This window comes from Pseudomonas costantinii (assembly GCF_001870435.1).
Lineage (GTDB): Bacteria > Pseudomonadota > Gammaproteobacteria > Pseudomonadales > Pseudomonadaceae > Aquipseudomonas > Aquipseudomonas costantinii.
In genome coordinates this window covers 223,421-279,762 of sequence record NZ_MDDR01000039.1, presented here as the reverse complement: position 1 = coordinate 279,762, position 56,342 = coordinate 223,421, and the positions used below count along the sequence as shown (strand labels likewise).

General features: G+C 59.2%; 50 protein-coding genes and 1 pseudogene (2 of these 51 running past the window's edge). 35 read left to right on the top strand and 16 right to left on the bottom strand.

Annotated elements, in window-relative coordinates:
- Positions 1 to 873 carry the 5' portion of a serine/threonine protein kinase gene (locus BFL40_RS25120; protein WP_071486451.1) on the bottom strand. Its footprint begins 426 nt before the window's first position, so 873 of the gene's 1,299 nt are visible here — the first part of the coding sequence; its start codon is at positions 871 to 873; its stop codon lies off the left edge, out of view.
- Between the two features lie 237 nt (positions 874 to 1,110).
- Between BFL40_RS25120 and BFL40_RS25115 the strand changes: the two genes are divergently transcribed.
- Positions 1,111 to 1,479 (top strand): hypothetical protein, encoded by a 369-nt coding sequence (locus BFL40_RS25115; protein WP_071486450.1) that lies wholly within the window; start codon positions 1,111 to 1,113, stop codon positions 1,477 to 1,479.
- A gap of 106 nt (positions 1,480 to 1,585) precedes the next feature.
- Here the strand turns inward: BFL40_RS25115 and BFL40_RS25110 are convergent, their stop codons facing one another.
- A complete protein-coding gene (locus BFL40_RS25110; RefSeq protein WP_071486449.1) occupies positions 1,586 to 3,139 on the bottom strand; it encodes a glycoside hydrolase family 17 protein in 1,554 nt (517 codons plus the stop codon).
- 334 nt (positions 3,140 to 3,473) lie between these two features.
- On the opposite strand from BFL40_RS25110, the gene BFL40_RS25105 reads away from it, so the two are divergent.
- The 3 genes from BFL40_RS25105 to BFL40_RS25095 all read left to right on the top strand — a co-directional run bounded on the left by BFL40_RS25105 (position 3,474) and on the right by BFL40_RS25095 (position 6,510).
- On the top strand, positions 3,474 to 4,325 hold the full coding sequence (locus tag BFL40_RS25105) for a glycine betaine ABC transporter substrate-binding protein (protein ID WP_071486448.1): 852 nt from the start codon (positions 3,474 to 3,476) through the stop codon (positions 4,323 to 4,325).
- Positions 4,326 to 4,543: 218 nt separating this feature from the next.
- The gene (locus BFL40_RS25100) at positions 4,544 to 4,855 is read left to right on the top strand and encodes a DUF485 domain-containing protein (protein WP_071486447.1); all 312 of its coding nucleotides are present in this window, start codon (positions 4,544 to 4,546) and stop codon (positions 4,853 to 4,855) included.
- A complete protein-coding gene (locus BFL40_RS25095) occupies positions 4,852 to 6,510 on the top strand; it encodes a cation acetate symporter (protein ID WP_071486446.1) in 1,659 nt (552 codons plus the stop codon). Before BFL40_RS25100 ends, BFL40_RS25095 begins: the two co-directional genes overlap by 4 nt.
- Positions 6,511 to 6,847: 337 nt before the next feature.
- On the opposite strand, the gene gltA is transcribed toward BFL40_RS25095, so the two are convergent.
- Positions 6,848 to 8,137 (bottom strand): citrate synthase, encoded by a 1,290-nt coding sequence (gene gltA / locus BFL40_RS25090; RefSeq protein ID WP_071486445.1) that lies wholly within the window; start codon positions 8,135 to 8,137, stop codon positions 6,848 to 6,850.
- A gap of 364 nt (positions 8,138 to 8,501) precedes the next feature.
- On the opposite strand from gltA, the gene sdhC reads away from it, so the two are divergent.
- The 11 genes from sdhC (at position 8,502) to BFL40_RS25035 (ending at position 22,607) form a co-directional block, all read left to right on the top strand.
- Positions 8,502 to 8,876 carry a succinate dehydrogenase, cytochrome b556 subunit gene (sdhC, locus tag BFL40_RS25085; protein ID WP_003172804.1) on the top strand — a complete coding sequence of 125 codons (375 nt, stop codon included), beginning with the start codon at positions 8,502 to 8,504 and terminating at the stop codon, positions 8,874 to 8,876.
- Positions 8,870 to 9,238, top strand: coding sequence for a succinate dehydrogenase, hydrophobic membrane anchor protein (gene sdhD, locus BFL40_RS25080; RefSeq protein WP_071486444.1), 369 nt, complete (start codon positions 8,870 to 8,872; stop codon positions 9,236 to 9,238). Before sdhC ends, sdhD begins: the two co-directional genes overlap by 7 nt.
- A gap of 3 nt (positions 9,239 to 9,241) precedes the next feature.
- Positions 9,242 to 11,014: a succinate dehydrogenase flavoprotein subunit gene (gene sdhA / locus BFL40_RS25075; protein ID WP_071486443.1), complete on the top strand. Its 1,773-nt coding sequence runs from the start codon at positions 9,242 to 9,244 to the stop codon at positions 11,012 to 11,014.
- A gap of 11 nt (positions 11,015 to 11,025) precedes the next feature.
- Positions 11,026 to 11,730, top strand: coding sequence for a succinate dehydrogenase iron-sulfur subunit (locus BFL40_RS25070; protein WP_003172807.1), 705 nt, complete (start codon positions 11,026 to 11,028; stop codon positions 11,728 to 11,730).
- Positions 11,731 to 11,991: 261 nt separating this feature from the next.
- Positions 11,992 to 14,823 (top strand): 2-oxoglutarate dehydrogenase E1 component, encoded by a 2,832-nt coding sequence (locus BFL40_RS25065; protein WP_071486442.1) that lies wholly within the window; start codon positions 11,992 to 11,994, stop codon positions 14,821 to 14,823.
- A gap of 44 nt (positions 14,824 to 14,867) precedes the next feature.
- A complete protein-coding gene (gene odhB, locus BFL40_RS25060) occupies positions 14,868 to 16,091 on the top strand; it encodes a 2-oxoglutarate dehydrogenase complex dihydrolipoyllysine-residue succinyltransferase (protein WP_071486441.1) in 1,224 nt (407 codons plus the stop codon).
- 98 nt (positions 16,092 to 16,189) lie between these two features.
- A complete protein-coding gene (gene lpdA / locus BFL40_RS25055) occupies positions 16,190 to 17,626 on the top strand; it encodes a dihydrolipoyl dehydrogenase (RefSeq protein ID WP_071486440.1) in 1,437 nt (478 codons plus the stop codon).
- 202 nt (positions 17,627 to 17,828) lie between these two features.
- Complete coding sequence (gene sucC / locus BFL40_RS25050; protein WP_003233235.1) at positions 17,829 to 18,995, top strand: ADP-forming succinate--CoA ligase subunit beta; 1,167 nt, start codon at positions 17,829 to 17,831, stop codon at positions 18,993 to 18,995.
- Positions 18,995 to 19,876 (top strand): succinate--CoA ligase subunit alpha, encoded by an 882-nt coding sequence (gene sucD / locus BFL40_RS25045; protein ID WP_032859181.1) that lies wholly within the window; start codon positions 18,995 to 18,997, stop codon positions 19,874 to 19,876. The genes sucC and sucD overlap by 1 nt, the downstream gene beginning before the upstream one ends.
- A gap of 414 nt (positions 19,877 to 20,290) precedes the next feature.
- Positions 20,291 to 21,604 (top strand): branched-chain amino acid transport system II carrier protein, encoded by a 1,314-nt coding sequence (brnQ, locus tag BFL40_RS25040; RefSeq protein ID WP_071486439.1) that lies wholly within the window; start codon positions 20,291 to 20,293, stop codon positions 21,602 to 21,604.
- 262 nt (positions 21,605 to 21,866) lie between these two features.
- Positions 21,867 to 22,607: a DUF599 domain-containing protein gene (locus BFL40_RS25035; protein ID WP_071486438.1), complete on the top strand. Its 741-nt coding sequence runs from the start codon at positions 21,867 to 21,869 to the stop codon at positions 22,605 to 22,607.
- 105 nt (positions 22,608 to 22,712) lie between these two features.
- Here the strand turns inward: BFL40_RS25035 and BFL40_RS25030 are convergent, their stop codons facing one another.
- Positions 22,713 to 22,970, bottom strand: coding sequence for a hypothetical protein (locus BFL40_RS25030; protein WP_071486437.1), 258 nt, complete (start codon positions 22,968 to 22,970; stop codon positions 22,713 to 22,715).
- Between the two features lie 158 nt (positions 22,971 to 23,128).
- On the opposite strand from BFL40_RS25030, the gene BFL40_RS25025 reads away from it, so the two are divergent.
- From BFL40_RS25025 to BFL40_RS25010, 4 genes are all read left to right on the top strand, one after another.
- The gene (locus BFL40_RS25025; RefSeq protein ID WP_071486436.1) at positions 23,129 to 23,602 is read left to right on the top strand and encodes a PaaI family thioesterase; all 474 of its coding nucleotides are present in this window, start codon (positions 23,129 to 23,131) and stop codon (positions 23,600 to 23,602) included.
- On the top strand, positions 23,602 to 24,054 hold the full coding sequence (locus tag BFL40_RS25020; RefSeq protein WP_071486435.1) for a PaaI family thioesterase: 453 nt from the start codon (positions 23,602 to 23,604) through the stop codon (positions 24,052 to 24,054). Before BFL40_RS25025 ends, BFL40_RS25020 begins: the two co-directional genes overlap by 1 nt.
- Positions 24,055 to 24,143: 89 nt before the next feature.
- Entirely contained in the window at positions 24,144 to 26,048 is a 1,905-nt protein-coding gene (gene htpG / locus BFL40_RS25015) for a molecular chaperone HtpG (protein ID WP_071486477.1), read from the top strand.
- A 66-nt stretch (positions 26,049 to 26,114) separates the two neighbouring features.
- A complete protein-coding gene (locus BFL40_RS25010; RefSeq protein ID WP_071486434.1) occupies positions 26,115 to 26,843 on the top strand; it encodes a dienelactone hydrolase family protein in 729 nt (242 codons plus the stop codon).
- A 98-nt stretch (positions 26,844 to 26,941) separates the two neighbouring features.
- Here BFL40_RS25010 and BFL40_RS25005 read toward each other — a convergent pair whose 3' ends face one another.
- Positions 26,942 to 27,808: a pirin family protein gene (locus BFL40_RS25005; protein WP_071486433.1), complete on the bottom strand. Its 867-nt coding sequence runs from the start codon at positions 27,806 to 27,808 to the stop codon at positions 26,942 to 26,944.
- 64 nt (positions 27,809 to 27,872) lie between these two features.
- The gene (locus BFL40_RS25000) at positions 27,873 to 28,289 is read right to left on the bottom strand and encodes an OsmC family protein (RefSeq protein WP_071486432.1); all 417 of its coding nucleotides are present in this window, start codon (positions 28,287 to 28,289) and stop codon (positions 27,873 to 27,875) included.
- Positions 28,290 to 28,497: 208 nt separating this feature from the next.
- Here BFL40_RS25000 and BFL40_RS34670 point away from each other — a divergent pair.
- Both BFL40_RS34670 and BFL40_RS34665 read left to right on the top strand, forming a co-directional pair.
- Positions 28,498 to 29,268: pseudogene (locus tag BFL40_RS34670) on the top strand (MCP four helix bundle domain-containing protein); the annotation flags it as partial.
- Positions 29,260 to 30,123 (top strand): methyl-accepting chemotaxis protein, encoded by an 864-nt coding sequence (locus tag BFL40_RS34665; protein WP_408003972.1) that lies wholly within the window; start codon positions 29,260 to 29,262, stop codon positions 30,121 to 30,123. The pseudogene BFL40_RS34670 and the gene BFL40_RS34665, both read left to right, overlap by 9 nt.
- 126 nt (positions 30,124 to 30,249) lie before the next feature.
- Here BFL40_RS34665 and fabB read toward each other — a convergent pair whose 3' ends face one another.
- The 5 genes from fabB to BFL40_RS24970 form a co-directional block, all read right to left on the bottom strand.
- Positions 30,250 to 31,470, bottom strand: a complete 1,221-nt coding sequence (gene fabB, locus BFL40_RS24990; protein ID WP_071486430.1) for a beta-ketoacyl-ACP synthase I — start codon at positions 31,468 to 31,470, stop codon at positions 30,250 to 30,252.
- 11 nt (positions 31,471 to 31,481) lie between these two features.
- Positions 31,482 to 31,997, bottom strand: coding sequence for a 3-hydroxyacyl-[acyl-carrier-protein] dehydratase FabA (gene fabA / locus BFL40_RS24985; RefSeq protein WP_071486429.1), 516 nt, complete (start codon positions 31,995 to 31,997; stop codon positions 31,482 to 31,484).
- Positions 31,998 to 32,246: 249 nt separating this feature from the next.
- A complete protein-coding gene (locus tag BFL40_RS24980) occupies positions 32,247 to 34,148 on the bottom strand; it encodes an ATP-binding protein (RefSeq protein ID WP_071486428.1) in 1,902 nt (633 codons plus the stop codon).
- Positions 34,145 to 35,074, bottom strand: coding sequence for an ABC transporter substrate-binding protein (locus tag BFL40_RS24975; RefSeq protein ID WP_071486427.1), 930 nt, complete (start codon positions 35,072 to 35,074; stop codon positions 34,145 to 34,147). Before BFL40_RS24975 ends, BFL40_RS24980 begins: the two co-directional genes overlap by 4 nt.
- 1 nt (position 35,075) lies before the next feature.
- The gene (locus BFL40_RS24970; protein ID WP_328587038.1) at positions 35,076 to 37,208 is read right to left on the bottom strand and encodes a TonB-dependent receptor plug domain-containing protein; all 2,133 of its coding nucleotides are present in this window, start codon (positions 37,206 to 37,208) and stop codon (positions 35,076 to 35,078) included.
- Between the two features lie 195 nt (positions 37,209 to 37,403).
- Between BFL40_RS24970 and BFL40_RS24965 the strand changes: the two genes are divergently transcribed.
- The 9 genes from BFL40_RS24965 to BFL40_RS24925 all read left to right on the top strand — a co-directional run bounded on the left by BFL40_RS24965 (position 37,404) and on the right by BFL40_RS24925 (position 45,254).
- Positions 37,404 to 38,429 carry an NAD(P)H-dependent glycerol-3-phosphate dehydrogenase gene (locus BFL40_RS24965; protein WP_071486426.1) on the top strand — a complete coding sequence of 342 codons (1,026 nt, stop codon included), beginning with the start codon at positions 37,404 to 37,406 and terminating at the stop codon, positions 38,427 to 38,429.
- Positions 38,430 to 38,439: 10 nt separating this feature from the next.
- Positions 38,440 to 38,787, top strand: coding sequence for a DUF4389 domain-containing protein (locus BFL40_RS24960; protein WP_071486425.1), 348 nt, complete (start codon positions 38,440 to 38,442; stop codon positions 38,785 to 38,787).
- The gene (gene sixA, locus BFL40_RS24955; RefSeq protein ID WP_071486424.1) at positions 38,784 to 39,233 is read left to right on the top strand and encodes a phosphohistidine phosphatase SixA; all 450 of its coding nucleotides are present in this window, start codon (positions 38,784 to 38,786) and stop codon (positions 39,231 to 39,233) included. Before BFL40_RS24960 ends, sixA begins: the two co-directional genes overlap by 4 nt.
- An 85-nt stretch (positions 39,234 to 39,318) precedes the next feature.
- Complete coding sequence (locus BFL40_RS24950) at positions 39,319 to 40,974, top strand: AMP-binding protein (RefSeq protein WP_071486423.1); 1,656 nt, start codon at positions 39,319 to 39,321, stop codon at positions 40,972 to 40,974.
- A gap of 30 nt (positions 40,975 to 41,004) precedes the next feature.
- On the top strand, positions 41,005 to 41,448 hold the full coding sequence (locus BFL40_RS24945) for a hotdog fold thioesterase (protein ID WP_071486422.1): 444 nt from the start codon (positions 41,005 to 41,007) through the stop codon (positions 41,446 to 41,448).
- Between the two features lie 97 nt (positions 41,449 to 41,545).
- A complete protein-coding gene (locus BFL40_RS24940) occupies positions 41,546 to 42,349 on the top strand; it encodes an alpha/beta fold hydrolase (RefSeq protein WP_071486421.1) in 804 nt (267 codons plus the stop codon).
- Positions 42,346 to 43,200, top strand: a complete 855-nt coding sequence (locus BFL40_RS24935; RefSeq protein ID WP_071486420.1) for an alpha/beta hydrolase — start codon at positions 42,346 to 42,348, stop codon at positions 43,198 to 43,200. Before BFL40_RS24940 ends, BFL40_RS24935 begins: the two co-directional genes overlap by 4 nt.
- A gap of 102 nt (positions 43,201 to 43,302) precedes the next feature.
- Positions 43,303 to 44,121, top strand: coding sequence for a DUF4892 domain-containing protein (locus BFL40_RS24930; protein ID WP_074851569.1), 819 nt, complete (start codon positions 43,303 to 43,305; stop codon positions 44,119 to 44,121).
- Between the two features lie 71 nt (positions 44,122 to 44,192).
- Entirely contained in the window at positions 44,193 to 45,254 is a 1,062-nt protein-coding gene (locus BFL40_RS24925) for an AI-2E family transporter (RefSeq protein ID WP_071486418.1), read from the top strand.
- Here the strand turns inward: BFL40_RS24925 and BFL40_RS24920 are convergent.
- Together BFL40_RS24920 and BFL40_RS24915 are read right to left on the bottom strand one after the other, a co-directional pair.
- Positions 45,251 to 46,288 (bottom strand): sensor histidine kinase, encoded by a 1,038-nt coding sequence (locus tag BFL40_RS24920; protein ID WP_071486417.1) that lies wholly within the window; start codon positions 46,286 to 46,288, stop codon positions 45,251 to 45,253. The genes BFL40_RS24925 and BFL40_RS24920 overlap by 4 nt on opposite strands.
- A complete protein-coding gene (locus BFL40_RS24915; RefSeq protein WP_071486475.1) occupies positions 46,288 to 47,052 on the bottom strand; it encodes a response regulator in 765 nt (254 codons plus the stop codon). Before BFL40_RS24915 ends, BFL40_RS24920 begins: the two co-directional genes overlap by 1 nt.
- Before the next feature lie 259 nt (positions 47,053 to 47,311).
- On the opposite strand from BFL40_RS24915, the gene pyrF reads away from it, so the two are divergent.
- Both pyrF and csrA read left to right on the top strand, forming a co-directional pair.
- A complete protein-coding gene (gene pyrF / locus BFL40_RS24910) occupies positions 47,312 to 48,010 on the top strand; it encodes an orotidine-5'-phosphate decarboxylase (protein ID WP_012723118.1) in 699 nt (232 codons plus the stop codon).
- A 223-nt stretch (positions 48,011 to 48,233) separates the two neighbouring features.
- A complete protein-coding gene (csrA, locus tag BFL40_RS24905) occupies positions 48,234 to 48,437 on the top strand; it encodes a carbon storage regulator CsrA (protein WP_071486416.1) in 204 nt (67 codons plus the stop codon).
- A gap of 8 nt (positions 48,438 to 48,445) precedes the next feature.
- On the opposite strand, the gene BFL40_RS24900 is transcribed toward csrA, so the two are convergent.
- Both BFL40_RS24900 and mnmC read right to left on the bottom strand, forming a co-directional pair.
- A complete protein-coding gene (locus BFL40_RS24900; RefSeq protein WP_003192759.1) occupies positions 48,446 to 48,673 on the bottom strand; it encodes a YheU family protein in 228 nt (75 codons plus the stop codon).
- Between the two features lie 212 nt (positions 48,674 to 48,885).
- Positions 48,886 to 50,874: a bifunctional tRNA (5-methylaminomethyl-2-thiouridine)(34)-methyltransferase MnmC2/FAD-dependent 5-carboxymethylaminomethyl-2-thiouridine(34) oxidoreductase MnmC1 gene (gene mnmC, locus BFL40_RS24895; RefSeq protein ID WP_071486415.1), complete on the bottom strand. Its 1,989-nt coding sequence runs from the start codon at positions 50,872 to 50,874 to the stop codon at positions 48,886 to 48,888.
- A 157-nt stretch (positions 50,875 to 51,031) separates the two neighbouring features.
- Between mnmC and pap the strand changes: the two genes are divergently transcribed.
- The 3 genes from pap to BFL40_RS24880 all read left to right on the top strand — a co-directional run bounded on the left by pap (position 51,032) and on the right by BFL40_RS24880 (position 55,919).
- Complete coding sequence (gene pap / locus BFL40_RS24890) at positions 51,032 to 52,549, top strand: polyphosphate:AMP phosphotransferase (protein WP_071486414.1); 1,518 nt, start codon at positions 51,032 to 51,034, stop codon at positions 52,547 to 52,549.
- A gap of 91 nt (positions 52,550 to 52,640) precedes the next feature.
- Positions 52,641 to 53,825 carry a thiolase family protein gene (locus BFL40_RS24885; RefSeq protein WP_071486413.1) on the top strand — a complete coding sequence of 395 codons (1,185 nt, stop codon included), beginning with the start codon at positions 52,641 to 52,643 and terminating at the stop codon, positions 53,823 to 53,825.
- Positions 53,826 to 54,962: 1,137 nt separating this feature from the next.
- Positions 54,963 to 55,919 carry a DMT family transporter gene (locus BFL40_RS24880; protein ID WP_071486412.1) on the top strand — a complete coding sequence of 319 codons (957 nt, stop codon included), beginning with the start codon at positions 54,963 to 54,965 and terminating at the stop codon, positions 55,917 to 55,919.
- Here the strand turns inward: BFL40_RS24880 and BFL40_RS24875 are convergent.
- Positions 55,916 to 56,342, bottom strand: partial view of a class II fumarate hydratase gene (locus BFL40_RS24875; protein WP_071486411.1) — the 3' end only. 962 nt of this gene lie beyond the right edge of the window; only the last 427 of its 1,389 coding nucleotides appear in the window; its start codon lies off the right edge, out of view; it ends in the stop codon at positions 55,916 to 55,918. The two genes, BFL40_RS24880 and BFL40_RS24875, sit on opposite strands and share 4 nt — an antisense overlap.

Sequence of the window (56,342 nt, the reverse complement as noted above, 5' to 3'; positions counted from 1 at the left end):
GCGGAACGAGGTACCGATCAGCATGGCCATCTGTTCGTTGGTCAGGTGTTGCTTGGAGTTCTGGAAGTCGTACAGCAGGGCGTCGTTGAGGTCGATGTAGCCCTTTTGCTGGAAGTAGCGGGTCAGTTTGTTCAACACCAGCTCATAGAACGTGGTGGTGTTGTTGATGCCCTTTACTTCGGTCTGTACCAGCTTGTCGAGGTTGGTGATCGAGGTGTAGAGGTTGACCGGCGGGTTGAGCAGCAGCACTTTCTTGAAGTTGAAGCTGCGACGGGTCTCGTCCAGCTTGCTGACAAACGCTGCATCCAGACCGCCCAGGCTGTAGCCGGTGAGGTAGAAATCGGTGACCGGCAGCGAGGCATTCTGCGCGCGCACTGCTTGCATCACGCGGTACATGTCCTCGGCGTCTTCTTGGGTGATACCTGGGGTGGCGAAGCGCGAGGCGGCGCTGATGAAGTCGAAGCTGGTCGGCGACGACAGTTGCACGACATGGTAGCCAGCCTGGTAATACAGTTTTTTCAGGTATTCGTTGATGCTGCTGTCATACCGCGCGCCGGTGCCGGAGATCAGGAAAATCAGCGGCGCAGCGTGATCTTGTTTGGCGATGCGATAGGTGAGCTTTTTAACCGCCCAGAAGTTATCCGGCAGGCTGAACTCACGCTCGGGACGCATCGTCAGGGTGTAGTCGGACTGGTTGATCTCGTCGTCGGTCGGCAACTTGGGACGAAGGTCAGGCGGTGTGGTAGCGATAGTCGCTTCAAACGGGTTGGTCAAAGGGTAGCCATAGCTGGCTTGGTCGATATCGACGGCCAGTGCTGACGCACTCAGAAAAAGGCTGCCCAGCAGGGCGGCACAGCGCAAGGAACGGAGCATGACTTAATCCCTAAGAGGAAGCGTACAAAATGAAGTTCGCAGGCTATGACCACCGCGTTGTCGCCGAAGTGCCACTACTCGGCACGAAAAGTCGGAAAAAAAACGCTGGAATTGGGGTAATAGTCGCCAGACGATACACTTTGCCACGCTTTGAGGAACGCTAATTGTGTGTATGCGTCTTGCTAACGGCCGCCAGGACATTAAGCTGAGCGCCGTTTTTGCCTATCGGAGTGCCACATGTCTCGTCGTTTGCCGCTGATCCTGCTGCTTATTGCCCTGCCGTTATGGTTGGCCGCCAGTTATGGCGCACGTTACGGCTTTATGGAGGATGGCCAGTGGGTGGGTATCTGCGTTGATGAGGCCAGTCGCTGGGAATGCCAACTGCGTTCGAACCTGGGGTTGATGATTCACTTCAAGGTGTTGGGGTGGGCGGCGTTGGTCACGTCGGTGCTGGCGTTTTTTGTACCCGGCCGTGCAGGGTGGGGGTTGGCGGTGCTGGGGCTGATGTTCGGGTTACCGGCGTTGGCGTTGTACAACACCACGTTTGCGGTGTTTGCGGTGGTGATTGCGGGGTTGCGATTGGTCAGGAAGCCAAGAGCCGCCTGACAGGGCTTCATCGCAGTTCAAGCCCGCTCCCACATTGACCGTGTTCACAGATGGCGATGTGTGAACCCAATCAATTGTGGGAGCAGGCCTGCCTGCGATAGCGATTTCAGGCCTTGCGCACTCTTAAGCAACGCCACAAAGCCACAACCATAAGCACGCTGACCACCGCCCAACCCCACGCCTGCTGGTTCATTAGGCCTTCGCGGTACAGTTGCGGCGCAATGCCGGCGCCGATGATGAAGGCTAACAAGGCGATCTCCCTACGTGGGCTTGTCACCGGACGCACCAGGTACACCAGCGCCGGCAATACCAGTGCCGCACTCGGGAAGCTGCGATAACGGGGGTCAAACACCAGCGCCAACATCATCACGGCACCTGCAAACCCGGCGATCGCCACCAGCCAACCCGCGCGCTGTTCCAGCCAGTTGAATGCCCGCTCGCGCCAGCCTTCCCGGGCGCTAAGGGCCAAGGCGGCATGGGCCAGTACCAGCAGGTTCAGCGCGACCAGTAATCCTGCCCACACCCACTCATCATTAAAACGCGCGGTGACGCGGGTCAGTTCAGCCCATGTGCCGATGGAACAGGCGGCGACGGCGCCGAGCAGCGGCAGCAAGATCGCAGAGCGGGTACTGCGAACGCGTCCACCGAGGGCCAGCGTACCCAATAGGATAATCCCACCTACGCCCAGCCACAGTGGCCAGTACGGCACATTGGTCACCGGCCCGGCAAGGATGCCTTTGTCCTGGCGATCCGCATCGAACAGTCCCCAATAACCGCCGACTGCGCCTTCGCTGGCGCGCTTCCATGGCTGGTCAAAGGCTTCGATCAGGTTGTAGTGCCAGCCATTGGCCTCGGCCATGGCCACAAAACCGCGCATGAACTTGGCTTCGTTAACCCGACTTGGCACTGCGGTTTCCCGCTGGCGACCCTCGCTGGGCCAGCCGGTCTCACCGATCAGCACGTCTTTGGGGGCGAACTTGTCGCCGAAGGCCTGGCGTACATCACCCACATGCTTGAGCGCCTGATCGATGCCCGATGGGTCATCTTCCCAGTACGGCAGCAGGTGAATGGTCAGGAAGTCCACCGCTGGGGCGATTTCCGGGTGTTGCAGCCAGAACTCCCAGACGTCGGCATAGGTGACTGGCTGCTTGATATGGCTTTTGACTTTATGGATCAGCGTCACCAGTTGCTTGGCGGTGACTTCCTTGCGCAGCAGCGCTTCGTTGCCGACGATCACTGAGGTCACGACATCGGGGTTGGCGTTGGCGGAGGCGATCAACTGGTCGACTTCTTTTTCGGTCGATATCGGATCGCTGCTGACCCAGGCGCCGATCATCAACTTCAACCCATGCTTGCGCGCCAGATCCGGCAAGGCTTCCAGGCCAGTCATGGAGTACGTGCGGATGCATTCAAAGCGGGTGGCCAGCAGGGCCAGGTCGGCGTCCATGCGCTCGGGGCGCAGCTTGAACGGCTGGTCGAAGGGCGATTGGTCTTTGTCGAACGGCGTGTAGGACGCGCATTGCATCTTGTGGCTGGCGCTGGCGACGTCGGGCAATACCACCGGCCGGCCGAGGCCATACCAATAGCCGGCGAGGACCAACAGACCGAGGATCAGGGCGAAAAAATAGGGCAGGGCAGGGAAGCGGGCATTCGCGGGCATGGTCGGCTTATCTGGGGGAGCAAAGGCGCGCATCTTACCCGGATTTGTCCCGTCCCAGTGGGGTTGCATAATTTTGACATGCAAAGTTCGGGCGGGATTTTGACGCCATATCCTACAAATCGTCCTGCTGGCGATGTGATGTCGTTTCTTGCTTACCTGAGGTCGCAGTCAGAGCAGGTTCCAAGCCCCGGCAGGTTGATGATCAAAGCGTCAGCACTCCACTGATGTCGTAGCCGCCGGATCGATGCGCGTGAAAGGGGCGCGGCGCACCAACATAACAACTAGGTTGACGTCGCTCGGCATCCGTCGGGCGCAGCACTTTCGGGGAAGTACGATGAAGATGCGACGACTCTTGGGCGCAGCTGCCACTCTGGTAGTTGCGATGAGCTCCACATTGGCCAGCGCCGACAGCAAAACCCTGAGCATCGGCTATGTAGATGGCTGGTCCGACAGCGTTGCCACCACCCATGTGGCGGCAGAGGTGATCAAGGCAAAGCTCGGTTATGACGTGAAACTGCAAGCGGTCGCCACCGGGATCATGTGGCAGGGCGTGGCTACCGGCAAGCTCGACGCCATGCTTTCCGCCTGGCTTCCCGTGACCCATGGTGAATACTGGGCCAAGAACAAAGACAAGGTGGTCGACTACGGCCCCAACTTCAAGGATGCGAAGATCGGTCTGATCGTGCCGGAGTACGTCAAGGCCAAGTCCATCGAAGACCTCAAGACTGATACCACCTTCAAGAACAAGATCGTTGGCATCGACGCCGGTTCGGGCGTGATGCTCAAGACCGATGAGGCTATCAAGGCTTATGGTCTGGACTACAAACTGCAAGCCAGCTCGGGCGCGGCGATGATCGCCGAGCTGACCCGTGCCGAAGACAAGCAGGAATCCATTGCAGTCACCGGTTGGGTGCCGCACTGGATGTTCGCCAAATGGAAACTGCGTTTCCTGGACGACCCAAAAGGGATTTATGGTGCTGCTGAAACCGTCAACAGCATCGGCAGCAAGGGCCTGGAGAAGAAGGCGCCGGAAGTCGCAGCCTTCCTGAAGAAATTCCAGTGGGCCTCCAAGGACGAAATCGGCGAAGTCATGCTCGCGATTCAAGAGGGCGCCAAGCCTGAAGCGGCGGCCAAGGATTGGGTCGCCAAGCACCCAGAGCGTGTTGCGCAGTGGACTGCTAAGTAACCCCCCGAAGCCTTTAGATAGCACCTTGCAAGCCCGCCTGGCGTTTTCGTCAGGCGGGTTTTGTCGTTTATGGGCCAAAGACTGTCAATTTTGTCAGTTCAAAGTTGGCAACAATCCTCATGTCGTTCTAATACTAAGGTCGTCTGGAACCCTTTGTGCAGCCGCATACAGTGGATACGTTCCAATAATAAAAAAGCTGTGCTGCGAGGATAAAAACAATGAACGACAGCATTTACCTCTCGATTCAAAACAGCCCGCGCTTCAAGGAGCTGGTGAGAAAAAGGGAAAGGTTCGCCTGGATTCTCTCGGCGATCATGCTTGGGCTTTACTCCGCTTTCATCCTGTTGATTGCCTACGGGCCACAAATACTGGGGGCCAAGATCAGTCCTGGCTCTTCGATTACCTGGGGCATTCCCCTGGGCGTCGGGCTGATTGTGTCGGCCTTCATCCTGACCGCTATCTATGTGCGTCGGGCCAATGGCGAATTTGACGACCTGAACAATGCGATTCTCAAGGAGGCTGCGCAATGATCCGGCGTCTATTGGCTGTATTCGGCGCTTCGCTGTTTGCTCCGGCCGTTTGGGCGGCGGATGCATTGACCGGTGAAGTGCATAAACAACCGCTGAACATCTCGGCCATCGTGATGTTTGTCGTGTTTGTCGGTGCCACCCTGTGCATCACCTACTGGGCATCCAAGCGCAACAAGTCGGCGGCTGACTACTATGCGGCCGGCGGCAAGATCACGGGTTTCCAGAATGGTCTCGCGATTGCCGGCGACTACATGTCGGCGGCGTCCTTTCTGGGTATTTCCGCGCTGGTGTTCACTTCCGGCTACGACGGCTTGATCTACTCGATCGGCTTCCTGGTGGGCTGGCCGATCATTCTGTTCCTGATCGCCGAGCGCCTGCGTAACCTGGGCAAGTACACCTTTGCCGACGTGGCGTCCTACCGTCTCGGGCAAACCCAGATCCGCAGCCTGTCGGCCTGTGGCTCGCTGGTGGTGGTGGCGTTCTACCTGATTGCGCAGATGGTGGGCGCGGGCAAGCTGATCCAGCTGTTGTTCGGCCTGGATTACCATGTGGCGGTGATCCTGGTCGGGATCCTAATGTGCTTGTACGTGCTGTTCGGCGGCATGCTGGCGACCACGTGGGTGCAGATCATCAAGGCGGTATTGCTGCTGTCAGGTGCCTCGTTCATGGCGCTGATGGTGATGAAGCACGTCAACTTCGACTTCAATACGCTGTTTTCCGAGGCGATCAAGGTTCACCCTAAAGGTGAAGCGATCATGAGCCCCGGCGGCCTGGTGAAAGACCCGATCTCCGCATTCTCCTTGGGGCTTGCGCTGATGTTTGGTACTGCTGGCCTGCCGCACATCCTGATGCGCTTCTTCACTGTGAGCGATGCCAAGGAAGCGCGTAAGAGCGTGCTGTATGCCACAGGCTTCATCGGCTACTTCTACATCCTGACTTTTATCATCGGCTTCGGCGCGATCCTGCTGGTCAGCACCAACCCGGCGTTCAAGGATGCGGCAGGCGCCTTGCTGGGCGGCAACAACATGGCGGCGGTGCACCTGGCCAACGCGGTGGGCGGCAGTGTCTTCCTGGGCTTCATCTCGGCTGTGGCGTTTGCCACCATCCTTGCGGTGGTTGCCGGCCTGACTCTGGCCGGTGCTTCGGCGGTGTCCCATGACTTGTACGCCAGCGTGATCAAGAAAGGCAAAGCTAACGAAAAGGATGAGATTCGCGTGTCGAAGATCACCACCGTTGCTTTGGGCGTGCTCGCAATTGGCCTGGGTATTCTGTTCGAAAGCCAGAACATTGCGTTCATGGTCGGCCTGGCGTTCTCCATTGCGGCCAGCTGTAACTTCCCGGTGCTGCTGCTTTCCATGTACTGGAAAAACCTCACCACCCGTGGCGCGATGATTGGCGGCTGGCTGGGCTTGATCAGTGCCGTTGGCCTGATGATCCTTGGCCCGACCATCTGGGTCTCGATCCTGCACCATGAAAAAGCCATCTTCCCGTATGAATACCCAGCGCTGTTCTCGATGATCATTGCGTTCGTCGGTATCTGGTTCTTCTCCATCACCGACAAGTCGGCGGCGGCAGAGAAAGAGCGTGCGCTGTACTTCCCGCAGTTTGTGCGTTCGCAGACAGGTCTGGGGGCGAGTGGGGCGGTTAACCACTAACAGTTTTAACCGTTACAAAAAAAATGCCCCGGTCGCAAGATCGGGGCATTTTTTGCTTTTATTGGTAACGGATTTCACAAAACTGTTTCTCTGTTCCTGCACCAATAAAAACCACCTCTACTTGATCGTTCCCGCGTACTGCGTAGTAACGCGTCCTGTGATGCTCTGCGTCACATTGCGCAGGGCTTGAGACTGGCGTTGTTGGCGGGACGCGGAGCGTCCGGCGTGGCATTCCCGCGCGGGGCGTGGGAACGATCACTGTTTCTCAAATCCTGCACAAATAAAAACGGCCTCCTTGTGCAAGGAGGCCGTTTTTTATTACCAAAGCGTTAGATGCTTACTTGCGATCTTCCAGTTTGGTGATATCACGCGACTCGTAGCCAGTGTACAGCTGGCGCGGGCGGCCAATCTTGTACGGGCTGGAGAGCATTTCTTTCCAGTGGGAGATCCAGCCCACGGTCCGCGCCAGGGCGAAGATCACGGTGAACATGCTGGTTGGAATGCCGATCGCCTTGAGGATGATCCCCGAGTAGAAGTCGACGTTCGGGTACAACGAGCGCTCGATGAAGTACGGGTCGGTCAGGGCGATCTCTTCCAGGCGCATGGCCAGTTCGAGTTGCGGATCGTTCTTGATGCCCAGTTCCTTCAACACTTCGTCGCAGGTCTTCTTCATCACAGTGGCGCGCGGGTCGCGGTTCTTGTAGACCCGGTGACCGAAGCCCATCAACTTGAACGGATCGTTCTTGTCTTTGGCCTTGGCGATGAATTTGTCGATGTTCGACACATCACCAATTTCATCCAGCATGGTCAATACGGCTTCGTTCGCACCGCCGTGGGCAGGGCCCCACAGTGCGGCGATACCGGCGGCGATACAGGCGAACGGGTTGGCGCCCGAAGAGCCTGCCAGGCGTACGGTAGAGGTCGAAGCGTTTTGCTCGTGGTCGGCGTGGAGGATGAAGATCTTGTCCATCGCCTTGGCCAGCACCGGGCTGATCGGTTTGATCTCGCACGGCGTGTTGAACATCATGTGCAGGAAGTTTTCCGCGTACGTCAGGTCGTTGCGCGGGTACATCATGGGTTGGCCCATGGAGTACTTGTAAACCATTGCTGCCAGGGTCGGCATCTTGGCAACCAGGCGGATCGCGGAAATTTCGCGATGCTGCGGGTTATTGATGTCCAGGGAGTCGTGATAGAAGGCAGACAGGGCGCCAACCACGCCGCACATGACGGCCATCGGGTGGGCGTCGCGACGGAAGCCGTTGAAGAAGGTCTTCAACTGCTCGTGAACCATGGTGTGGTTCTTCACGGTGCTGACGAACTGGGCTTTTTGCTCGGCTGTTGGCAATTCGCCATTTAGCAGCAGGTAGCAGGTTTCCAGGTAGTCCGACTGTTCAGCCAGTTGCTCGATCGGGTAGCCCCGGTGCAGCAAAATGCCATTGTCGCCATCGATATAGGTGATCTTCGACTCGCAAGAGGCGGTCGACATGAAGCCTGGGTCGAATGTGAAACGGCCCGTGGCCGTCAGGCCCCGTACGTCGATAACATCGGGACCAACGGTGCCGGTTAAAATGGGCAGCTCGACGGGGGCTGCGCCCTCGATGATCAACTGCGCTTTTTTGTCAGCCATGTGGCCTCCTATTTATGCTTCAAATCATCAGACAGACCCCCCACGCAGGGCCCGCACCACTATAGTGAGATAAATTCAGATGTCAATTTGCCTAAAGTCTTGCTCCAGAAGGCTTTAACCGTACTTTTTCCTCGAAATTGACTGCCATTTACGCCTTTTATCCCGCCAGCGCAATCAGCTATTAGGGTGAGGAGCGCGCGTTGTCATTAGTAACCTAACTGTCTATACTCGGCCACCGACCGCCAAGGGCTTTTGGGCTTGCTTTCATTGGGGGTCGCACTCCCTGGGTGGTGCTTACCTGACCAGTGCACTCCCCAACAACTTTGCCCTGATTGTTAGGGGCTCTTCAGTGTGAAAAAAAGCCGTGAATAGCCAACGACCTGTAAACCTAGACCTAAGGACCATCAAACTCCCCATCACCGGCGTTACGTCGTTCCTGCACCGTGTTTCCGGCATCATCCTGTTCCTGGGCCTGGGCATCATGCTTTATGCATTGAGCAAATCCCTGGGTTCCGAGGAAGGTTATGCCGAGGTGAAGGCATGCTTGACCAGTCCTCTGGCCAAGTTCGTAGCATGGGGCCTCCTGTCCGCTCTTCTGTATCACCTGGTAGCCGGCGTGCGCCACTTGATCATGGATATGGGCATCGGTGAAACGCTGGAAGGCGGCCGACTGGGCTCGAAAATCATCATCGCCATTTCCGTGGTGCTGATCGTTCTGGCAGGAGTTTGGATATGGTAACCAGCGTTACGAACCTTTCGCGTTCGGGCCTCTATGACTGGATGGCGCAGCGTGTGTCTGCGGTCGTTCTCGCGGCTTATTTCATTTTCCTGATCGGATACCTCGTCGCAAACCCGGGCATCGGCTATGAGCAATGGCACGGCCTGTTTGCCCACAATGCGATGCGAATCTTCAGTCTGCTGGCACTTGTAGCTCTGGGCGCTCACGCCTGGGTCGGCATGTGGACCATCGCGACCGACTACCTGACGCCGATGGCGCTGGGCAAGTCCGCGACCGCAGTCCGTTTCCTCTTCCAGGCAGTATGCGGCGTTGCGATGTTCGCTTACTTCGTCTGGGGTGTGCAGATTCTTTGGGGTATCTGATTCATGGCTAACATTCCAACTATTTCCTTCGACGCCATCATCATTGGCGGCGGCGGTGCTGGCATGCGCGCAGCGCTGCAGCTGGCCCAGGGTGGTCACAAGACTGCCGTGATCACCAAGGTGTTCCCGACGCGTTCCCACACCGTATCGGCCCAGGGCGGCATCACCTGCGCCATCGCGTCCGCCGACCCGAACGATGACTGGCGCTGGCACATGTACGATACCGTCAAGGGTTCCGACTACATCGGTGACCAGGACGCTATCGAATACATGTGTCAGGAAGGCCCGGCTGCGGTCTACGAGCTGGACCACATGGGTATGCCGTTCTCGCGTACCGAACAAGGTCGTATCTACCAGCGTCCATTCGGCGGTCAGTCGAAGGATTACGGTAAAGGCGGGCAGGCTGCCCGTACTTGCGCTGCGTCCGACCGTACCGGTCACGCGCTGCTGCACACCCTTTATCAGGGCAACCTGAAAGCCGGTACCGTTTTCCTTAACGAGTACTACGCTGTCGATCTGGTGAAGAACGCACAAGGCGAATTCGTCGGTGTGATCGCCATCTGCATCGAAACCGGTGAAACCACCTACATCCGCGCCAAGGCAACCGTTCTGGCGACTGGCGGTGCAGGCCGTATCTACGCTTCGACCACCAATGCCCTGATCAACACCGGTGACGGCGTCGGCATGGCACTGCGTGCTGGCGTGCCGGTACAAGACATTGAAATGTGGCAGTTCCACCCGACCGGTATCGCCGGTGCCGGTGTGCTGGTTACCGAAGGTTGCCGTGGTGAAGGTGGTTACCTGATCAACAAGCACGGCGAGCGTTTCATGGAGCGTTATGCTCCGAACGCGAAAGACCTGGCGGGTCGTGACGTTGTTGCTCGTTCGATGGTTAAAGAAATCATCGCCGGTAACGGCTGTGGTCCGAACGGCGACCACGTACTGCTCAAGCTTGATCACCTGGGTGAGGAAGTGCTGCACAGCCGCCTGCCGGGTATCTGCGAGCTGTCCAAGACCTTTGCACACGTTGATCCGGTGGTTGCTCCGGTTCCGGTTGTTCCGACTTGCCACTATATGATGGGCGGCGTGCCGACCAACATTCATGGCCAGGCGATCACCCAGAACGCCGAAGGCGTGGACGAGATCATTCATGGTCTGTTCGCAGTAGGCGAAGTGGCTTGCGTATCGGTACACGGTGCCAACCGTCTGGGCGGCAACTCGCTGCTCGACCTGGTGGTATTCGGCCGCGCTGCCGGCCTGCACCTGGAAAAGGCACTGACCGACGGCATCGAATACGATGAAGCGACCGATGCCAACATCGAAGCCGCCCTGGCGCGTCTGAACGCCCTGAACGAGCGTACCGATGGTGAAGACGTGGCTACCCTGCGTCGTGAGCTGCAAAACTGCATGCAGAACTACTTCGGTGTATTCCGTACCGGCGAATACATGCAGAAGGGTATTGCTCAGCTGGCCGACCTGCGCGTGCGCATCGCCAACGTCAAGATCAACGATAAGAGCCAGGCGTTCAACACCGCTCGTATCGAAGCCCTTGAACTGCAAAACCTGCTGGAAGTGGCTGAAGCGACTGCGATCGCTGCCGAGGTTCGTAAAGAGTCCCGTGGTGCTCACGCTCGTGAAGACTTTGAAGATCGCGACGACGAAAACTGGTTGTGCCACACCCTGTACTTCCCGGGTGACAAGCGCGTAACCAAGCGTGCCGTGAACTTCTCGCCGAAGACGGTTCCGACGTTTGAACCGAAGATTCGGACTTACTAAGGGTGGCTGCCATGTTGAAAGTCAGTGTTTATCGCTACAACCCTGATCAGGACGCCGCGCCGTTCATGCAGGAATTCCAGGTCGATACCGGCGGTAAAGACCTGATGGTGCTGGATGTGCTGGCCCTGATCAAAGAGCAGGACGAGGGTTTCTCCTATCGTCGCTCTTGCCGTGAAGGTGTTTGCGGCTCCGATGGCATGAACATCAACGGCAAGAACGGCCTGGCGTGCATCACGCCGCTGTCCGCCGTGGTGAAAGGCAACAAGCTGATCGTTCGTCCTCTGCCAGGTTTGCCGGTTATCCGTGACCTGGTCGTCGATATGAGCATCTTCTACAAGCAATACGAGAAAGTTAAGCCGTTCCTGCAGAACGACACGCCGGCTCCGGCCATTGAGCGTCTGCAGTCCCCTGAAGAGCGTGAAAAGCTCGACGGTCTGTACGAGTGCATCCTGTGCGCTTGCTGCTCGACTTCGTGCCCGTCCTTCTGGTGGAACCCGGACAAGTTCCTGGGTCCAGCTGCTCTGCTGCAAGCGTACCGCTTCCTGGCAGATAGCCGTGACACCAAGACGTCCGAGCGTCTGGCTTCACTGGATGACCCGTTCAGCGTATTCCGCTGCCGCGGGATCATGAACTGCGTCAACGTATGTCCTAAAGGCCTGAACCCGACTAAGGCCATTGGTCACATCCGTAACATGTTGCTGCAAAGCGGCGTGTAACTGACGTTGTAGCAAAGCAGGACCGTTGTGCCCGTAAATGCTACGGCGCAGGCTTCAACCGGCGCCGTAGTTTTAACTTGAGCAGCGACTTACAAAGCCGCAGCTCTTATTTTGAAGAAATGAGACAAGCAGGGGCATTCGGGTTGGTACCCGAACTATCAGCGTGATCCTAAGTGGCTTGTTTTGGTCGCTGCACTTGGCCTTTTGCAAGCAAACTCGGTGTTTTCGCCGGTGGTGTCCCCAAATCGAGGGTGACCAAGCATGCAAGAAAGCGTGATGCAGCGCATGTGGAACAGCGGCTATCTTTCAGGTGGTAACGCTGCCTATGTGGAAGAGCTTTATGAGCTCTACCTGCACGACCCTAACGCTGTGCCAGAAGAATGGCGCACCAAATTTCAGACGTTGTCTTCAGACGGCAACGCTGCCACCGATGTATCGCACGCAACAATTCGCGATCAATTTGTGCTGCTGGCAAAGAACCAGCGCCGCGCCCAACCGGTTTCCGCCGGCAGCGTGAGCAGTGAGCATGAGAAGAAGCAAGTTGAAGTGCTGCGACTGATCCAGGCCTACCGGATGCGTGGCCACCAGGCGGCCCAGCTTGACCCGCTGGGGCTCTGGAAGCGTCCTGCACCTGCTGACCTGTCGATCAATCATTACGGCTTGACCAATGCCGATCTTGATACGACCTTCCGTGCCGGCGACCTGTTCATCGGCAAAGAGGAAGCGAGCCTACGCGAAATTCACGAAGCGTTGCAGCAGACATATTGCCGCACCATTGGCGCTGAGTTCACGCACATCACCGATTCCGAGCAACGCCACTGGTTCCAGCATCGCCTGGAAGGCGTGCGTGGCCGTCCGGTGCTGTCCGCCGATGTGCGCAGCCACCTGCTGGAGCGCGTGACCGCAGCCGAAGGTCTCGAGAAATACCTGGGTACCAAATACCCGGGCACCAAGCGTTTCGGTCTGGAAGGCGGCGAGAGCCTGATTCCAATGCTCGACGAACTGATCCAGCGTTCCGGTTCCTACGGTACCAAGGAAATCGTGATCGGCATGGCTCACCGTGGTCGCCTGAACGTGTTGGTCAACACGTTCGGCAAGAACCCGCGTGAGCTGTTCGACGAGTTCGAAGGCAAGAAGAAGGTCGAGCTGGGTTCCGGTGACGTTAAATATCACCAGGGCTTCTCGTCCAACGTGATGACCACCGGCGGCGAAGTTCACCTGGCCATGGCCTTCAACCCATCCCACCTGGAAATCGTTTCTCCAGTGGTCGAGGGTTCGGTGCGTGCTCGTCAGGATCGTCGTAACGACTCTACCGGTGAAAAAGTTCTGCCGATTTCCATCCACGGTGACGCGGCATTTGCCGGTCAAGGCGTGGTCCTGGAAACGTTCCAGATGTCGCAGACTCGCGGCTTCAAGACCGGCGGTACGATTCACATCGTCATCAACAACCAAGTGGGCTTCACCATCAGCAACCCGCTGGACGCGCGCTCTACCGAGTACGCGACCGACGTTGCCAAGATGATCCAGGCGCCGATCCTCCATGTGAATGGTGATGATCCGGAAGCCGTGCTGTTCGTGACCCAGTTGGCGATTGATTACCGCATGCAGTTCAAGCGTGACGTGGTCATCGACCTGGTCTGCTACCGCCGTCGCGGTCACAACGAAGCGGATGAGCCTAGTGGCACCCAACCGTTGATGTACCAGCAAATCACCAAGCAGCGCACCACCCGTGAGCTGTACGCCGAAAGCCTGATCAAGGCCGGCGTAGTGGACGATGCACGTGTTCAGGCGAAGATCGATGAATACCGCAACGCATTGGACAATGGTCTGCATGTAGTAAAAAGCCTGGTTAAAGAGCCGAACAAAGAGCTGTTCGTTGACTGGCGCCCGTACCTGGGCCACGCCTGGACTGCGCGTCACGACACCTCGTTCGATCTGAAAACCCTGCAGGAACTGTCTGCCAAGCTGCTGGAAATTCCGGATGGCTTCGTCGTACAGCGCCAGGTTGCGAAGATCTACGAAGACCGTCAGAAGATGCAAGCCGGCGGCCTGCCGATCAACTGGGGTTACGCTGAAACCATGGCGTACGCGACCCTGGCGTTCGAAGGTCACCCGATCCGCATGACAGGCCAGGACATCGGCCGTGGTACGTTCTCGCACCGTCACGCGGTTCTGCACAACCAGAAAGACGCGGGTACCTACATCCCGTTGCAAAACCTGTACGAAGGCCAGCCACGTTTCGACCTGTACGATTCGTTCCTGTCCGAGGAAGCCGTACTGGCGTTCGAATATGGTTACTCGACCACTACGCCTCAGGCACTGGTGATCTGGGAAGCCCAGTTCGGCGACTTCGCCAACGGTGCCCAGGTGGTTATCGACCAGTTCATCACCAGCGGCGAGCACAAGTGGGGCCGTCTGTGCGGTCTGACCATGCTGCTGCCACACGGTTATGAAGGTCAGGGGCCGGAACACTCCTCGGCCCGTCTGGAGCGTTACCTGCAGCTGTGCGCCGAGCACAATATCCAGGTGTGCGTGCCGACTACCCCGGCCCAGATCTACCACTTGCTGCGTCGCCAGGTAATCCGCCCGCTGCGCAAGCCGCTGGTAGTGCTGACTCCGAAATCGCTGTTGCGTCACAAATTGGCCATCTCGACCCTGGAAGATCTGGCCGAAGGTTCGTTCCAGACCGTTATTCCGGAAATCGACACACTGGACGCAGCCAAGGTCACTCGCCTGATCCTGTGCAGCGGCAAGGTCTACTACGACTTGCTGGAAAAACGCCGTGCCGAAGGCCGCGAAGACATCGCCATCGTGCGTATCGAGCAGCTTTACCCGTTCCCGGAAGACGACCTGATGGAGGCCATCGCGCCTTACACCAACCTCACCAATGTGGTGTGGTGTCAGGAAGAACCGATGAACCAGGGCGCGTGGTACAGCAGCCAGCATCACCTGCGTCGCAGCATCGGTAACCACAACAAGGCCCTGGGCCTTGAGTACGCCGGTCGTGATGCTTCTGCTGCACCTGCGTGTGGTTATGCGTCGATGCACGCCGAGCAGCAGGAAAAACTGCTGCAAGATGCTTTCACTGTTTAACGCCTTCGCGCTGACTGAAACCGAATTTTAAGGACCCACAGATAATGGCTATCGAAATCAAAGCCCCGTCATTCCCGGAATCGGTTGCCGATGGCACCGTTGCCACCTGGCACAAAAAACCAGGTGAGGCCGTCAAGCGTGACGACCTGATCGTTGACATCGAGACCGACAAAGTCGTTCTGGAAGTGTTGGCTGAGGCTGACGGCGTGCTGGGCGCGATCGTTGCTGAAGAGGGCGCTACCGTCCTGTCGAACCAAGTGCTGGGCTCGATCGAAGAGGGCGGTGCTGCTACCGCTGCTCCAGCCGCTGCTGCACCGGCTGCCGCTTCTGCTCCAGCTGCCGCCCCAGCTGCTGGTGGCGAAGATCCAATCGCTGCCCCGGCTGCTCGTCAGTTGGCCGAAGAAAACGGCATCAACCTGGCTTCCATCAAAGGCACCGGCAAAGACGGCCGTGTGACCAAGGAAGACGTGGTTGCTGCGGTTGAAGCCAAGAAAAACGCTCCGGCTGCCGCACCTGCCAAGGCTGCTGCTCCGGCTGCCGCTGCGCCTGTGTTCGCTGCTGGCGACCGCACCGAGAAGCGCGTACCGATGACTCGCGTTCGTGCCACCGTGGCCAAGCGCCTGGTTGAAGCACAGTCGAACATGGCGATGCTGACTACTTTCAACGAAGTCGACATGACCGAAGTCATGGCTCTGCGTTCGAAGTACAAGGATCTGTTCGAGAAGTCCCACAACGGCGTGCGCCTGGGCTTCATGTCGTTCTTCGTGAAAGCGGCTACCGAAGCGCTGAAACGCTACCCGGCAGTCAACGCTTCCATCGACGGCACCGACATCGTTTACCACGGCTATGCAGACGTCGGCGTTGCCGTGTCCAGCGACCGTGGCCTGGTGGTGCCGGTTCTGCGTAACGCTGAGCTGATGAGCCTGGCTGAAATCGAAGGCGGCATCGCCGGTTTCGGTAAGAAAGCCCGTGACGGCAAGCTGACCATCGACGAGATGACCGGTGGTACCTTCACCATTACTAACGGTGGTACCTTCGGTTCGATGATGTCGACCCCGATCGTCAACCCGCCACAAGCTGCGATCCTGGGCATGCACAACATTCTGCAGCGTCCTATGGCGATCAACGGCCAAGTCGTGATCCGCCCGATGATGTACCTGGCGCTGTCGTACGATCACCGCCTGATCGATGGTAAAGAAGCCGTGACTTTCCTGGTGACCATCAAGAACCTGCTGGAAGACCCGGCTCGTCTGCTGCTGGATATCTGATAGAAGCAGCTGCAGGCTCTGTGACAGGCTGCCCATAAGGCAGTTTGGCTCAGGGCTTGCGGCTTGAAAGCTTGCTGCTAAATAGAGGAACTATTTTCATGTCGCAGAAATTTGACGTTGTAGTGATTGGTGCAGGTCCTGGCGGCTATGTTGCCGCCATCAAGGCTGCACAACTGGGCCTCTCGACTGCTTGCATCGAAAAATACACCGACAAGGAAGGCAAACTGGCACTGGGCGGTACTTGCCTGAACGTCGGTTGCATTCCTTCCAAGGCGCTGCTGGACAGCTCCTGGAAATTCCACGAAGCCCAAGACGGTTTCGCGATCCACGGCATTAACCACGCTGGCGTGACTATGGACGTGCCAGCAATGGTCGGCCGTAAAGCCAACATCGTTAAGGGTCTGACTTCCGGCGTTGCGACCTTGTTCAAGGCCAATGGCGTAACGTCGATCCAGGGCCACGGCAAGCTGCTGGCCGGCAAGAAGATCGAAATCACCAAGCCAGACGGTTCGGTTGAAGTTATCGAAGCTGAAAACGTGATCCTGGCTCCAGGTTCGCGCCCAATCGACATTCCACCTGCTCCAGTCGACAACAACGTGATCGTTGATTCGACCGGCGCCCTGGAATTCCAAGCTGTTCCTAAGCGTCTGGGTGTGATCGGCGCTGGCGTGATCGGCCTGGAACTGGGTTCGGTATGGTCCCGTCTGGGTTCCGAAGTCACCGTTCTGGAAGCCCTGGACACGTTCCTGCTGGCTGCCGACACCGCGGTGTCCAAAGAAGCGCTGAAAACCCTGACCAAACAAGGTCTGGACATCAAGCTGGGCGCCCGTGTTACCGGCTCCAAGGTCAACGGCCAAGAAGTCGTTGTGACCTACACCGACAAGAATGGCGAGCAAACCATTACGTTCGACAAGCTGATCGTAGCCGTTGGTCGCCGTCCAGTGACCAACGACCTGCTGGCTTCCGACAGTGGTGTGACCCTCGACGAGCGCGGTTACGTGCATGTTGACGATCACTGCGCTACCACCGTTCCTGGCGTCTACGCCATCGGCGACGTGGTTCGCGGCATGATGCTGGCGCACAAGGCTTCCGAAGAAGGCATCATGGTTGTCGAGCGCATCAAGGGCCACAAAACCCAGATGAACTACGACCTGATCCCATCGGTTATTTATACCCACCCGGAAATTGCATGGGTCGGCAAGAACGAACAGCAGTTGAAAGCTGAAGGCGTTGAAGTTAACGTCGGCACCTTCCCGTTTGCCGCTTCTGGCCGTGCCATGGCAGCTAACGACACCGGTGGTTTTGTCAAAGTCATCGCTGATGCCAAGACTGACCGTGTATTGGGCGTCCATGTGATTGGCCCAGGCGCAGCAGAACTGGTTCAGCAGGGCGCGATCGGTATGGAATTCGGCACCAGTGCCGAGGACATCGGTATGATGGTCTTCTCCCATCCGACCCTGTCCGAAGCGCTGCACGAAGCCGCGTTGGCAGTGAATGGCCATGCCATCCACATCGCCAACAAGAAGAAGCGCTAAACGAGATAATAAGAAACCACGGCGGTTGCCCGTCGTGAGCCTTGTGCGCAAGACTCACCGCGGAATATCCGCTGGACGCAGTCTTGCGCAGCTTTACGGGCCTTGAGCCCAGCAAGTTGTGCAAGCAGCAGTCACAGGTGGCGCGGCACTCATAATGAGCGCAGCGCCGAATGCGCAGTACCTAACGAAGACGGTAAAAAGCATGAATCTTCACGAGTATCAGGGTAAGCAGCTGTTCGCTGAATACGGCCTGCCAGTATCCAAGGGCTACGCAGTAGACACCCCGGAAGCAGCAGCAGAAGCTTGCGACAAAATCGGTGGTACCGAGTGGGTTGTCAAAGCCCAGGTCCACGCTGGTGGTCGCGGTAAAGCGGGCGGCGTTAAGCTGGTTCGCAGCAAAGAAGACGCCAAGGCCTTCGCACAGCAGTGGCTGGGCAAGCGTCTGGTGACTTACCAGACTGATGCCAATGGCCAACCAGTCACCAAGATCCTGGTTGAATCGTGCACTGATATCGCTAAAGAGCTGTACCTGGGCGCTGTCGTTGACCGTTCGAGCCGTCGCATCGTGTTCATGGCTTCCACCGAAGGTGGCGTGGACATCGAGAAGATCGCTCACGAAACCCCAGAAAAAATTCTGAAAGCCACTATCGATCCACTGGTTGGCGCTCAGCCATTCCAGGGTCGCGAGCTGGCTTTCCAGCTGGGCCTGGAAGGCAAGCAAGTTGCCCAGTTCGCCAAGATCTTCGTAGGTCTGGCCAAACTGTTCCAGGATCACGATCTGGCCCTGCTGGAAGTGAACCCGCTGGTGATCAAGGCTGACGGCGATCTGCATTGCCTCGACGCCAAGATCAACATCGACGCCAACGCCATGTACCGTCAGCCTAAGCTGAAGACTTTCCACGATCCGTCGCAAGACGATCCGCGCGAAGCGCACGCTGCCAAGTTCGAACTGAACTACGTAGCCTTGGAAGGTAACATCGGTTGCATGGTCAACGGTGCTGGCCTGGCCATGGGTACCATGGACATCGTCAACCTGCATGGCGGCAAACCAGCCAACTTCCTCGACGTGGGCGGCGGTGCTACCAAAGAACGCGTAACCGAAGCTTTCAAGATCATCCTGTCCGACTCCAACGTCGCTGCAGTACTGGTCAACATCTTCGGCGGCATCGTTCGTTGCGACATGATTGCCGAAGGCATCATCGGTGCAGTGAAAGAAGTTGGCGTTAAAATCCCGGTTGTTGTTCGCCTTGAAGGTAACAACGCTGAACTGGGCGCTAAAGTACTGGCAGAAAGCGGTTTGAACATCATCGCGGCTACCAGCCTGACCGACGCTGCTCAACAAGTTGTTAAAGCTGCGGAGGGCAAATAATGAGCGTCCTGATCAATAAAGACACCAAAGTTATCTGCCAGGGTATTACCGGTTCGCAAGGTAGTTTCCACACCCAGCAAGCCATCGAATACGGCACCAAGATGGTTGGCGGCGTAACTCCGGGCAAAGGCGGCACCGAGCACCTGGGCCTGCCAGTGTTCAACACTGTGAAAGATGCTGTTGCTCAAACTGGCGCTACCGCCAGCGTGATCTACGTTCCAGCTCCTTTCTGCAAGGATTCCATCCTGGAAGCAGCATTCGGCGGCATCAAGCTGATCGTTTGCATCACCGAAGGCATTCCTACCCTGGACATGCTGGACGCTAAAGTTAAGTGCGACGAGCTGGGTGTTACCCTGATCGGCCCTAACTGCCCAGGCGTGATCACTCCAGGCGAATGCAAGATCGGCATCATGCCAGGTCACATTCACTTGCCAGGTAAAGTCGGTATCGTTTCGCGTTCCGGCACCCTGACCTACGAAGCTGTTAAGCAAACTACTGACGCCGGTTTCGGTCAGTCGACTTGCGTCGGCATCGGTGGTGACCCGATCCCAGGCTCGAACTTCATCGACATCCTGAAGCTGTTCCAGGAAGACCCGAAGACCGAAGCGATCGTCATGATCGGTGAGATCGGCGGTTCGGCTGAAGAAGAAGCGGCTGCCTACATCAAGGCACACGTGACCAAGCCGGTTGTTTCCTACATCGCTGGTGTGACTGCCCCTGCTGGCAAGCGCATGGGCCATGCTGGCGCAATCATCTCCGGCGGCAAAGGCACTGCAGACGAGAAGTTTGCTGCCCTGGAAGACGCAGGCGTTAAAACCGTGCGTTCGCTGGCAGACATCGGCAAGGCTTTGTCCGAGCTGACCGGTTGGGCTGTCAAGTAAGCCTCGCGCTTAGCTGACGCTTTACCAACACAAAGGCCACCTTCGGGTGGCCTTTGTGCGTTTTGGGGGATCGTTCCCACGTTCTGCGTGGGAATGCATCCCGTGACGCTGCGCGTCACCTACGCAGGATCAAGGCGGGACGCGGAGCGTCCAGAGCGGCATTCCCACGCAGAGCGTGGGAACGATCAATTAAGTATGAAAACGCGACATTAAAATGTCGCTTATCGGACAGTTCGCCCTGCAACAGTGCGTTTGTCAGCCTAATTCTGTACCCTAGCCGCCTCTTTATGCGTGCGCATCCCAAAAGGAAGCCCCGCGCTAGACCGGTCGGCTCCCATAAGGGCCGGCAGTATTTCCCTCATCCATAGGGAAGCCCTCTCTAAATTCCGATTCAGTAGTGTGGTATTTCCTCAAATGAAAGTGTTGAAAAGCCAGGACATCCTGGCGTTAGGCTTTATGACTTTTGCCCTGTTCGTGGGCGCCGGCAACATCATCTTCCCGCCGATCGTTGGTTTGCAGTCCGGGCCTCATGTCTGGATGGCGGCGCTGGGCTTCCTGATCACGGCAGTCGGTCTGCCGGTGGTCACCGTGATCGCCTTGGCCAAGGTCGGCGGCGGTATGGACGCACTGAGCAGCCCAATCGGCAAGATCGCCGGTGGCCTGCTGGCGGCGGCGGCGTATTTGGCGGTAGGGCCGCTGTTCGCGACCCCTCGTACCGCGACCGTTTCGTTTGAAGTGGGTCTGGCACCGCTGACCGGGGAGAGCCCGCTGGCGCTGTTCCTCTACAGCTCGGTGTACTTCCTGCTGGTGTTCTTCATCTCCCTGTACCCTGGCCGTTTGCTGGACACTGTAGGGCGCTTCCTGGCGCCGTTGAAGATCATCGCCCTGGCGGTATTGGGCATCGCAGCATTTGCCTTGCCGGCCGGTGATGTGGGTGTCGCTACCCCTGAATATGTCGCCGCACCGTTTTCCCAAGGTTTCATCAATGGTTACCTGACCATGGATACCCTGGGCGCCCTGGTCTTCGGCATTGTCATCGTCAACGCTATTCGCTCTCGTGGTGTCGAGTCGCCGAAGCTGATCACCCGCTACGCGATCATTGCCGGGCTGATTGCCGGCGTGGGTCTGGCGTTGGTGTACATCAGCCTGTTCCGACTGGGGGCGGGCAGCCATGCAGTGGCCGCTGGTGCAAGCAATGGCGCTGCGGTTTTGCATGCCTACGTGCAACACACCTTCGGCTCCCTGGGGAGCGGCTTCCTTGCAGTATTGATCTCCTTGGCGTGCCTGGTGACTGCGGTGGGCCTGACCTGCGCCTGCGCCGAGTACTTCAGCCGTGTACTGCCGCTGTCCTACAAGACGCTGGTGGTAATCCTGGCGGTGTTCTCGTTGTTCGTCTCCAACCTGGGCCTGACCAAGCTGATCGCTTTCTCGATCCCGGTGCTGACCGCGATCTATCCGCCGTGCATCGTGCTGGTGGCCCTGAGCTTCTGTAAAGACTTCTGGCAGGAGCAGGGCCGTATCGTTGGTCCGGTGATGTTGGTGTCGTTCATCTTTGGTTGCATCGATGCGCTCAAGGGCGCTGGCTTGGCGGATTGGATGCCTGCGCAATTGGCGCACCTGCCGCTGAGCGAGCAAGGCCTGGCGTGGCTGGTGCCGTCGGTGATGACCTTGGTCGTCGCGGTAGTGGTTGACCGCATGCTCGGCAAGCGTAGCGAAGCCATCGCGTAACGCTGGTTCTGCGTTGTACCGAAATGCCTCGTATCAATCGATACGGGGCATTTTTTATGGGGCGCGCGCAGTGTCTTTTGATCTGGGCTAACGTCGAACAGATTACGAAAATTTCAAGTTGGAACCCGGTCAATGTGGGAGCTGGCTTGCCTGCGATAGTGTCGGGTCAGACGACCTGGCATCGACTGGAAAACGCCATCGCAGGCAAGCCAGCTCCCACAGTAGATCGTGCTCATCATTCTTACTGTGTATAAGGCCCCGCATGTCGTTCGTCGAAACCAATCAGATCCACCTGCTTGCCGCGCTCTGGTTCGTCCTGTGCTGGGGCGGTTACACCCGATACGCCACCTGGAAAGCCCGCGATACTGCGTGCCTGGCCAGCGTGCTGCACCTGTACCGCGAAGATTGGATGCGCCGCATGCTGTTGCGCGACAACCGTATCGCCGACGCCAGTGTGATCGGCAATCTGGAGCGCAATGCCTCGTTCTTCGCCTCCAGCACCCTGATCATCCTCGCCGGTATTCTCACCGTGCTGGGTGCTTCCGAACGGGCGGTCTCGCTGCTGGCGGACATCCCCATGGTGCAGCAGGCTTCCCAGGGTATGTCGGAAATCAAGCTGTTGTGCCTGGCGCTGGTCTTCGTTTACGCATTCTTCACGTTCAGTTGGTGTATGCGCCAATACAACTTTGCGGCGGTGCTGGTAGGGTCGGCGCCGATGATCGGTGAGCGGCATGTGTCGGAGCAGGAGCGTAAGGCGTTTGCGCTGCGGGCGGCACGGGTCATTTCCATGGCCGCCAACCAGTTCAACTTCGGCCTGCGGTCTTACTACTTCGGTATGACCATGCTGGCGTGGTTTGCCAGCCCATGGTTATTCATGTTGATGAGCAGCGGGGTAGTGGTGGTGCTGTATCGCCGGGAGTTTCATTCCGACGTATTGCAGGTGATGGTCTACACACCGACCGATATGTCGGTGCTGGAAGCGTCTAAAGAAGCTGCGTCTTAACTCGGGGTGCCAAGGTGAGTTCAACTTTTCAGCCCTGGTAAAGCAGCAGATAAAGTAAAGCCCGCTATGTAAGCGGGCTTTCTTTTTGCAGCAACAGCCAGACTATTAGTTCTTGGCTGGTTCTGCTGGAGCGGCAGGTGCTGCTTCTTTCGCGGCGGCTGCGTTCGATTCAGCCTGAGCTTTGGCAGCATCAGCGTTTTCTTTCGCTGCGTCGTTCACTTTATCCTGTGCTGTCGCCATGTCTTTCTGAGCTTGCTCAGAATGTGCTGCAGCGTCTTGGGCCTTGTCTTCGGATTTCTTGTCGCAGGCAGCGAGACCGAGGGCAGCGGCCAGCATCATGGAAATAGCTAAAGTCTTACGCATGGGGTGTTTCTCCTTAGTGAAGATATCTTCTGGCCTTTCGAGCTTGGTGGGCCAGCATTAGTTCCTTTTATCCCACAGATATATAAAGCTTTTTTCCAAAGGAACTTTCCCCGGTAAACCCTATCCGCAGGATTCACACTAATAAGAGTCTGGAACCAATGACCGAAAACCCGTTGTTAGAGCGTGCCGCACGCTTTGTTTCGGCTCTGCGCCATTGTCAGGTGTTGGGCATTACCGTGCATGCCGCCAGCGAGGAGGGCATGACGCTGGCGCTGCCCTACGGCCCACACATCGTCGGTGACCCCCAGACCGGCGTGATTCACGGTGGTGCGCTGATCTCCTTGATGGACACGGCCTGTGGCATGGCCACGCTGTGTGTGCTGCCCGAATTTGAGGTGTGCCCGACCCTGGACCTGCGCGTCGACTACATGCATCCCGCCGAGCCGCATAAGTCGGTGTTCGGCTTTGCGCAATGCTACCGGGTGACGACTGACGTGATCTTTACGCGTGGCTTCGCCTACCAGGATGACCCGCAACAACCCATTGCCCATGTGGTGGGCACATTCATGCGTATGGGCAAGCGCCTCAAAGGTACACAAGGATTGGGCAGCACGATTAAAGGGGATAAGTGATGGCACACCGATTCAAGACCCGCCTCGAACAGGCCCATGAGCGTGGTAATTACGAGGCACTGCTTGACTTGGTTCCTTACGCCAAGCTGATCGGCATGGAATGCACCCGGCTTGGGGATGAATTGCTATTTCGCATGCCGGCCAACAAGGACAACATTGGTAACCCGATATTGCCGGCGCTCCACGGCGGAGTGATTGCCGGTTTTATGGAACTGTCGGCGGCGTTGCACCTTTTGGTGTTTACCGGTGCGCCAGGCATCCCCAAAATCATCGATTTCTCCCTGGATTACCTACGCGCCGGCCAGTTTCGTGACACCTATGCCAAATGTCAGGTGTGGCGCCAAGGCAGGCGGGTTGCGAATGTGGCGATCACCGCCTGGCAAAGTACTCCGGCGGAACCGATTGCCACCGCCCGCGCACATTTCAAAATTGAGGAATCGATGCGCCCTTGAAATCCCTGTCTTAGCCCCCAACTTTGATGACAACCCGCCGCCAACCCTCAAGGGTGCGGCCACTGCCATCCAATTGGAGTTTGATGACCATGAGTGTGGAAACTCAAAAGGAAACCCTGGGCTTCCAGACCGAGGTGAAGCAACTGCTGCACCTCATGATCCATTCGCTGTATTCCAACAAGGAAATTTTCCTTCGCGAATTGATCTCGAACGCCTCTGACGCTGTCGACAAATTGCGCTTCGAAGCCCTGTCCAAGCCTGAGCTGCTGGAAGGTGGCGCCGAACTGAAAATCCGCGTGAGCTTCGACAAAGACGCCAAGACCGTCACCCTCGAAGACAACGGTATCGGCATGAGCCGTGAAGATGCGATCACCCATTTGGGCACCATCGCTAAATCCGGCACCGCCGATTTCATGAAGAACCTGTCGGGCGATCAGAAAAAAGATTCGCACCTGATCGGCCAATTCGGCGTGGGCTTCTACTCGGCCTTCATCGTGGCTGACAAGGTTGAAGTATTCAGCCGCCGTGCTGGTCTCGCCGCGAGCGAAGGGGTGCACTGGTCGTCCAAAGGCGAGGGCGAATTCGAAATCGCCACCGTCGAGAAGGCTGATCGCGGCACCCGTATCGTGCTGCACCTCAAGGACGCTGAAGATGAGTTCGCTGACGGCTACCGCCTGCGCAACGTCATCAAGAAGTACTCCGACCACATCGCTTTGCCAATCGAGCTGCCGAAAGAACAGGCCGCTGCCGAAGGCGAAGAGCCGCCGGCGCTGGAATGGGAAACCGTCAACCGCGCCAGCGCTTTGTGGACCCGTCCGCGTACCGAGATCAAGGACGAGGAATACCAGGAGTTCTACAAGCACATCGGTCACGACTACGAGAACCCGCTGAGCTGGAGCCACAACAAGGTCGAAGGCAAGCTGGAATACAGCTCGCTGCTCTACGTACCGGCCCGCGCTCCGTTCGACCTGTATCAGCGTGAAGCGCCGAAAGGCCTGAAGCTCTACGTGCAGCGTGTGTTCGTGATGGACCAGGCAGAATCCTTCCTGCCGCTGTACCTGCGTTTTATCAAAGGTGTGGTCGATTCCAACGATTTGTCGCTGAACGTGTCGCGGGAAATCCTGCAGAAAGACCCGATCATTGATTCCATGAAGTCGGCGCTGACCAAGCGCGTACTCGACATGCTGGAAAAACTGGCGAAGAACGAGCCTGAGCAATACAAGGGCTTCTGGAAAAACTTCGGCCAGGTCATGAAAGAAGGTCCGGCTGAAGATTTCGCCAACAAGGAAAAAATCGCCGGCCTGCTGCGCTTTGCTTCGACGCATGAAGAGGGTGGTGAGCAGGTCGTGTCCCTGGCCGAGTACCTGGCACGCGCCAAGGAAGGTCAGGACAAGATCTACTACCTGACCGGCGAAACCTACGCCCAGGTCAAGAACAGCCCGCATTTGGAAGTCTTCCGCAAGAAAGGCATCGAAGTGCTGCTGCTGACCGACCGTATCGATGAGTGGCTGATGAGCTACCTCAATGAGTTCGACGGCAAGTCTTTCGTCGACGTGGCCCGTGGTGACCTGGACCTGGGTAACCTGGACTCCGAAGAAGAGAAGAAAGAAGCCGAAGAAGTCGCCAAGGCCAAAGAGGGTCTGGTTGAGCGGATCAAGGCATCCCTGGGTGAAGCCGTCAGCGAAGTGCGGGTTTCCCACCGCCTGACCGATTCCCCGGCAATCCTGGCCATCGGCGAAGCGGACCTGGGCATGCAGATGCGTCAGATCCTCGAAGCCAGCGGCCAGAAGGTTCCGGACTCCAAGCCTATCTTCGAATTCAACCCGGCTCACCCACTGATCGAGAAACTCGATGGCGAGCAGAGCGAAGAGCGTTTTGGCGACCTGTCGCACATCCTCTTCGACCAGGCGGCCCTGGCCGCGGGCGACAGCTTGAAAGACCCGGCGGCTTACGTGCGCCGACTGAACAAGCTGTTGGTTGAACTGTCGGTTTAACACCTTTATAGAAAAACCCGCTTCGGCGGGTTTTTTCGTTCTAGTGCACCTCAACTGGAGTAAATGATGAGCCAAGTCACTGTGCGTTCCGTGGTCTATCAGATTGATGGCCAGTCTTATGAGAGCCGCCTGGCGTTCGATGCCAGCCATAAGGGGCCGCTGCCGGGCCTGCTGATGGCGCCGAACTGGATGGGTGTGAGTGCGGGTGCCGAAGAGATCGCAAAAAGCGTAGCCAGCAAGGGCTACGTGGTGCTGATCGCCGACTTGTACGGGCAAACCGTGCGCCCCTCGAACGGCGATGAAGCCGGTGCTGCAATGATGCCGTTGAAGAATGACAATCCATTGCTGCTCAAGCGTATGCAGGCCGCTTTTGAGCAACTGCAAGGCCAAGCCGAAGCCGCAGTTGATACCTCGAAACTGGCGACGTTCGGCTTCTGCTTTGGCGGTTTCTGCTCGCTGGAGCTTGCGCGTACCGGTGCATCGTTGAAAGCTGCCGTATCGTTCCACGGCACTATCGACACTCAGAACCCGGCGGGCGCTAAGAACATCAAGGGTTCAGTGCTGGTGCTGCACGGTGCTTCCGACCCATTGGTGCCAAAAGAGCAACTGCCGGCGTTTGAGGCAGAAATGAACGCGGCGGGTGTGGATTGGCAACTGCTGAGCTACGGCGGTGCGGTTCACTCCTTCACCGACCCACATGCCAATGTGCCGGGCAAGATGATGTATGACGCGAAGACCGCGAAGCGGGCCTTCCAATCGATGCATAACTTGTTGGATGAAGTGTTCAAGGGCTGATTCTTCAGCACTTGTTCTGGCCTCATCGCAGGCAAGCCAGCTCACACATTTTGGATTATGCATACATTCAAAATGTGGGGCGGGCTTGCTCGCGAAGACTATCTAACCGGCAACTCAATTCTCTCAGACTCTCCCGGCACCGTAGGCCAATCCCCGGCCGCCCACCGCTGCCGCGCCTGTTCGATTATCGCCGGATCGCTTGCCACAAAATTCCAGTTGATCCGCCGTGGTCCATCCAGGGGCGCGCCACCAAGCACCACCAAGTGGCAATCGGTCTCGGCAAACAGTGCCATGCTCTCGCCGGCGGGCAACACCACCAGGCTGTTAACCTCCAGCGCTTCGCCCTCCAGTTGTGCCTCACCGTTCAGCACGTACACGGCCCGTTCCTCATGCTCGTCGGGGATCAGCAGGGTTGTGGCCGTCTGCATCCGCACTTCGGCATACAGCGTGGGCGACAGCACCGGTACTGGCGATTTGAGGCAGAAACCGCTGCCTGCGATCAGGCGAATCTGTACGCCAAGATTGTCACTGACCGGCAGGCTCGCCGCTGGGTGATGGCTGTAATACCCCGGCCCGGTCTCGTGGTCTTTGGGCGAGGCCAGCCAGACTTGCAGGCCATGCAGGCTGAACCCCTTGGCCTTGAGTGCCTCAGGCGTGCGCTCGACGTGTGCAATTGCACTGCCGGCGGTCATCCAGCTGACATCCCCGGCTTCTACCACCTGATCTGAACCCAGGCTGTCCTTGTGCTGCAAGGCCCCTTCAAACAGGTAGGTGAGTGTGGACAGCCCGATATGCGGGTGTTGGCGGATATTCATGCCTGTACCCTGCGCATAGCGGGTGAGCAGCATATGGTCGAAAAACACAAAGGGCCCGACGCTGCGGCATTCGCGTGACGGCAGTGGACGCAGGATCGGCTGGCCTTCGACATCTTCGGGGCGAGGGCGGATCACGGTGAGGGTGGTCATGGTGCGTCCCTGTCTGAGCGGGTTGGATGGCGCTGAGCATAACCCGCTCGACGGGAAGTTGGTGCTATTGGCTGAAGGCGCCTTCCGATAGTTTGGTCTCGATGGTGACTTCTGCTGTGGTCATCAACTTGTGTACCGGGCAACGATCGGCCACACGGTGCAGTTCCTCGCGCTGCGCATCGGTGAGTACGCCCTTGAGGGTCAACTTCACGTTGAGCTTGTACTTGCCCTTTTGCTCCTCGGTGCTGTCGTGGGTGACCTCCACCGTCACGCCGGTGAGGGGGATCTCTTTCTTCTGGGCGTAGAGCTTGACGGTCAGGGCCTTGCACGACGCCAGGGCAGCGTCGAAATAGTCGTGGGGGGAGGGCGCCGAGTCGTCGCCGCCCAGGCTCTTGGGCAGGTCGGTGAACAGTTCGTGGTTGTTGATATTCACGCTATGGCGAAAGTTGTCGTGGTTCAGGGTGTTGACGGTAACAGGCATGGCAAACCTCGCAAGGGGGGCAGGATGAAGGTCATGAAGTTATAGAACATGCGGGCACTTGGGTGTTCCGCATTTTTTCCATAACGGCTCGCGCGATTGTGGTGCACGTTGATATCGCGTTTTCGTCTTACGCAATTTCTGTAAATCGCCGATACCTTTCAGGAGACCTGCTGCAGGTGGATGCAGCGCATTTGGAAGGAATCCAGGCATGAGTATCCGTAGTCTGAATATCGCCCCCCGCGCCGGTTTGGGCTTTGGCGTGCTGGCGTTGATGGTGTTCGCCTTGGGTGGCTTCGCCCTGTTGCAGATGGCCAATATGCGCCAACAATCGGACCAGGTGGAGAACAACTGGCTGCCCAGCGTGATGGCGGTGGGGGAGATGAGCCAGGACCTATTGCGGGTTCGCGCGCTGACCCTGCGCTTGCTGGTCAACCGTGACCCGCAGGCGTTGGCGCAGAATGAGCAGAAGCTTACGCAGCTCAAAGGTGGCCTGCATCACGCGCAAACCCTCTACGAAGCGCTGATCGTCCTGCCTGAAGAACGCACGCTGTTTGACCGCTTCAAAGCCCAAGAACAGCAATACCTGCAGCGCCAGGAGCAGGTCATGGGCTTTTCCAAGGCCAATCAGTTAGATGAGGCGATCAAGGTGGTCAACGGCGAGATGAATCAACTCGCCGATGACATGGCTGGTACCCTTCATGATCTGGTCGGGTTAAACAAAGACAATGCCAACCTTGCGGCGAGCCTCGCGCAAAGGGTGTTCAGTCAGTCTCGCCTCTGGGTGATTGGAATGATTGTGGTCACCGCGTTGATTACCGTCGGGTTGGCGGTGTGGCTGACCCGCAGCATCGTATTGCCGCTGGCCCAGTCATTAAAAGTGGCTCAGGGTGTGGCCAGTGGCGATCTGACCGGTGAGATCAGCATCAGTGGCAATGATGAGCCGGCGCGCTTGCAGCAGGCGCTCAAGGGCATGCAGGAGAACTTGCGGGAGACCATACGGCGTATCGCCGAGTCCTCGAACCAATTGGCGTCGGCTTCCGAAGAGCTCAGTTGCGTCACTGAAGACGCGACTCGTGGCTTGCACCAACAGAATCAGGAAATTGAACAGGCTGCCACGGCCGTCAACCAGATGACGGCAGCGGTGGAAGAAGTGGCAAGCAATGCCGTGGCCACGTCTCAGGCGTCACGCGAGTCCGACCGCATTGCGCAGCAGGGGCGTGAGCAGGTGCAGCAGACGGTGGTGTCGATTGAGGCTCTGGCCACGGATGTGACCGCCAATGCGACCCAGGTCGAGGACTTGGCGCAAAAGGTTTATGGCATCAGCAAAGTACTGGACGTGATTCGCTCGATTGCCGAGCAGACCAACCTATTGGCGCTGAACGCGGCGATTGAAGCCGCGCGAGCCGGGAACGCCGGGCGCGGTTTTGCGGTGGTGGCGGATGAAGTGCGAGCCTTGGCCCATCGCACCCAGCAGTCGACCCAGGAAATCGAACAAATGATCACTGGGATTCAGCAGGGGACGGATCAGGCGGTCAGTTCGATGCAGCAGAGCAACATCCGAGCACGGTCCACCTTGGATATCGCCAAGTCGGCAGGTACCGCGCTGGAGGAGATTGCGTCGGCATTTACCCTGATCAATGAGCGAAACCTGGTGATTGCCAGCGCGTCGGAACAGCAGGCCGCAGTGGCGCGGGAAGTGGATCGCAACCTGATGAATATCCGCGACCTGGCGCATCAGACGTCGACCGGGGCGAATCAGACCAGTGCGGCGAGCCAGGAGTTGTCGCGGTTGGCGGTGGACCTGAATACGATGGTGGCGCGGTTTTCGGTGTAGGGCTTTTAGCGCCCAGTTGACCCCTTCGCGGGCTTGCTCGCGAAGCAGGCGGCGCGGTCTCAAATCAGTCACCCAATAAAAAGCCCCGAACCAGTCGGGGCTTTTTATTGGATCAAGCTACAGGGCTTACTTACCCTGCCAGCGTTTCAGTACCAGGGTAGCGTTAGTGCCGCCGAAGCCGAAGCTGTTGCTCATCACAGTGTCGATTTTTGCGTTTTCAACGGTCTTGGTCAGGATCGGCATATCGGCGACGGCCGGGTCGATCTCTTCGATGTTGGCCGAACCAGCCATGAAGTTGCCTTCCATCATCAGCAGGCAGTAGATCGCTTCGTGAACGCCGGCGGCGCCCAGGGAGTGACCGGACAGGCTCTTGGTGGAGCTGATGGCCGGAGCCTTGTCGCCGAATACCGCACGCACACCTTCCATTTCCTTGGCGTCGCCGACCGGAGTCGAAGTGCCGTGGGTGTTCAGGTAGTCGATTGGGGTATCAACGGTGGACATTGCCATCTGCATGCAACGGATGGCGCCTTCACCGCTTGGCGCAACCATGTCGTAGCCGTCGGAAGTCGCACCGTAGCCGACGATTTCCGCGTAGATCTTGGCGCCACGGGCCAGAGCGTGTTCCAGCTCTTCGACCACCACCATGCCGCCACCGCCGGCGATGACGAAACCGTCACGCTTGGCGTCGTAGGCGCGGGAGGCCTTTTCCGGGGTTTCATTGTATTGAGTGGACAGGGCGCCCATGGCGTCGAACAGGAACGACTGGCTCCAATGCTCTTCTTCACCGCCGCCGGCGAATACGATGTCCTGCTTGCCCAGTTGGATCTGCTCAACGGCAGTACCGATGCAGTGAGCACTGGTGGCGCATGCGGAGGAGATCGAGTAGTTCACGCCCTTGATCTGGAATGGCGTGGCCAGGCAGGCGGAAACGGTGCTGCCCATGGTCCGCGTTACACGGTACGGGCCAACGCGTTTCACGCCTTTTTCGCGCAGGATGTCCAGCGCTTCCATTTGGTTGAGGGTCGATGCGCCGCCGGAGCCGGCGATCAGGCCGGTACGTACGTTCGATACCTGGTCTTCGCTCAGGCCGGAGTCGGCGATTGCGTCTTTCATGGCCAGGTAGGCGTAGGCGGCTGCGTGGCCGACGAAGCGGTAGATCTTGCGATCAATCAGTTCTTCGAGGGGCAGGTCGATGGAGCCGGAAACCTGGCTACGCAGACCCATTTCGGCATATTCCGGGTTGAAGCGGATGCCAGGGCGACTTGCACGCAGGTTAGCGGTGACGGTCTCTTTGTCATTGCCCAGGCAAGAAACAATGCCCAGACCAGTGATAACGACGCGGCGCATGCGGATAACCCTTAAAAGTTGTCAGTGGAAGTGAATACGCCGACCCGAAGGCCTTCGGCAGTATAGATCTCGCGACCGTCGACAGACACCGAACCATCGGCAATAGCCAGGTTCAGCTTGCCCTTGAGGACGCGCTTGATTTGAATGTTGTAGGTGACTTTCTTGGCGGTCGGCAGGACCTGGCCAAAGAACTTCACTTCGCCCGAACCCAGGGCGCGACCGCGGCCCGGCAGGCCTTGCCAGCCCAGGTAGAAACCGACCAGTTGCCACATGGCGTCGAGGCCCAGGCAACCTGGCATTACCGGATCACCTTCGAAATGGCAGGCGAAGAACCAGAGGTCCGGAGTGATATCCAGCTCGGCGACCAATTCACCTTTGCCGTACTTGCCACCCTCTTCGCTGATATGGGTGATGCGATCCACCATCAGCATGTTCGGGGCGGGCAGTTGCGCGTTACCTGGGCCGAACAGCTCACCGCGACTGCAGCGCAGCAGGTCTTCCCGAGTAAAGGCGTTTTGTTTGGTCATGCGAGCTCCTCAATAATCCCATGCGGCAGGGTAGGGTAAATCTTCCCGAACCGAATGAAGCGTTCATGCCTCATGTCGGCAGCCTACACATAGACTATTGCGTTGTAGTGAAAGTCACAGCGTCAAGGCACTGAATGTACACTTGTTCACTGAAATTTTAAACCGGGCCTGTTTATGGGTCCGTTCGGGTGCCTAAGACTGCCGCACTTTCGTCTTTCACGCCAGTCGCAGTTGGTTGATGGCGCCGCGCTATTGCACCCAGCGCTGCAGGATTTGCTGCAAATCCGTGCGTTTGAACGGCTTGGCCAGGTAATCGTTCATTCCGGCCGCCAGGCACGCTTCGCGATCCCCCTGCAACGCGTTGGCGGTCAGGGCGATGATCGGCAGATCGGCGCAACCGGGCAATTGGCGAATCTGCCTCGTGGCTTCGTAGCCGTCGACCAACGGTAAGCGACAGTCCATCAGGATCGCGGTGAAAATCAGGCTCTCGGCACTGCGGATCGCCTCGGCGCCATCAGTGGCCAGGCTCACCTCGAAGCCCAGGCTGCGCAGCATGGCTTCGACCACGGTGCGGTTGACTGGGTTGTCCTCCACCAGCAATACATGGCGGCCATCGCCGGCCCCGGTTTTACCTCCGGCGTCCGGGGCAATCGCCGGCAGGCTTTGCTGGTCGATAGCCAAGGGGATTTCCAGGGTAAATACCGACCCGCGGCCTTCTTCGCTCTGGGCGCGCAGCGTGCCGCCCATGCGTTCGGCCAACGTACGGGCGATGGGCAGGCCCAGGCCGGTGCCGCCGTAACGTCTCGAAATGGAACTATCGGCCTGCTGGAACGCATCGAACATCAATTCCAGGCGCTCGGCGGAAATGCCGATGCCGCTGTCGCGCACGGTGCAGGTGAACCACACCAGTTCATGATCAAGGGTTTGCCAATGAGGTTCGACGGTGACGGTGCCCTGCTCGGTGAATTTCAACGCGTTGCCGATCAGGTTCACCAGGATCTGTCGGATACGCGTCGGGTCGCCCTTTACTCGCAGGCAATCCATGCCGACTGGAATCGGCAGTTCCAGCGCCAGTCCACGTTGCTGGGCGCTGTGCTGGAAAGCCTGGGCGCAACTGCTGATCAAGTCCGCCAGGTTGAATGAAATATGTTCCAGTTCCAGCGCAGCGCGTTCGATGCGCGAGAAGTCGAGGATGTCGTTGATCACTTTGAGCAAATGCTCGGTGGATTCGGAGGCCAGCGCCGCGTACTCGGTCTGCTCCTCGGTCATCTCGGTGGTTTCCAGCAATTGCAGCATGCCCAGCACGCCGTTCATTGGCGTGCGCAGTTCGTGGCTCATCATTGCCAGGAAGTCCGACTTGGCATTGTTCGCCCGTTCGGCTTCTTCGCGGGTCTGGATCAACTGAGCCATAGCCTGGTGCTGTTCGCGGCTGGCTTGGTTCAGACCCTCTGCCAGGTTGTTGATATGCCGTGACAGGTCGCCCAGCTCCGAGTCATCGACAATCGGCAGCGGCGTCTTGTAGTCACCTTGCTGGATGGCCTTGACCGCATGGCCCATGGCGCTGATCGGCTGCGACAGGCTCGCCGCCAGGCGCCGTGCCAGCAGGAAGGTAAACAATAGAGCGAACAGTGCCAGGATACCGGCCTTGAACAGGATCTCTTGCTGGCGTTGGCTGAACGCATCGTTGGACATGCCGACGATCACTCGACCCAAGTAGTCCGCGCGGGGGGCCTTGGGTTCGTTGAGGTTATCCTGGAAAAAATCATTGCCCAACTGGATATGTTGCAGGCGGATCGGCGCCTGGAACACTTTCACCGACAGCGAGCGATCATGCTTTTCCGACGGCTGTTCGACGTACACCAGGATATTTTCGGCGCTGTCCTGAATTTCCAGGAAACGCACGTGGGGCGTGGCCAGGGTCGCACGTAGCAGGCTGTCGAGTACGTCGTTGTTGCCGGAAATCACTCCGTATTCGGTGGCGGGGGCCAGTTGGTTGGCGATCAGTTGGCCGGTATGGTCCAGTTCCTGGCGCAAGTCCTGAATACGCACGAAGGTAAAGAAGCTGATCAACAGCATGGTCAGCAACAGCGCCGGGCCCAGGGTTATGAGCTGGGTGCGAGTGTTGATGTCCCAACGACGACGCAAGGTCATGGGCGTTTTTCTCCTTCGGCCAATCGGGCGGCGACGGCGATTTCGTCAACCTGTTCGATCCCCAGTGAGCGCGCAACTTGCGGGTTGCCCACGACTTTGAAGTGTTCCGGGTATAAAGAGCGCGGCCAACTGGCGGGTGAGTGATCCAGCAGCCGGTCGAGTACATTGAGCCAATCGGTCTGGTCGCTGTAAGTGCTGGCCAGACTGCCGGCCTTGACGAACCCGGCATTGGGGCCCACCAGCGGCAGTTGCTGGGCGTAGCTGCTCAGCAACAGGTTCTTCACGGTTTTCGGGTTGTACAGCCGTGGGTCGTCCAGGCCGAGCAGCACGTCACTGTTCTTGAACAGGCTTTGCAGCGGGCGGCTGTCATTCGTGTTGTCCCAGAGCTGCGGCACGATCTCCAGGCCCAAAGGTGCGGCGTATTGGGCCAGTTCGCGGAGCAGGAATTCACTGTCGCCCCCGTACAGCACGCCGATGCGCCGGGCCTGGGGCAGGATGCTGGTAATCAGGTTTAACTGACGTGCAAGCGGCGGGTCGCTCCATAACAGGCTGATATGGGCCGGATGAGTCGTGCCAAGGCGCTGGCGGGCTTGCAGGCGACTGATGCGCAGTACCAGGGTCGGTGGGCCCTGGGCATCCTGCAGGCGCCAGTCGAGACCTGGCAAGTCCAGCAGGATCAAGCGGGTGTCGGCGGGCAGTAGGCTCGGTGCCGGCAGGTCTTTGAGCGGGGTGAACGTCACGTGATCTTCGGGGCGCTGCCGGGCCAGGGCCTGGGCAAAGGCTTGTACGCCGGCACCGTCTTCGGCGGCAGTCAGCAGGATGTCGGCACTCCACGCCGGTGCGGTCAGCAGCAGGCACACCAACAGCAAGCCGCGCCGCCAGAGTCGTGAAACCAACAGGAGGGTCATCCGTGACTGATCGCCCATGTCAGAACTCTAACTCCGCGCTGAAGTAGAGTACGTGGCGACTGTCATAATTATTGTCGGCCCAGGTGGTGGGCTGGTTATCGAGGCGTTGTTGCAACATGCCGGCCAGCTCCACGTTGGCTTTGCCCAGGGCAATGCGCTTGGCTACCCGCAGGTCGACCCGTTCGAAGCGATATCGGTTGAGCGCGTCGTCGCCATAGTAGAAAAACGCGCTGGACCAACCATGGCCCCATTCACGCAGCCAGCCGGCCGAGCCGCTGTTGCGCGCGGTTTGCGCCTTGTCCTTGGGGTTGCTGGCGGTGGCGTCGACGTAAGCATAGGTCAGCCGCAGGCGGTCGGCGTTGCTCATGCGCCAGTCGAATTGCGATTCGGCGCCGGTAAATCGTGAGCTGTTGGCGTTGCTCGCAATGTATTGGTTATTGCGCAGCGGCGAGCTGATCATGTCGGTGATTTCGTCGTAGAACAGTTTCACGTCGACATTCAGCCCGAGGTCGGCAAAGAAACCGTTGTAGCCCAGCTCTCGTGAACGCATCAACTCTTTGTCGAGGTTGCCCGGGCCACGCGTCACCACAAAATATTGCCCGGAGTTTTGTCCATAGGCGGGAGAGCTGAGGTTGGTGACGCGATAGCTCCAGTTGACGTTGTTCTCGAACATGTCCGGCGAGCGAATAGCTTCGGAGTACACCGCCCGCAGGCCGTGGCGCGGGTTGATCAGGTAGTTGACCGCCACCCGTGGTGTCAGCGAGTTGCCGCTCAAGTGGGTGTCTTCGTACATCGCGCCGCCTTGCAGCAGCCAGTGTTCGCTGGCACGCCATTCCAGATGGCCGAACAGGCGCCAGGTGGTGTCGTCGAGGGTGCCATTGAAGTAGGTGTCGGAATCGGCGCGGTCATAGCGGTAATTCATACCGCTGACCAGGCGCAAACTGTCGGACAGGCTGAGGGTGTCCTGGATCTCCAGGTCGTAGCGACTTTCACGGGTGCTCTGGTCGATATCGCCGCACACGCTTTGGTTGGCGCCTTTGCGCCACTGATCCAGTACCTGGTTGCCCAGCGCTTGTTCTGCGTCGCTGCCGGGCGGGGCAGTACCCTTGCTGAAGGTGTCCATGTGCCGGGCCAGCAGTTCGGCATAGGTGGGGTTGAGCTGCCACAGTCGGGTCAATTCCGGGCTGAACGCGACCTTGGCGTCGCAGGCCTGCCAGATCTGCCGACGGTCCCATTGCTGGGCTGAACCCTGGATATACAAGCTGTGTTCGGGGTTGAGTTCCAAGTTCCAGCGCAAGGAACCGGCATAGTCCTTGGCGGTGACGTCGGAATTGGTACCGCCTTCGGTAATCCCGTCAAATACTGGCGTGTAGGTATAAGGGCGCTGATTGCTGCCTTCCTTGGCGTCCAATTGCCAATCGATGCTTTGTTGCGCGTTCAGCGTCTGGCTCACTGCCAGGCTGAAACGGCTGAGGCGGCGGCTGTCACGGCGGTCGGCACCGAGCGCATCACTGTCAAAACCATCGTCCTGTTGCCCGGACAGGGACAGGCGCAAGTCGCCGGTCTCCCAGCCCACACCCTGGCTGGCATAGAAGTCGTTGATCCCGCGTTCACCGCGGATGACTTTGACCCGTGTGCCGTGGCTGTTGCCCGGTGAACGGGTGAGGATGTTGACCACGGCCATCAACGCATTGGCGCCGTAGCTGACCGTGTTGGGGCCACGAAACACCTCGATACGCTCGATGTCCTCCATGGCCACCGGAATGTCACTCCAGTCCACGGTCGCCAGGCCTGCGCGGTACACCGAGCGCCCATCGATCAACACCTGCATGCGCCGTGCATCACTGGCGCTGGTGCCATGGTAGTTCACCGACGCCTGGTTCCCCGTGGTGTAGCCGACCATCATCCCCGGCACCAGCCGCAGCAACTCGGCAATATCCCGTGCGCCGCTGGCCTTGATCAGCTCGCGGTCGATTACCGTCATGCTGCCGGGAACGGCGGCGGCCGATTGCTTGAGGCGCGTGGCGGTCAACACTTGCGGTAGCGGTTGGCTGTCGAGGAACAGATCGTCAGCCAGCGCAGGGCTATTGCACAACGGCATGCCCAACAGCATCAACAGCAGTGATGAACGGGGAGGAGGGCCCAAATACACGGCACGGCCTTGATAATTACGGATAGCCGCCCATGTTAACTGAGGCTGGGCCATTTGCCAGTCGCCGTACTTGTAATTACTTCACACAAGCGTGGCATTTTCCGACAAACGCATGAATTGATACGGGGGCTGGCCGCAAGCGGGTCGCCCCGTATAATGCCGCGATTGCCACTGGTATGGATTAACGGATTGCATATGACTGAGCAGCGCCCTATTGCGGTCCTGGGAGGCGGAAGTTTTGGTACCGCCGTGGCTAACCTGCTGGCCGAAAACGGCCACTCGGTGCGCCAGTGGATGCGTGATCCCGAGCAGGCCGAGGCCATTCGCGTCCATCGGGAAAACCCCCGTTACCTTAAAGGCATCAAGATTCATCCGGCGGTCGAACCGGTTACCGACTTGCTGGCCACGCTGACGGAATGTGATCTGTGCTTCGTCGCACTGCCCTCCAGTGCGTTGCGTGCGGTGCTGGCACCCCACGCCGAACGCTTGACGGGCAAACTGCTGGTCAGCCTGACCAAGGGCATCGAGGCGCACACCTTCAAGCTGATGAGCGAAATTCTCGAGGAGATCGCCCCACAGGCACGCATTGGCGTGCTGTCCGGGCCGAACCTTGCGCGGGAAGTCGCCGAGCATGCGCTGACGGCCACCGTGGTCGCCAGTGAAGATGAAGAACTGTGCGAACGCGTTCAGGCGGTGCTGCATGGCCGTACTTTCCGCGTCTACGCCAGCAGCGATCGCTTCGGCGTCGAGCTGGGCGGTGCACTGAAAAACGTCTACGCGATCATTGCTGGTATGGCCGTGGCCTTGGGCATGGGTGAAAACACCAAGAGCATGCTGATCACCCGTGCCCTGGCCGAGATGACCCGCTTTGCGGTGAACCAGGGCGCCAACCCGATGACGTTCCTGGGCCTGGCGGGTGTGGGCGATTTGATCGTCACCTGCTCGTCGCCGAAAAGCCGTAATTACCAGGTCGGTTTCGCCCTGGGCCAGGGCTTGAGCCTGGAAGACGCGGTTACGCGCTTGGGCGAAGTGGCCGAAGGCGTCAACACGCTCAAAGTGTTGAAGGCCAAGGCCCAGGAAGTCGGCGTGTATATGCCGCTGGTCGCCGGGTTGCACGCGATCCTGTTTGAAGGGCGCACCTTGAATCAGGTTATCGAGTTGCTGATGCGGGCTGAACCGAAAACCGATGTCGATTTTATTTCCACCAGTGGTTTCAACTGAGGAACGCGCCATGAATGATCCGAAAGACGCCCCTAAATACGAGTCCATCGTCCTGCGTATCCTGTGGATGCTGGTGTTTGCGCTGGTGTGGCAAGTGGCGCAGTTCCTGCTCGGCGCGCTGGTGGTGGTGCAGCTTATTTACAGGTTGATCTACGGCGCGCCAAACTTGGGCCTGATGAATTTTGGCGACAGCCTCAGCCAGTTCCTTGCGCAGATTGGCCGTTTCGGCAGTTTCCATACCGAGCAAAAGCCGTGGCCGTTCGCCGATTGGCCAACCCCGCGTGCACCGGAAGGCGAAGCTGCCCACAGCGTGCCGCCGGCGCCGCACCCGGCGCGTGATGAAGAGCCCAAACTGTGAAATTGTGGATTTTGCGTCACGGTGAGGCCGAAGGGCACGCGCGCACCGACGCCGAACGCAACCTCACCGAGCACGGCCGCGCCGAAGTATTGCGCAGTGCCGCGCACCTGATCGGCCAGCCCCTCAGCGCCATCATCGCCAGCCCTTATGTACGGGCGCAGCAAACCGCACACCTGGTACGCGATGCGTTGGGCTTTGAGCCGCAAATCCGCACGGTGCCGTGGCTGACGCCCGAGGGCAACCCACTGCAGGTGCTGGAAAAACTCGACACCGATGACAACGTGCTGCTGGTCAGTCACCAGCCCTTGGTGGGCAGCCTGATCAGCTTTTTGCAGCACGGCCATTTGCGTCAGCCGCAACCTATGCACACCGCCAGCCTGGCGGAGCTTGAGGGAGATTTCCCGCTGGCAGGGCTGATGAGCTTGGTTAGCGTAAAAAATCCGTAGGCGTGATCGCTGCTTTGTGTGTGCTATATAGTCAACCAAGCAAGTGCTTGGTTGGCTATCATCGGATCACAAAGGAGCGCGTCCCATGCCTGTCGCTTTTCGTTTGCCGTTGCAGGTCTTCTACGAACGTGAAGCGCGGCACCCGCGCAAACCCTTTCTTGTGCAGCCCATTGGCGGGGGCAATGTGCAGACCCTCACTTGGGGCGATGTAGGTCACCAGGCCCGCTGCGCTGCCCATTGGCTGCGCGCCAGGGAGTTGCCCCAGGGTTCGCACATTGCTCTGATCTCGAAGAACTGCGCGCACTGGATCATTGCGGATCTGGCGATCTGGATGGCCGGGCATGTTTCGGTACCGCTTTACCCGAACCTCACTGCCGACTCCGTCGCCCATGTGCTGACGCATTCCGAGGCGGCGCTGGTGTTGATCGGCAAGCTTGATGACTGGCCCGCCATGGCGCCGGGTATCCCGGTCGGTTTGCCGACCATCAGCCTGCCGCTGTGCCCGGCCGGTGATTTCGATTTCATCTGGGCAGATTTGCAGGCCTGCTCACCGATCCAGGACAACCCTCTGCCGACGGCCTCGAGCCTGGCCACCATCGTCTACACCTCCGGCACCACCGGCTTGCCCAAGGGCGTGATGCAAACGTTCGGCGCCCTGGGTTTTGCCGCAACACGCGGCACCGAGTTGTTCGGTCTGGGGGAGGGCGACCGGTTGCTGTCCTACTTGCCGCTGTGCCATGTGGCGGAGCGGATGTTCGTGGAGCTGGCCTCTATCTACACCGGGCAAACGGTATTTTTCGCGGAAAACCTCGACACCTTTCTGACAGACCTGCGCCGGGCGCGGCCGACGGCGCTGTTCGGTGTGCCGCGGATCTGGACCAAATTTCAGATGGGCGTGTATAGCAAGATCCCGGAAAAACGCCTGGATATGTTGCTGCGCCTACCCTTTATCGGCAAGCGCGTGGGCCATAAAGTCCTGGCGGGTTTAGGCCTGGATGCGTTGCGTATTGCACTGTCTGGCGCGGCACCGGTGCCCGAAGCCTTGCTGCGCTGGTATCAGCGCCTGGGGCTGGACGTGCTGGAGGTGTATGGCATGACCGAAAGCTGCGGTTATTCCCATGTGTGTCGCCCCGGCCAGCAGAAGCTCGGCTGGATCGGCCTGGCGTGCCCTGGCGTTGAAGTGCGTATCGATCTGTCGGGCGAGGTGCAGGTGCGCAGCGGCGCGACAATGGTCGGCTACTTCAAGGACCCGCTGAAAACCGCCGAGACCCTCACCGACGATGGCTTCCTGCGCACCGGCGACAAGGGTGAGCAGGACGCCGACGGTCGTCTGCGCCTGACCGGGCGGCTCAAGGAAATCTTCAAGACCAGCAAGGGTAAATACGTGGCCCCGGCCCCGATTGAGAACCGACTGGCCGAACATGCACGCATTGAACAGGTGTGCGTGGTCGGCGATGGTCTGACTGCTCCGATGGGTTTGTGCGTGTTGTCGGCGGTCGGCCAGGCAGATGCTCGCCCGGCTCTGCAGGGTAGCCTCGAACGCTGGCTGGAACAGGTCAACCAGGCGCTGGATAAACATGAGCGCTTGCGCCAATTGGTGGTGGTAAAAGACAGTTGGGCGGTGGAAAACGGCTTCCTGACCCCGACCTTGAAGATCAAGCGTAACGTCATCGAGTCGACTTACGGTGCACAATTTCAGGCTTGGAGCGAGCGTTCCGAATCGGTTCTATGGCAGGATTAGGATCATCATAAAACCAACAAGGACAATGGCATGAGCCTGTGGCGCACCCAACCGAATATCGAGCAACTTAACGCCATCCAGAAAAACACCATCGGTGAACTGCTGGATATTCGTTTCGAAAGCTTTGATGACGAATCCCTGACTGCCAGCATGGTGGTTGATCACCGCACCCATCAGCCTTACGGCCTGCTGCATGGCGGCGCGTCCGTGGTGCTGGCCGAGAGCCTCGGCTCCATGGCGGCCTACCTGTGCATCGATGCCAGCAAGTTTTATTGCGTGGGCCTGGAGGTCAACGCCAACCACCTGCGCGGTGTGCGCAGCGGGCGGGTGACGGCAGTGGCGCGGGCGATCCATATCGGTCGTACCACCCAGGTCTGGGACATCCGCTTGACCAGCGATGATGGCAAGGCCAGCTGCATATCACGCCTGACCATGGCGGTAGTGCCTCTGGGCCAGAACCCACCGGCGCGATAGGCGTGGCGTGAGTGTCATCATTCCTGGCAGTTACAGTCATTGCTGTACCGACCCGGCATGGTGACAATCAACTTCTGTTTTTGTAGATGGATCCGGTATGTCGCAACACGTGTTTTTTGCTCACGCCAATGGCTTCCCTTCGGCCACCTACGGCAAGCTGTTTGCCGCCCTGGCCCCGGAATACGCGGTGGCTCACCTGCCGCAGCATGGTCACGACCCCAGGTTTCCGGTGGACGATAACTGGCAGAATCTGGTGGACGAACTGATCCACCATCTGGAGCAGCAACCGGAGCCGGTGTGGGGCGTGGGCCATTCCCTCGGTGGTGTGTTGCATTTGCACGCGGCCATGCGTTGTCCGCAGCTGTACCGTGGCGTGGTGATGCTCGACTCTCCGGTGCTGACCCGCGCAGACCGCTGGGTAATTCGGGCCGCCAAGCGCTTGGGTTTTATCGATCGCCTGACCCCGGCTGGGCGTACCTTGGGCCGCCGCGAGGAGTTCACCGATCTGGACGCCGCGCGCAGTTACTTTGCCGGCAAGACGCTGTTTCGTGGGTTTGATCCCGAGTGTTTCGACGCTTACCTGCAACATGGCCTGCAGCAGGTGGGTGATCGCCTGCGCTTGCGCTTCGATCCGGCCACCGAGATCAGCATCTACCGTGGCGTGCCGCACACCAGCCCGGGCCAGGTTCGCCAGTTGAAGGTGCCGCTGGCGGTCGTGCGCGGCCGCCAGAGCCGGGTGGTGATGCGTCACCACGCCAGCGGCGTTGATCGCCTACCCATGGGCGAGATGCTCACGATGCCTGGCGGCCATATGTTCCCCCTTGAACGCCCTCAGGACACTGCGACCTTGATCAAGAACCTGTTCTCTCGCTGGGAAGCCCGTGAGCGCAGCTGCGCATGAGTACGCCCGTCGAAGAAGTTCGCCTGAGCCTGCCGCACATCGAGTTGGCGGCGCATCTGTTCGGCCCTGAAGACGGTTTGCCGGTGATTGCGTTGCATGGCTGGCTGGACAACGCCAATAGCTTTGCGCGACTGGCGCCGAAACTGCAGGGTCTACGCATCGTCGCCCTGGACTTGGCTGGCCATGGGCATTCGGCACATCGTCCTACAGGGGCCGGTTATGCCTTGTGGGATTACGTCCACGATGTGCTGCAAGTCGCCGAGCAACTGGGCTGGAAACGTTTTGCATTACTTGGCCACTCCCTCGGTGCCATCGTTTCCCTGGTGTTGGCCGGTGCCTTGCCGGAACGGGTGACGCACCTGGGACTGATCGACGGTGTGATCCCGCCGACCGCCAGTGGCGAGAACGCTGCCGAGCGGCTGGGCATGGCGTTGCAGGCACAACTGAACCTGCAGGACAAGCGCAAGCCGGTCTACGGCACCCTCGATCGAGCGGTTGAAGCGCGCATGAAAGGCGTGGTGGCCGTCAGCCGTGAAGCCGCCGAACTGCTGGCCCAGCGCGGTTTGATGCCGGTGCCGGGCGGTTATACCTGGCGTACGGACAGTCGTCTGACCCTGGCGTCGCCGACCCGTCTGACCGATGAACAGGCGATGGCTTTCGTACGACGGGTGGGTTGCCCTACACAGTTGGTCGTCGCAGCAGACGGCATGTTGGCGAAACATCCCGAATTGCTTTCTCAGCTACCCTTCACGGTGACCACGTTGCCGGGCGGCCATCATTTGCACCTGAATGATGAGTCCGGCGCAGCTCTTGTTGCAGACTGTTTCAATCGGTTCTTCTCCACGCCTTGACTTGGCGGGGTCAACTGCCGAGGCTGGGCGGATTGAAAGGGAGTCAACCATGAACGATATCAACACCGCTATGACCACCGATGGCCAGGGCTCGTTGATCCGATGAGCATGCGTAAAGGATGTATCCGTTTCCTGGGGCTGTGCTGTTTCAGCCCTTTGGTGTTCGCCGCCGATGTGCCGGGTAGCCAGGACCTGCCCGCCGTGACACGCCAGGTCGACGCGCAAATCGTCGATTACCGCCCCGCAGAAGAAAAGGAACGCATCTACCCCATGGGTGCGATCCGCAAGATCAGCGGCCAGCTGCGCTACGAAGGCCAAGCCACAGCGCGCGGCCCAACCACTGCGATTACCTACGAATTGCCCGCCGAGCACACCTCCAGTGCCGCCTTTACCGCTACGCGCGAAGCGTTACAGGCGAAGGGCGCGCAGCTGTTGTTCTGGTGCCAGGCCCGCGATTGCGGCGAAAGCAGCCTGTGGGCCAATGAAGTGTTCGGCAACGCCAAGCTGGTGGGTGCCGATGGCCAGCAGGAATACTTGTTGTTACGTCTGGCGGCTCCACAGAACAACTCCTTGGTGGCGCTGTACGGCATCACCCGAGGCAACCGCCGCGCTTATCTGCACGTGGAACAACTGGACGCCAGCGTTCCGCTGGGTGATCTGTTGCCGACGTCGGCAACGCTGCTACGTGAATTGAAAAGCACCGGCGAGCTGGATTTTCCAGCGTTGGGTGCCGAGCCTGATGCCACCTGGCTGACCTTGATTTCCCGTGGATTGAACCTTGATGCCACCTTGCGTGTCAGTTTGACCGGGCCCACTGCTGAAGCCTGGCGCCAAGGCCTGATTGACAGCGGCGTACGCGCCGCTCGCATGGAAACCGGCACCGGTGACGCCAAAGGCCTTCACCTGCATCTGATACGCTAAGCGTTACGAGGCGAACGGACCCGTGCCGTTCGCCTAAGCTCTCTTCCTACAGCCTTTTCTTGAGATACCCCATGCCTAATAACGATCGCCTGCTGGTGCAAATCCTGCTGCTGGTGCTGTTTGGTGCCAGCTTCTGGGTGATGGCGCCGTTCTGGTCGGCGCTGTTCTGGGGCGCGGTGCTGGCGTTTGCCAGTTGGCCGCTGATGCGCCTGCTCACCCGCGCGCTGGGTGGCCGGGAGTCCCTGGCCGCTGGCATCCTGACCTTGTGCTGGATGTTGCTGGTCGCGGTGCCGTTGGTATGGCTGGGTTTCAACCTGGCGGACCATGTGCGAGACGCCGTGGGCTTGATCAAGGACATTCAGGTCGACGGCCTGCCCGCCGCACCTACCTGGCTGGGGTCGATTCCCTTTGTCGGCGAGCGGCTGGTGGCAATGTGGGACAGCATTGATCAGCAGGGTGCAGCGCTGATGGTCACTCTCAAGCCGTACCTGGGGCAGGTCGGTAACTGGCTGCTGGCGCGCAGTGCTCAGATCGGCGGCGGTATCCTCGAGCTGACCCTGAGCCTGGTGTTCGTGTTCTTTTTCTACCGCGATGGCCCGCGCCTGGCGATGTTCGTGCACCGCCTGCTGGAACGCCTGATCGGTGAGCGTGCCGGTTATTACATCGAACTGGTGGCCGGCACGGTGCAGCGGGTGGTCAACGGCGTGATCGGCACGGCTGCCGCCCAGGCCTTGCTGGCACTGATCGGTTTCCTGATCGCCGGTGTTCCAGGTGCGCTGGTACTGGGTATGGTCACCTTCCTGCTCAGCCTGATCCCCATGGGACCGCCGCTGGTGTGGATTCCGGCCACGGCCTGGCTGGCCTGGAAGGGCGATTACACCTACGCGGTATTCCTTGGCGTCTGGGGCACGTTCATCATCAGCGGGGTGGACAACGTGCTCAAACCGTACCTGATCAGCCGAGGCGGCAACTTGCCGCTGGTAATTGTGCTATTGGGCGTGTTTGGCGGGTTGATCGCCTTTGGTTTCATCGGCCTGTTTATCGGCCCGACCTTGCTGGCGGTGGCCTACAGCCTGCTGACGGATTGGAGTACGACCCAGGCGCAGGGCCGTCGAGATGACACAGTCCTTTAAGCCCTAGGCAGCCACATCACCGCGGTCAAACCTCCGCCTGGAGTGTCCTCCAGGCTCAGGTGGCCGCCGAGGCGCTCCACCGCCTCCTTGGAAATCGTCATGCCCAGACCAACTCCCCCGGAGTTACGGTTGCGTGAGCCTTCCAGGCGAAAGAACGGCTCGAATACCGCCTCACGTTTATCGGCCGCAATTCCGGGGCCGTGGTCGATCACACGGATCACAAGGGCCCCACGGCTGTCCGCCAGCTCCACACGTGCTGTGCCGGCATAGCGCAAGGCATTGTCGATCAGGTTGTTGAGGCATGAGCGCAGGGCCATGGGTTGCACCTGCAAAGGCGCGCAACTGCCGGAGAACTGCACGTCCGAGCCTTGGTCCTGGGCGTTTTCGCTGAGGGACTCCACCAGCGCCTGCACGTCGAGCCAATGCCGCGTTTCGCTGGTGCGTTGTTCGTGCAGGTAGCTCAGGGTAGCGTCGAGCATGCCGATCATGTCGTTCAGGTCCTGACGCATCTGGCCTTGCAACTTGGTGTCTTCGATCTGTTCCAGGCGTAGCTTGAGCCGTGACAACGGGGTGCGCAGGTCATGGGAGACGGCGCCGAGCATGCGTGCGCGCTGGCTGACCTGCTCGCGAATACGCTTTTGCATCAGGTTGAAGGTCGATGCAGCTTGCCGAGCTTCCCGTGGCCCGGACTCGTTGAGCGGCGGGCTATCGAGGTCGAGGCTCAAGCGTTCGGCCGCTGCGCTGAGGCGCTGGATCGGCCGGCTCAACAGCTTGGCGCCATACCAGGCGGCGATGATCAGCGAGATGAACTGAAACGTCAGAGGCACCACCGGGCCACCAAACCACGGGCGTGGGTGCTTCTTCGGGAGCGGCGTGAACGTACCGTCCGCCTGTTGGACAAAGGTGTTTTCGGGTGGCGGTGGGGGGGCGCCGTAATGGTGAAACCAGAAGAACGCCAGAGCATGGGCCAGCACAATGGCCACCAGCAATACGCCGAACAGCCTTCCGAACAACGTATTGAAAGTGGCACGCATCAACCGATATCCCGGGCGTCGAACAGGTAACCTTCGCCACGTACGGTCTTGATCAACTGCGGTGCTTTTGGGTCATCCCCGAGCTTTTGTCGCAGGCGCGAGACCAGCAAGTCGATGCTGCGATCAAACGCTTCGATGGAACGGCCACGGGCAGCGTCCAGCAGTTGTTCACGGCTCAGCACGCGGCGCGGACGTTCGATAAACACCCACAGCAGGCGAAACTCGGCGTTGGACAGCGGCACCACCAGACCATCGTCGGCCACTAATTGGCGCAGCACACTGTTGAGGCGCCAGTTGTCGAAACGGATGTTGGCGCGCTGTTCGGTACGGTCATCGCGCACCCGGCGCAGGATGGTCTGGATGCGTGCTACCAGTTCTCGTGGCTCGAACGGCTTGGACATGTAGTCATCGGCGCCCAGTTCCAGGCCGATGATGCGGTCGGTGGGTTCGCAGCGAGCGGTGAGCATCAGGATCGGGATGTCCGATTCGGTGCGCAGCCAGCGACACAGCGACAGGCCATCTTCGCCCGGGAGCATCAGGTCCAGTACCACCACATCAAAGGTTTCGGCTTGCATGGCCTGGCGCATGGCGGCGCCATCGGTGACGCCGCTGGCGAGAATATTGAAGCGCGCCAGGTAGTCGATCAGCAGTTCGCGGATCGGCACATCGTCATCGACGATCAGCGCACGGGTGTTCCAACGCTTGTCTTCGGCGATCACCGCGCCTTTTTGCTCTTCGTTTACAGAGACGGTAGTGGTATGCATAGTGCGATCATCTGCCTGGTTGTTGCTGTCAGCATAGGCGCCCAGCTCCATGGCTGGAAGTGCTGGACGGGCGGTCATGTGCGCGAGGCTAGTCGTGGGTCATGTTGAGGGCATGTCGGGAATGTATCAGTCTTGAAACAATTGACTGAAATGCCGGGTAATGGGCGGTTGATCAGTATTTACCGATCATCGGATCCCGCAACGGCGCCGCTTGCGCTACAATCCGCGCCGATTTCGACTTGCCTGAGAGCCCATTCCAATGTCCGTCTGCCAGACTCCTATCATCGTCGCCCTGGATTACCCCACTCGTGACGCCGCACTGAAGCTGGCTGACCAGTTGGATCCGAAGCTTTGCCGGGTCAAGGTCGGCAAGGAACTGTTCACCAGTTGTGCTGCGGAAATCGTCGGCACCCTGCGTGACAAAGGTTTCGAAGTGTTCCTCGACCTGAAATTCCACGATATCCCCAACACCACCGCCATGGCGGTGAAAGCCGCGGCCGAAATGGGCGTATGGATGGTCAATGTGCACTGCTCCGGCGGTTTGCGCATGATGACCGCCTGCCGCGAAGTGCTGGAACAGCGCAGCGGCCCGAAACCCCTGCTGATCGGTGTGACCGTGCTGACCAGCATGGAGCGCGAAGACCTGGCCGGCATCGGCTTGGATATCGAGCCTCAGGAGCAGGTTTTGCGCCTGGCGGCCCTGGCGCAGAAGGCTGGCCTTGATGGCCTGGTCTGCTCGGCGCTGGAAGCCCAGGCCTTGAAGACCGCTCACCCGTCGTTGCAACTGGTCACCCCGGGGATTCGCCCGGCCGGCAGCGCTCAGGATGACCAACGTCGCATTCTGACCCCGCGCCAGGCATTGGATGCGGGTTCCGACTACCTGGTAATTGGTCGCCCGATTAGCCAGGCGGCGGATCCGGCGAAGGCGCTGGCGGACGTGGTTGCTGAGATCGCCTGATACCTGTGGCGGCCTTCGGGTTGGTCATTTTTTAGGTGGATTGAGTGCATATCCGTTGTTTGGGAAACGGATATTGCACCCCACCAAAAACTGCAAATCACCACCGGTCTGTCAGGCAAATTACCGACCTGCGTAGGCCCCGCCTGTTTTTATCGCAAGGCATTGATGCCTCTCCACCCAAGCGCGCATGGTCAAGGTCCTGTCACTTCAAAAGGACAACCCCATGTTGGTCTTAAGCCGCGCCATAGGCGAAGTCATTTCCATCGGCGATGACATCACGCTGCACATTCTCGAGTTGAACGGTACCCAAGTTAAATTTGGCGTCGAAGCGCCGATTGGGGTGCATGTGCATCGCTCCGAGGTTTACCAGAAGATCCGCGAGCGCCAAGGCGCCGCCACCCATCCGGTGCCCATACCCAACCTCTGAAGCGAGGTTCAGTCGAACAGATGCTTGGGCACATCGTGCTTGAGCATCAACTGGCACTGCTCGCTTTCCGGATCAAACACAATCAGTGCCTGACCCTTGGTCAGCGCCTGGCGCACGCGTAGTACGCGGGTTTCCAGAGGCGTGTCGTCGCCATTATCGGTGCCGTCGCGGGTGACGAAGTCTTCGATGAGGCGCGTCAGGGTGTCGACTTCAAGTGCATCGTAGGGAATCAGCATACAAGCCTCGGCTGGAGAATCCCGGCGATGCTACTGCGCCGGGACTCAGGTTGCCAGTCTCAGGATTTCTGACCGACCAGGCTATCCGCCGATGGTATGCGGGTGCTGTTGTTCATTTGCGTCCCGTACTCGATCTGATGAGCTTGGGCGGCAGCGCTTCGCTCCAACTGGGCGTCGACGATGGCTTTAACGCACTGTTTGCCCGATTGAGGTCAGCGCGTCGCTGCCTTGCCTCGCACTAATGCACGCAGGGCAAATCGATTCGGGTGGCAGGCCTCGGCCACGCTTGCTGGCACCGGCAGCGGCTCGTCATTCAGCCAGGCTGCGAGCAGTTCGCCGCACAGTGGTGCGGTGATCAGCCCGCGGGAGCCATGGCCGCTGTTGATGTACAAACCCGGCAGCCACGGGCAGGGCGTATCCGGTACTTGCCGGGCGTCTTTGCCCAGCACGGCATAGGCGAGTTGGAACGCCGCGTGCTCGGCCAGCGGCCCGACGATAGGCAGGTAGTCGGGGCTGGTGCAACGAAATGCCGCGCGGCCCTCAAGTCGTTCGGGGGCCAGTGTGTCGGCGCCCAGGCGTTGCAGCAGGTCTTCGGAAATCTCCCGCAGCATTTCCAGGTTGCCGGCATGTTCGGCAATCGTTGGCGTGAGGTCTTCGTTGTTGAAATCAAAACTGGCGCCCAAGGTATGTTCGCCAAGCCGGGCCGGTGCGACATAGCCTTCGGCGCAGACCACGGTGGCCAAGGCCTCACTCGCAGGCGTTTGCGCCAGTCGGGTGATTTGCCCGCGAATACGCTTGAGCGGCAAGTCGGCACTGCACGGGAACCGCTTGATTTCGGCGGCACCGGCGAGCACTACCACACTGGCACTCGCCAGCACGCAGGCGCCGTCGCGGGCCTGCCACTGGTCGTCGACCCGGTGCAGCTCAAGCGCGTCCTGGTGGGTGAGGACCTCAATCAATGGGTGCGCCGCTTGCCATTGGCACAGTGCCGGTGGGTGCACCCAGCCGCCCTCCGGGAAAAACAGACCTCCCTGAGCCAGGGCGATCCCCGCTCGTTGCTGGGCCAGGTCGCGGTCCAGCACGTGCAGCAACTCTGGCGCGAAGGCTTCGGCCAGTTGGGCCTGGCGCTGAGCTTCCTTGGCGTCGAATGCCAATTGCAGCACGCCGCAGCCATCCCAATCGACGCCTCGGTGCAGGTGCTCCAGCAGGCGTCGGGTGTGACCAAAACCGCTGAGTATCAGCTGGGACAACGCCGTCCCGTGGGCCGACAGCTTGAGGTACAGCACGCCTTGTGGGTTACCCGAGGCTTCCTGCGCCAGCGCGGCATGTCGTTCCAGCAGGCTGACGCGCCAGCCCCGGGCCGCGAGGCTGGCGGCGGTAGCGCAACCGGCCAGGCCGCCACCGATGACCATCGCGTGACGCTCGCCCTCAATGGTCGCTGGGCGGGCAAACCAGGGTTTGCGTTTGGCGGGCGGCGGTGCGTCTTCGGGCCAGCCGAGAAACTCGCCGCGCAGGATCTCCCATTTGTGACCGATGCCCGGCGTGCGCTTCATCTTGAAGCCTGCGGCATTGATCAGTCGCCGTACCCAACCGGTGCTGGTAAAGGTGCTGATGGTCGAACCCGGTGCCGCCAGGCGCGCCAGTTCGGCAAACAGCTCGGCGGTCCACATGTCCGGGTTTTTCGCCGGGGCAAAGCCGTCGAGAAACCATGCGTCAATCTGCGCGTCCAGTTGCGGCAGTTGCTCCAGGGCATCGCCGATCAACAGGGTCAAGGTCACGCGACCGTTATCCAGTACCAGGCGTTGGAAGCCTTGGTGGATGGCGATGTACTGCGCCAGCAATTGCTCGGCGAATGGTTGAAGGTCCGGCCAGAGGGCGAGGGCGCGCTGCAAGTCGGCGTGGCTCAGCGGGTATTTTTCCACGCTGACAAAATGCAGGCGCGCACCGGCCACGGCGTGTTGTTCGAACAGTTGCCAGGCACACAAGAAATTCAAGCCCGTGCCGAACCCGGTTTCGCCAATCACCAGCCGCCCGCCTACCGGCAGCGCAGCAAAACGTTCCTGCAAACGGTTCTGTTCGAGGAACACATAGCGGGTTTCTTCAAGGCCCGATTTGTCGGAGAAGTACACATCGTCGAAGACCCGCGAGTGCGGGCGACCTTGGTCATCCCAGTCGAGCTGGGCGTGGGTAACGGGGTTCATGGGCGACTCATAAAAAATAACTGCAGGCGAAGGCAAGGCGGCCATTCTAGCCGATCAACAGGCAATGAATTGACCCATGGCAAGCGCGGGTGGAATTTCCTCCCGCGTGTTGTTGCCCAATCCGCTAGTCTTGATCCATCTTGAAACGGAGCTGCCCATGTTCGAATCCGCCGAAATCGGTCACGCCATCGACAAAGACACCTATGACGCCGAGGTGCCGGCGCTGCGCGAAGCCTTGCTGGAAGTGCAATACGAACTGCAACAGCAGAAGCGCTTCCCGGTGATCATTCTGATTAACGGCATCGAAGGCGCCGGCAAGGGCGAGACCGTCAAGCTGCTCAATGAATGGATGGACCCGCGCTTGATCGAAGTGCGCACTTTCGATCAGCAGACCGACGAAGAACTGGCCCGTCCACCGGCGTGGCGCTACTGGCGGCAACTGCCCGCCAAAGGTCGAATGGGTATCTTTTTTGGCAATTGGTACAGCCAGATGCTGCAAAGCCGGGTGCACGGGCAGATCAAGGACGCACGGCTCGATCAGGCCATTGCCGGGGCCGAGCGTCTGGAAAAGATGCTGTGCGATGAAGGCGCGCTGATCTTCAAGTTCTGGTTTCACCTGTCCAAGAAACAGATGAAGGCGCGCCTCAAAGCCTTGGCCGACGACCCGCTGCACAGCTGGCGCATCAGCCCCTTGGACTGGCAGCAGTCCGAGACTTACGACAAATTTGTGCATTTCGGCGAGCGCATCCTGCGTCGCACCAGCCGCGACTATGCGCCATGGCATGTGATTGAAGGCGTCGACGCCCATTACCGCAGCCTTACGGTCGGCAAGATCTTGCTCGAAGGCCTACAAAACGCGTTGAAACTGCCCAAGGGCAAGGCCAGTGGCATGAACCCGGCGCCGCTGATTGCGTCGGTGGATCAAAAGAGCTTGCTGGACAGTCTCGACCTGACCCAGTGCCTCGAAAAGGATGATTACGAAGAGCAACTGATCACCGAGCAGGCGCGCTTCTCGGGCCTGTTGCGCGACAAACGCATGCGCAAACATGCGTTGGTAACGGTGTTTGAAGGCAACGACGCGGCCGGCAAGGGCGGGGCGATCCGGCGTGTTGCGGCGGCGTTGGACCCACGTCAGTACCACATCGTGCCGATTGCCGCGCCGAGTGAAGATGAGCGCGCCCAGCCTTACCTGTGGCGGTTCTGGCAGAAGATTCCGGCACGCGGCATGTTCACCGTATTCGACCGCTCATGGTACGGCCGTGTGCTGGTGGAGCGTATCGAGGGCTTCTGCACTCCGGCGGACTGGATGCGCGCCTATGGCGAGATCAATGACTTTGAAGAGCAACTGCGCGATGCAGGTGTGATCGTGGTCAAGTTCTGGCTGGCGATCGATAAGGACACTCAGTTGGAACGCTTTCAGGCTCGCGAGGAAATCCCTTTCAAGCGCTTCAAGATCACTGAAGACGACTGGCGCAACCGTGACAAGTGGGACGACTACCGCGCCGCCGTGGGCGATATGGTCGACCGCACCAGCACCGAAGTCTCGCCCTGGACCCTGGTGGAAGCCAATGACAAGCGTTGGGCGCGAGTCAAGGTGCTGCGCACGATTAACCGGGCGCTGGAGGCGGCGTTCGACAAAACCGACAAGCACGATAAGAAAGACAAGAAGAAGTAGGCCTATCTATGGGGTGAATGATCGTCGCGATTGGGAGGGCCTGGATCTATCCTCGGTTTATCTCCCAACAACGACAAGATCGAGGTAGCCCATGCGTGAAGTAGTGATCGTCGACAGCGTGCGAACCGGCCTGGCCAAATCCTTTCGCGGCAAGTTCAACCAGACTCGCCCCGATGACATGGCCGCCCATTGCGTCAACGCGCTGCTGGCCCGCAACGGCATCGACCCGGCGACGGTGGAAGATTGCATCGTCGGCGCCGGTTCCAACGAAGGTGCCCAGGGCTACAACATCGGGCGCAATGTGGCGGTGCTCTCGCAGCTGGGCACCGGCACGGCGGGCATGACCCTCAACCGCTTTTGCTCCTCGGGCTTGCAGGCGATCGCGATTGCAGCCAACCAGATCGCCTCGGGCTGCAGCGATATCATCGTCGCCGGTGGTGTCGAGTCCATTAGCCTGACCATGAAAAGCGTCAACACCGACAACCTGATCAACCCGCTGCTGAAAGAGCAGGTACCTGGCATCTATTTTCCGATGGGCCAGACCGCTGAAATCGTTGCACGTCGCTATAACGTGAGTCGCGAAGACCAGGACCTGTACGCCCTGCAAAGCCAGCAGCGTACCGCCCAGGCCCAGGCCGATGGTTTGTTTGACGATGAAATTGTGCCGATGTCAGTCAAGTATAAGGTTGAGGACAAGCACACCGGCGCGGTGCAGGTACTGGAGGGTGTGGTTGATCGCGATGACTGCAATCGCCCCGACACTACGCTGGCCAGTCTGCAAGGCTTGAAGCCAGTCTTTGCCGAAGACGGTTCGGTGACGGCGGGTAACTCTTCGCAGCTCTCCGATGGTGCCTCGATGACCCTGGTGATGAGCCTGGAAAAAGCCCTTGAGCTTGGGCTCAAGCCGAAGGCGTTTTTTCGCGGTTTTACCGTGGCCGGTTGCGAGCCTGACGAGATGGGCATCGGCCCGGTGTTCTCCGTGCCCAAGCTGCTCAAGGCCAAGGGTTTGCAGGTGGCGGATATCGACCTGTGGGAGCTCAACGAAGCGTTCGCCTCCCAGTGCTTGTACGCGCGTAATCGTTTGGAAATCGACAATGCCAAGTACAACGTCAACGGTGGCTCGATCTCCATCGGTCATCCGTTCGGCATGACCGGTTCGCGGCAGGTGGGGCATTTGGTGCGTGAGCTGCAACGACGGAACCTGCGTTATGGCATCGTCACCATGTGTGTCGGAGGTGGTATGGGCGCCACTGGCTTATTTGAGGCGGTACGTTAGATTTCATTGGCGAAACCGAATCAATGTGGGGGCTTGTCTGTGTGGCGGATTTGGCCGTTTTCTTTAGGTAGATGTGAGTGCATATCCGTTATTTAGGTAACGGCAGCCTATGGTTTCGCTCTTACAGCGACTCACTTTGGAAAAGCCGGAATGCCGGCCCAGCCCAAAGTAAGCAAAGGGCTCTTGCCCCACCACTCGGCACCTCGCTGTGGCTCGGTGTGCCCGCACGCAGGCTTGAATCCGTGGGCCGCCGCGATGGGCCATCCTTGGCCCAGCGCGGCTAACCCGGCGTCCTGCCGGGTTACCCACGGATTCAAGCCTGCGTGCGGCCAGCGTGGTTAATGGGGCGCCTGAGATCAAGATCACAAGCAGATCAAAAGCAAAGCACGGCGGCCTGAAAGCCGACCTGAGAGGTGTGGAGCAAAAGCCAGATCAGAAGCAGGGCAGATTGCAGTCTCCCTGATGTATGGATATTAAAAATGTGGAAGCGGGCTTGCTCGTGAAGAGGGCGTGTCAGTTGATACATTTGGCGACTGGTACACCGCATTCGCAAGCAAGCCTGCTCCTACATGTTTTACCGCTTTTGATCTACACCACTCAGGTCGGCTTTCAGGCCGCCGTGCTCTGCTTTTGATCTTTTTGATCTTGATCTTAGGCGCCCCGTAAAACCACGATGGCCGCAAGTAGGCACGGTGGAGCGGGTAAACCGGCAAGGATGCCGGTTTAGCCGCGCTGGGCCAGGGATGGCCCATCGCGGCGACCCGCGCAGCCGTGCCGGAGTGCGGGCACACCGAGCCTAGGCGAGGTGCCGAGTGGTGGGGCAAGAGCCCTTTGCTTACTTTGGGGCTTTTCCAAAGTGAGTCGCCGTAAGGGCGAAACCATAAGCCGCCGTTACCCAAACAACGGATATGTACTCAGTAAACCAGCGACCACCACAAAGCCCAAGCCATAAAAAGAGGTGTAGATACCTATTCTACAATTAGGACTGTTTCAGCCAAAAATATGTCGGCTGATACACCGCCATAGCAGACAAGCCAGCTCCCATCTTTGATTTGCGGTGTGTCAGATAAAATCCTCGCCAAAGCCCCCCCGGGTCACCCTAGAATGCCGCTCCACTTCCTCTGGCTTGGGGCACTCATGCACATCTCTTCCGGTCGTTGGGTCTACGGCTTTGGCTTGACCCTGCTGACCGCGCTGCTCTGGGGCATTTTGCCCATCAAACTCAAACAGGTATTGCAGGTGATGGACCCGATCACCGTCACCTGGTTTCGCCTGACGGTGGCCGGTGGCTGCCTGTTCGTGTACCTCGCATTCACCAAACGCTTGCCCAGTCGCAAGGTGCTCGGCCCCAAGGGCGGCTGGCTGGTAGCGATGGCCGTGTGTGGCTTGGTGGGCAACTACGTGTTGTACCTGATCGGCCTGAAAATGCTCAGCCCAGGCACTGCCCAGTTGGTGGTGCAAATGGGGCCGATCTTTCTGATGGTCGCCAGCGTATTCGTGTTCAAGGAGCGTTTCAGCCTGGGGCAGGTGTTGGGGCTGATGGTGCTGATCATCGGCTTCGGGTTGTTCTTCAACCAACGCCTGATAGAACTGTTGACCTCTCTGGGCACCTACACCGCCGGCGTGCTGACCATTCTGCTCGCCACTACGGTCTGGGTGTTTTACGCCCTGGGCCAGAAGCAATTACTGACGGTGTGGAACTCACTGCAAGTCATGATGGTGATCTATCTGTCGTGCGCCTTACTGATCACGCCGTGGGCACATCCACTGGAAGCGCTGGACCTGAGCCCGCTGCAGGGCTGGTTGTTACTGGCGTGCTGCATGAACACGCTGGTGGCTTACGGCGCGTTTGCCGAAGCGTTGGCCCATTGGGAGGCCTCGCGGGTGAGCGCAACCTTGGCACTGACGCCTTTGGTGACGTTTGTGGCAGTGGCGTTGGCGGCGTGGCTATGGCCGGAGTATGTACAGGCCGAAGAGATCAACGCCCTGGGTTATGCCGGGGCGTTGGTGGTGGTGCTCGGCTCGGCGACCGTGGCGTTGGCGCCGTCGTTGCTCGCCGGGCTCAAGGCCCGGCGGTTACGCTTGGCCTCTTAGTGTCCGGCTTCGAGCATGTTTTCCGGGCGTACCCACTGATCGAACTCAGCATCGGTGAGAAAGCCCAGGTCCAGCGCTGCCTGGCGTAATGTCAGGCCTTCGGCATAGGCTTTCTTGGCGATCTGTGCCGACTTGTCGTAGCCGATATGCGGGTTGAGCGCCGTCACCAGCATCAGCCCGCGCTCCAGGTGTTCGGCCATTTGTTCGGCATCCGGCTCAAGGCCTGCAACACAGTGCTCCTGGAAGTTATTGCAGCCGTCGGCCAGCAAACGGATCGATTCCAGCAGGTTGTGGATGATCACCGGCTTGTACACGTTCAACTGCAAGTGCCCTTGGCTGGCGGCAATGCCGATGGTCACGTCATTGCCCAATACCTGGCAGGCCAGCATCGACAGCGCTTCGCACTGCGTGGGGTTGACCTTG

What these genes read in the sequence shown, in the direction of transcription:
- BFL40_RS25115 (WP_071486450.1), top strand. Translation starts at nt 1,111, where the DNA reads ATGTCTCGTCGTTTGCCGCTGATCCTGCTGCTTATTGCCCTGCCGTTA.
- BFL40_RS25110 (WP_071486449.1), bottom strand. Translation starts at nt 3,139, where the DNA reads ATGCCCGCGAATGCCCGCTTCCCTGCCCTGCCCTATTTTTTCGCCCTG.
- BFL40_RS25105 (WP_071486448.1), top strand. Translation starts at nt 3,474, where the DNA reads ATGAAGATGCGACGACTCTTGGGCGCAGCTGCCACTCTGGTAGTTGCG.
- BFL40_RS25100 (WP_071486447.1), top strand. Translation starts at nt 4,544, where the DNA reads ATGAACGACAGCATTTACCTCTCGATTCAAAACAGCCCGCGCTTCAAG.
- BFL40_RS25095 (WP_071486446.1), top strand. Translation starts at nt 4,852, where the DNA reads ATGATCCGGCGTCTATTGGCTGTATTCGGCGCTTCGCTGTTTGCTCCG.
- gltA (WP_071486445.1), bottom strand. Translation starts at nt 8,137, where the DNA reads ATGGCTGACAAAAAAGCGCAGTTGATCATCGAGGGCGCAGCCCCCGTC.
- sdhD (WP_071486444.1), top strand. Translation starts at nt 8,870, where the DNA reads ATGGTAACCAGCGTTACGAACCTTTCGCGTTCGGGCCTCTATGACTGG.
- sdhA (WP_071486443.1), top strand. Translation starts at nt 9,242, where the DNA reads ATGGCTAACATTCCAACTATTTCCTTCGACGCCATCATCATTGGCGGC.
- BFL40_RS25070 (WP_003172807.1), top strand. Translation starts at nt 11,026, where the DNA reads ATGTTGAAAGTCAGTGTTTATCGCTACAACCCTGATCAGGACGCCGCG.
- BFL40_RS25065 (WP_071486442.1), top strand. Translation starts at nt 11,992, where the DNA reads ATGCAAGAAAGCGTGATGCAGCGCATGTGGAACAGCGGCTATCTTTCA.
- odhB (WP_071486441.1), top strand. Translation starts at nt 14,868, where the DNA reads ATGGCTATCGAAATCAAAGCCCCGTCATTCCCGGAATCGGTTGCCGAT.
- lpdA (WP_071486440.1), top strand. Translation starts at nt 16,190, where the DNA reads ATGTCGCAGAAATTTGACGTTGTAGTGATTGGTGCAGGTCCTGGCGGC.
- sucC (WP_003233235.1), top strand. Translation starts at nt 17,829, where the DNA reads ATGAATCTTCACGAGTATCAGGGTAAGCAGCTGTTCGCTGAATACGGC.
- sucD (WP_032859181.1), top strand. Translation starts at nt 18,995, where the DNA reads ATGAGCGTCCTGATCAATAAAGACACCAAAGTTATCTGCCAGGGTATT.
- brnQ (WP_071486439.1), top strand. Translation starts at nt 20,291, where the DNA reads ATGAAAGTGTTGAAAAGCCAGGACATCCTGGCGTTAGGCTTTATGACT.
- BFL40_RS25035 (WP_071486438.1), top strand. Translation starts at nt 21,867, where the DNA reads ATGTCGTTCGTCGAAACCAATCAGATCCACCTGCTTGCCGCGCTCTGG.
- BFL40_RS25030 (WP_071486437.1), bottom strand. Translation starts at nt 22,970, where the DNA reads ATGCGTAAGACTTTAGCTATTTCCATGATGCTGGCCGCTGCCCTCGGT.
- BFL40_RS25025 (WP_071486436.1), top strand. Translation starts at nt 23,129, where the DNA reads ATGACCGAAAACCCGTTGTTAGAGCGTGCCGCACGCTTTGTTTCGGCT.
- BFL40_RS25020 (WP_071486435.1), top strand. Translation starts at nt 23,602, where the DNA reads ATGGCACACCGATTCAAGACCCGCCTCGAACAGGCCCATGAGCGTGGT.
- htpG (WP_071486477.1), top strand. Translation starts at nt 24,144, where the DNA reads ATGAGTGTGGAAACTCAAAAGGAAACCCTGGGCTTCCAGACCGAGGTG.
- BFL40_RS25010 (WP_071486434.1), top strand. Translation starts at nt 26,115, where the DNA reads ATGAGCCAAGTCACTGTGCGTTCCGTGGTCTATCAGATTGATGGCCAG.
- BFL40_RS25005 (WP_071486433.1), bottom strand. Translation starts at nt 27,808, where the DNA reads ATGACCACCCTCACCGTGATCCGCCCTCGCCCCGAAGATGTCGAAGGC.
- BFL40_RS25000 (WP_071486432.1), bottom strand. Translation starts at nt 28,289, where the DNA reads ATGCCTGTTACCGTCAACACCCTGAACCACGACAACTTTCGCCATAGC.
- BFL40_RS34665 (WP_408003972.1), top strand. Translation starts at nt 29,260, where the DNA reads ATGCAGGAGAACTTGCGGGAGACCATACGGCGTATCGCCGAGTCCTCG.
- fabB (WP_071486430.1), bottom strand. Translation starts at nt 31,470, where the DNA reads ATGCGCCGCGTCGTTATCACTGGTCTGGGCATTGTTTCTTGCCTGGGC.
- fabA (WP_071486429.1), bottom strand. Translation starts at nt 31,997, where the DNA reads ATGACCAAACAAAACGCCTTTACTCGGGAAGACCTGCTGCGCTGCAGT.
- BFL40_RS24980 (WP_071486428.1), bottom strand. Translation starts at nt 34,148, where the DNA reads ATGACCTTGCGTCGTCGTTGGGACATCAACACTCGCACCCAGCTCATA.
- BFL40_RS24975 (WP_071486427.1), bottom strand. Translation starts at nt 35,074, where the DNA reads ATGGGCGATCAGTCACGGATGACCCTCCTGTTGGTTTCACGACTCTGG.
- BFL40_RS24965 (WP_071486426.1), top strand. Translation starts at nt 37,404, where the DNA reads ATGACTGAGCAGCGCCCTATTGCGGTCCTGGGAGGCGGAAGTTTTGGT.
- BFL40_RS24960 (WP_071486425.1), top strand. Translation starts at nt 38,440, where the DNA reads ATGAATGATCCGAAAGACGCCCCTAAATACGAGTCCATCGTCCTGCGT.
- BFL40_RS24950 (WP_071486423.1), top strand. Translation starts at nt 39,319, where the DNA reads ATGCCTGTCGCTTTTCGTTTGCCGTTGCAGGTCTTCTACGAACGTGAA.
- BFL40_RS24945 (WP_071486422.1), top strand. Translation starts at nt 41,005, where the DNA reads ATGAGCCTGTGGCGCACCCAACCGAATATCGAGCAACTTAACGCCATC.
- BFL40_RS24940 (WP_071486421.1), top strand. Translation starts at nt 41,546, where the DNA reads ATGTCGCAACACGTGTTTTTTGCTCACGCCAATGGCTTCCCTTCGGCC.
- BFL40_RS24935 (WP_071486420.1), top strand. Translation starts at nt 42,346, where the DNA reads ATGAGTACGCCCGTCGAAGAAGTTCGCCTGAGCCTGCCGCACATCGAG.
- BFL40_RS24930 (WP_074851569.1), top strand. Translation starts at nt 43,303, where the DNA reads ATGAGCATGCGTAAAGGATGTATCCGTTTCCTGGGGCTGTGCTGTTTC.
- BFL40_RS24925 (WP_071486418.1), top strand. Translation starts at nt 44,193, where the DNA reads ATGCCTAATAACGATCGCCTGCTGGTGCAAATCCTGCTGCTGGTGCTG.
- BFL40_RS24920 (WP_071486417.1), bottom strand. Translation starts at nt 46,288, where the DNA reads ATGCGTGCCACTTTCAATACGTTGTTCGGAAGGCTGTTCGGCGTATTG.
- BFL40_RS24915 (WP_071486475.1), bottom strand. Translation starts at nt 47,052, where the DNA reads ATGCATACCACTACCGTCTCTGTAAACGAAGAGCAAAAAGGCGCGGTG.
- pyrF (WP_012723118.1), top strand. Translation starts at nt 47,312, where the DNA reads ATGTCCGTCTGCCAGACTCCTATCATCGTCGCCCTGGATTACCCCACT.
- csrA (WP_071486416.1), top strand. Translation starts at nt 48,234, where the DNA reads ATGTTGGTCTTAAGCCGCGCCATAGGCGAAGTCATTTCCATCGGCGAT.
- BFL40_RS24900 (WP_003192759.1), bottom strand. Translation starts at nt 48,673, where the DNA reads ATGCTGATTCCCTACGATGCACTTGAAGTCGACACCCTGACGCGCCTC.
- mnmC (WP_071486415.1), bottom strand. Translation starts at nt 50,874, where the DNA reads ATGAACCCCGTTACCCACGCCCAGCTCGACTGGGATGACCAAGGTCGC.
- pap (WP_071486414.1), top strand. Translation starts at nt 51,032, where the DNA reads ATGTTCGAATCCGCCGAAATCGGTCACGCCATCGACAAAGACACCTAT.
- BFL40_RS24885 (WP_071486413.1), top strand. Translation starts at nt 52,641, where the DNA reads ATGCGTGAAGTAGTGATCGTCGACAGCGTGCGAACCGGCCTGGCCAAA.
- BFL40_RS24880 (WP_071486412.1), top strand. Translation starts at nt 54,963, where the DNA reads ATGCACATCTCTTCCGGTCGTTGGGTCTACGGCTTTGGCTTGACCCTG.